Here is a 56,941-nt window from a genome sequence, read left to right on the forward strand (position 1 = left end):
CCTGATGCGCATACGTTAATTAGTACGCTGTCCCAAGGGATGAAGCAGCGGCTAGCGATTGCAAGTGTGCTGGCGCTTGAGCCAGAGGTGCTCTTTCTCGATGAGCCCACGGCGCTGTTGGATGATGAGGGCACGAAGCAGGTATGGGACACGATTCGAGCAATCAGCGGGGACAAAACTCTCCTTATCGTCGAGCACAAAATTAGCGGCATGCTAGATTTGCTCGATCGATTGATCATTCTGACACCGGAAGGTAAGGTGTTGGCTGATGGGCCGCCGCTTGCCATGTTTGAAGCTTATAAAGAGCAAATGAGGGAATACGGTATCTGGTATCCCGAGGTGTGGGAGGATTACGCCAAGGAGAATCCGCAGGCGAATGTGAAGGGAGAGGGCCAAGGGAACATGCAGTCCATCAATGTGGGGCCGCTAGTACCCGTTATGGCCTTCCATGATTTCGTCGGTGTTCGCGGCGGGCAGATCAGGACCTCTGTGGATAACTTTAGCGTCTATCCAGGTGATTGGATCGCCGTTGTCGGTGCCAACGGTGCAGGCAAAAGCTCGCTCCTCCTCGCGATCATGCGGCTCATCCAAACCCGCGGAAGCTGTCTGATCGCGGGCGTGAAGGGCAACAAAGTCGAGCACCTTGCGGAGCGAGTCGGCTTTGTGTTCCAGAACCCGGAGTTCCAGTTCGTCACGAACTCCGTGGAGGAGGAGCTGACCTATGGCTTGCCAGAGGGTCAGCCGAAGAATGGGCAGTGGGCAGCGGCTGAGCTGCTGCTCCGGGAGTACGACCTGCTCGCGCTGCGCGAGCGGCACCCGTTCCAGCTCTCGCTGGGCCAGAAGCGCAGGCTCAGTGTGGCATCCGCGATGGTTCGCGGGCCACGCATCCTGCTGCTGGATGAGCCCACCTTCGGGCTCGATGCGAGCGGCACGCTGCGCATGCTCGAGCAGCTGGAGCGGCTGCGCGCCAGCGGGACTGTGATCGTGATGGTGACACACGATCACGAGATCGTCCAGCGCTGGGCCACGCGCGTCTGGCAGGTCGAGGCCGGGCGCGTGACGGAAGTCGCGCACGCACCCATTGTTTATGCTGCTCCGGGAGGTGAGCCACTGGTATGCAAATAACGTTCCCCTTTCGTGAAACGTGGCTGCATCGGGTGAATCCCGGCGTGAAACTTGTCTTATCGATTCTGCTATTCATCATTGTCGTCTTCACCCATAATCTCAACATGATGCTGTTCCTGACATTAGGCGCGTTGCTTCCGCTAGCGCTATTATCCGGACATCCAACGAAGAGACTGCTGCTTTATGCGTCGCCATTTCTGCTGATTTTCGTTTCCTCCACAGCGGGGATGATGATGTTCGGTATCGGTGAGACTGAATGGTTTCATCTCGGGATCATTCGAATTACCGAGGAAAGCTTCTACCGCGGGATCCATCTTGGTTTACGCGGCGTCCAAGTTGCCTCCGTTGGCTTGCTGTTCAGCTTGACCACACGGCCTGTCGCGTTGTTCTACGCGATGATGCAGCAGTGGAAGGTCGCGCCGAAGTACGCGTACAGCTTCCTGGCAGCGCTGCGCATGCTGCCAGTCATTCTAGAGGAGCTGCAGACGCTTCGCTATGCGCTCAAGGTTAGGGGCAAGCGTCAGCAGCGAAATCCGCTGACATCTTGGTACACCACGATGCGGATGATTGCCATTCCGCTGCTGGCCCAAAGCATTCGCCGTGCCCATCGGACGGCGGTGGCGATGGAAGCGAAGCGTTTTTCGATGAATCGTAAACGCACGTATTATTATGTATCTTCTTATTCGATGTTAGATGTATATTACAGTCTCTACTGGGTCGTCCTCATTGCAGCATCCTATTGGCTCGCGGTTACGTGGCCGCTACTAAACAATGTAGATGTGCGTTAGAAGAAGAGCAACCCAACTCGTGGTACAAGGTGGGTTGCTCTTTTGCTTATTCGCCCCATTTGAGCATGAGCGTGACTCGGCAGCATGGATTGCCTGTGATGCGAGGACCAACCACGAATTGTATGGCACTGGGGGAGTAGCTAGTTTCGATGTTGGAATCACTACCGAAGCTTTTAACGATGCGATCGACTTCTTTTTGGTTACCGCTCTGGGCATTCGTCATTAATTGCTGGGCGATTGCCGGGTCTGTGAGCTTTTTGACGACGATAGAGGCCTCCTTTAACAGATGTTCGGAGGTAACGACAGAGTTAGACAGCAATTTGGTATTAACTGGGGGGAAGTTGCGGTCCCACGCCCAGTAAGGTGCATAGTGATAGGGATGAGGAGGATACAGATGATACTGAGCTGGAGGATAAGGGTAAAAGGTTGGGTCGTTGTACATCGAGACCGACCCCTTTCTGTAAAATGATGAGCACTAGCAATATATGTAAGAGATGGGCTAGTGTGCGTCCGCATACAAAAAAGCTCCCCTAACGGGGAGCTGGATGTCTTCGCTCAACTTATCTGGATGTTGTTAGTGTAACATAGCTTGTTACTTTGACGCCTGATGCAGAAACGGCAGTAAGTTCAAAAGAGGTTACGTTACCCGTTACATGCACTGTACCATCGGGATCAACCGATACCGATCCAACAGTGGAGCCGGCTTCTCCTTGCACATCCTTCGTGATAAATAAAGTGCCTAGAGCAAAATTGTAATTTAGAATGTCGAGGTCTTCGTATTTGTTTCCATAGTTATCTGTAGCCGTAAGATCCATGGCTGTGTATGCGTTGAAATTAGCTTTATACACGATGTCTGAAACATCCATAGGTTCAGTAATAGAAGTTTCCCCTGCTGTCAATGTCTTCACACTCACAGAAGTGCTTTCGACAGTTACGCTAACATGCAGTTGTTTGGCTTCCCCATTACCAACTTGCACAATAAGACTCACGTCAGTAGTTCCGGGTTTGTTACCCAGCACGTAGGCATGATGATCCGAGGTAAGGCCTACTTTGGCAATGCTTGGATCTAAGGAGACAACAGACTGTACAATGCCAGGAGTCGCAATTTCTTCACCAGCAGAGTTTGTTAATTTGATTTTGATCTCTTTTGCAAATTTACTTAGCGTAGGATCTTCAGCAATCGTCTTTGTGATAGTACCCGTAGCGGAGCTAGTCAATCCACTATCAATAACGCTGCCCAAATGGTAATCACCTACAACCGAAACATTGCTTGGGTTAGACGGTGTTACGACTGGCGGTTTCTGAGCGTTGAAGGCATCTTGAGCCCCGTACGAGCTAACTACGAGATCCTCGCGTGTCGCAGCTTGATCACCAGCTTTGTTAGTTGGATGAATACCAAGCGCAGTGGCCTGTTTAACCGCATCGGTATACCAAGGTGAGCTTGCCATCGAAACCGTTTTTCCTAATCCTTTCAGGAGCACGGTATCCAACTGAGCCGCGGTAACTGATTCGCTAGGTTGGAAGGTTGTATTTGTAACGCCGTCGATCAGACCGGCTTTTTTGGCCGCTTCAATATAAGGAATCGCCCAACCATTAGCTGCGTCGTCTGCATGAACATCCGTGAAGCTGGACACGTTAATTGTAAGATCAACCGGGATATTGTAGATTTTCGTAGCTACTTTAGCGAATTGAGCACGCGTCATATTTTGTGAGATTCCGAAAGTTGTACCTGAGACTCCTTCAAAAATACCATCAGCGATCATCCGATCGATTTTCGTTTTCAAAGCTGCGTTGCTTCCAGCCAAATCTGTAAAATCAGCGCTTGTTTTAACAGCAGCGGAGGCAGGTTGAACCAGTGTCAGAGAAGCGAATAATGAAAATGCCATAGCAGTTGTGGAGATGAGCGTAAGTTTTTTGTTAAATGTCATATAGGATGGCCCCCTTGGCATAATAAGTATTTGTGTTTCTAGCAATCTAGTCATCTAGTATTTCACGTGCTTGTCTTGTTGCTATAACTATAGCTTGCCTGATCATCTACGTCATTGTCAAATTTCTGGCAGTCTTAACAAGAGAGTGCTAAATTGATGCGGATTTTAAATTAAAGAATAGAAAAACAGTTCGCCTCTATGATATACTCGCAATACAGGAGATGATCAGATGAATGCGAAGGTTTCTTTCCAAACACTCCACCGTCCCAAGCTTGTGGATGATGTTGTGACACAGCTGCAGAAGAAAATTTCAGATGGCGAGCTGAAAATGGGTGATAAGATTCCGACGGAGCCGGAATTAATGGAACAGTTCGGCGTCGGCCGCTCTACCATTCGTGAGGCTGTTCGGGTTCTTGTGCATGCGGGACTGCTGGAGAAGAAGCAGGGCTTTGGCACCTTTCTAACGGGGCATTCCGATGCAGCGATGCAGGAACCGCTAGTTCACCGATTGCGTCGAGCCGAAATTTTGGAAGTGTACGAAGTCAGAAAAATGCTTGAGCTAGAAATATCTAGACTTGCTGCTGTACGTCGCGACGAAACGGATTTGGAGCAAATGAGTGAAGCGTTGGATCAACGGTTGCAGGCGCTGGAGCGAGGGGACACGAACGCTTATTTAGCGGCAGACATGGCTTTTCATCAGGCGATTGCGGTCGCTAGCAAAAACAGCATTGTTGTCGATCTGTATCGATCATTCTCAGCGGTATTGTTGGAAGCTTTGACGAATTTAGTAAAGGATGAGCAGGTTCACGATCACCATCATCTCTTTCATGTGAATTTGTATCAAGCGATCCGAGATAAGGATGTAGCCGCAGCGGAGCACTGGACACTTCAGAATCTGGAGGGGACCGTCCAGCAAGTCAAAAAGTTTCTTCAACAGGAGTAGAGTAAGAATAGTTTCTAGAGGAAGATGGGAACGGAAGTCACCCTTGCCTTTCTCATGTTTTTAAACATCAGATGATATGATGATAAGGAGTGATTTTCATGCAAACAGCAACAAGATCAGCTACTGCTACGAATTCAGCACAGACACAAGCACGTACGGTCTACGCCATTTTATTCTCGATCAGTTTGGTGCATTTATTGAATGATGCGATTCAGTCGGTCATTCCTGCGATTTTCCCGATTCTGCATGACTCCTTACAGTTAAGCTTTACACAGATCGGCTGGATCGCCTTCACGCTGAATGTGACAGCTTCTTTGTTCCAACCCTTGATTGGGTTGTATACGGACGCGAGGCCGAAGCCCTATTTACTGCCAATTGGCGTGATTTTCTCGCTGTTTGGTATTGTCGTACTGGCCTATGCGGGAACGTTCTCGCATGTGATCATGGCAGTAATTCTCGTTGGCCTAGGGTCATCCGTGCTGCATCCAGAATCTTCGCGGGTGGCCTTCTTAGCTGCGGGTCCTCGTAGAGGGCTGGCGCAGTCGATTTTCCAAACAGGCGGGAACATTGGCCAGGCGTTGGCGCCTATTTTTACCGCACTCATTTTCGTACCGTTAGGTCAGTTCGGAATCATTTGGTTTACTTTTGCGGCTGCAGCGGGGATCGTGGTTCAGATATTTGTGGCAAAATGGTACCAAGGCGCGCTAGTCGTGCGTTCCACCGTTCGTAAATCGGCTACGGCGAAGAAGCCTTTGCCTAAGAAAACAGTCGCCTACGCGCTAGGTATTCTGATCATGCTGCTCTTTTCCAAATTCGTTTATGTGGCGAGTATGACAGGCTTCTACGCGTTCTATTTAATGGACCACTTTGGAGTCACGACAGGGAAAGCGCAGCTCATTATTTTCACCCTGTTGGCAGCTGGGGCTGTGGGGACATTTATGGGCGGCCCCTTGGCGGACCGGTTCGGTAGACGGAATATGATCTGGTTCTCCATCTTGGGAACGGCGCCTTTCTCGTTGCTGCTTCCATTTGTAAACTTGTTCTGGTCAGCGGTTCTATGTGCATGCATCGGATTCATTCTATTGTCAGGCTTCTCTGTGATCGTGGTCTATGCGCAGGAGCTGCTGCCTGGTAAGGTGGGGACGGTATCAGGACTATTCTTCGGACTGGCGTTCGGTTTAGGCGGCATTGGTTCAGCGGTGCTGGGGACGTTGGCAGATGCGACAAGTATCGGCTTCGTGATTCGGCTTTGTGCCTATTTGCCGTTGCTGGGACTGCTTGCAGCCTTTCTCCCTACCGATAAAAAACTAAATATGACGAGCTAGTCGCGAAGCATAGCCCCACTGAGAATGATAATTATCCTCATCTACTAACTTTTAATTAACTGCTTTACAAATGTAAGTGAGTTGGATATAATAAACCCAACAAGATTACATTTGAGGAGGTAGCGATTATGGGTAAATGTGCATGCGGAAACACGCAAAACGGTGAGGGCAACTGCGACGGTTCACACGCTAAAAAAGATAAATAAGGTTTGGCACACATAGAAGATTTGGAAAAAGACTCCAACGAGGTTAGGCTCGTTGGAGTCTTTTTTGTATTTGCACGGAAAGGCGAGCGAGTGTTCAATAAAAATTGAAAATACGTGGGGGAACATGTACATTTAAGTGTAGATAAAAAACTTATGGGGTGTTAACGCCGGTCACACAGCCGGATAGGCGCGATTGCGCCGTTAATCCCGAGCGGCAACAAATAATTCAACCGAATGGGGAGTGGGACGCATGGATGTGAAAGAAGCGATTCGCCAGCGACGCAGTATCGGGAAACTCAAGCAGGATCCCATCGAGCACGCATTAATTGAAGAGATTTTGGAAGCTGCTGTCTGGGCACCGAATCACGCGAATACGGAACCTTGGCGGTTCTGGGTGATGTCGGGCGAGGGCAGGAAGCTACTGGGTCGCGGATATGCCGAAGTTGCCATTGCAGAAGCGAAGTCAGGCGCGGATGCTGAGCTGACTGAGGAAGAAGAAGAGCAGCTGCGCAGCACCAATGAGAAAAAAGCCATGCGAGCTCCGCTCGTAATTGCAGTAGCAGTTTCGCCGGCGGAGAAGCCAGTCGTACCTGTGATAGAGGAATATGCTGCTGTTCACTGCGCCGTACAGAATATGCTGCTAGCTGCACATGCCCTGGGCTTAGGCACGATCTGGCGGACTGGCGATCCCACGTATCATCCGAAAATGCAAGAGAACTTCGGTCTCTCAGGCAAAGAAGAGATGGTCGGATTTATTTACATTGGTTACCCAGAAGTCATTCCAACGAAGGCAGCGCGTGTTCCTTTTGCCTTGAAAACGCAATGGGTAACGGAGTAACTACTCCGAGGCAGTAGGCTTGTTGAAGGGAAGTGTAACTGTGAATACAGAGCCTTCCCCCAGACGACTGCTCACTTCGATGGTCCCTTCATGGGCCAAAATCAATTGTTTGGCGATAGCCAGACCAAGCCCCATACCGCCGCTATTACGGGCACGAGCTTCATCCATCCGGTAGAACCGCTCGAATAGGAAGGGCAGATGCGCGGCATCGATGCCCATGCCTGTATCGCGAACGGAGACACGAAGATGCTGGTCGCCTTGCCTTTCTATAAGGACTTCGACCTCACCACTCTCTGTATACCGAATGGCATTAGTCAGCAGATTATAGAACACTTGGGTCATGCGATGAGCATCGACCCATAGCACGGTGTTCTCAGAAGTACTATGAAGCGAGAGCTTCACATCCTTACGCTGTGCATCCGGCGCGAAATGGTCAACAACGCGCTCAAGAAGACTAAGCATATCAACAGGCTTCCGCTCCAGCGGAAGCTTTTTGGCCTCTGCCAGCGATAGCTGATGCAGTTCATCAACGAGCCGTGTTAAGCGTATGAGCTCGTCCTGCAGCGGTAGCAGCTCCTCTGGTGGAATGGGCCGCGCTTCCTGCTGAAGTAGTTCGAGCTTACCGCTGATGATGGTCAGCGGTGTTCGCAACTCATGTGCCACGTCAGCGGCCATGTTACGGCGCAGCGATTCAGCTTGCTGCAGCTGTCCAGACATAGCATTAAAAGCTTCGGCTACCTTGCCATACTCATCCTGACTAGTCACAGGCGCTTGAATGCCGTACTCTCCTTTGCCCAATCGATCCAGGACAGGAATGAGCACTCGAAGAGGGGCGGTTAGCCGGCGAGCGAGCCAATAGATCAGAAATAGGGAGACTAGCACGAAGACGAAGGTCCCTATCATGAGGAGAAAACGGGTGGAGCTGAGAACGCCGATGCGCAGCTTCGACATAAATTCGGCTCCTTCATCATGGTAAATTAGCGTGCCAATCCGCCTCTCACCCAGCATGAGATTACTTCGAATGCCGAATGTTTGAACCTTTTTGAAGGGAGTATCCCCACTCGTCAACACGGGATGGGAATCTGGAGACATCAAGATCACACTTGCCCCTTTTTCCTCTAACATCTTCGGAAGGTGAGCTGTCCAATAAGCTTCAATACCTGTCCATGCGTCTCCATTCATTTCATAGTACTGCTTGAGAGACTGTGAAACTTCCCCGATCTCATCCTGTCGAGAGGCTTCAACCATCACCTGCAGCACATCCCGCATCAAGAACTGCGTGACCACTGCAAAGATGATACCCATCCCCACAATAAAGGTAATCATCGTGATAAATAGCTTACGCCGAACATTCATAGCTGATCACCAAACCGATACCCAAAACCATACACCGTTTGCACGAAAAGAGGAGCAGATGGGTTGTCCTCAATTTTCTTCCTCAGATGACTAATGTGCGCATCTACTGTACGTTCATCATTTAGAAAATCATCCTCCAACGCGCTTTGCAGCAATTGTAGGCGACTGTAAACGATCCCTGGTCTTGCGGCGAGTGTAAGGAGCAGCTTAAATTCCGTTGGCGTGAGCGAGATCTCTAGGCCTCGTTTACGTACTAAGCACTTCGCCTCATGAATCGTCAGATCGCCACGTAGAAGCTCTTCGGCTGCGCTCTCATCATGGACTGCGAGCCTTCTCAGCACTGAACGTATTCGCGCAGCTAGCTCACGCAAGGAAAAAGGCTTCGTCAAATAGTCATCTGCGCCGACTTCTAGCCCCACAATTTTGTCCGTCTCCTCCGTTCTCGCTGTCACCATAATAATCCCGATATGAGCGGCTCCGCTGCGTAAACGTCGACAAACCTCGATTCCGCTCATTTCCGGCAGCATCCAATCCAGCACCACGAGATCAGGTTTATGTTCGCCAGCGAGTTCCAAAGCTTGTGTTCCTGTTGTAGCTGTAACAATATGAAAGCCTTCCTGACGTAGGTAGGGCTCCATGAATTCAAGCACCTGCCGCTCATCATCGACGAGTAAAAGCGTTTGTGTCATGCTAATGATCCTCATTTCCGTAACGAATTAAGCTTAGTATACCTTTACTCTACCTGCTTGTGGGGACATTCATCCAAATCGCAACGCATCTTCACAGGTTCACAACATTGTGAGGGTATAATGCTCCTTAGTTAACATTTTGGGGAGGATTATTGATGAAAAAATTAAGTCCAGTCGGCATGAAATGGTTGAAAATTGTGCACATCTCACTTGTAGCGTTGTTTTTTGGCGGCATTATGAGTTCACTAGCATTGAATATGGGCATTAGCCTTGCCACTTATGATGATACGCTTGCTACTTATAAAAGAATTGTGGTCATCAGCGACAGCATTATCCGAACAGGGGCGGTAGGTACGCTGCTTGTAGGTTTTGTGTATGGCTTTTTAACAAGCTGGGGATTTTTTAAGCATCGGTGGGTTACCGTCAAATGGATTCTTTTTGTCGGACAGACCATCATTGGCATATTCGTTGTGGATAAGTTGATGCTGGCCAATATGACACTCTTGGAGACAGAGAAAGCATTGGCACTGACTAATCCTGAGTTTCTGCATAATCAGACGCTGCGTCAATATGCGATCTACGTCCAAGTTGCTGTCACGGTGTTTATCCTTTGTATTTCGGTGTTCCGGCCTTGGAAAAAGAAGAAGCAGGCTGTTGCAACCTAATCAGCTTCTTAAGATCCTATAGCTACAAAAAAACTCGCCCCCACATGGGGAGCGAGTCTATTTTAGTTCTTCAGCGCAACCGCAATCCTTGCGGCGGTCTGCGCGTTGTGATAAACGAGCGCGATGTTCGTCTCCAGGCTGCGCCCTTCCGTCAGCTGCTTGATCCGCGCTAGCAAGAATGGCGTGACCTTCTTCCCGGTCACGTTCTGCTCTTTGGCCTCATTCAGCGCCTGCTGGATGACGGCCTCGATCTCAACATGGTCCATGGCGGATTCCGCTGGGACTGGGTTGGCGATGACGGCGCCGCCGCTAAGACCTAGCTCCCACTTCGTGCGGAGCATGGCGGCCACGTCAGCCGCTTCATCGAGGCGGAAATCTACGCCATAGCCGCTTTCGCGGGCGTAGAAGGACGGGAACTCGCTCGTTTGGTAACCAACCACGGGCACGCCGTGGGTTTCCAAGTACTCGAGCGTGCGGCCAATGTCGAGGATCGATTTCACGCCGGCGCAGACGACAGCGACGTTGGTCGCCGCGAGTTCCGTCAAATCAGCGGAGATGTCCATGGAGCTTTCTCCTTCGCGGTGGACACCGCCAATGCCACCGGTAGCGAACACTTCGATGCCAGCAAGGGCAGCGCCGATCATCGTCGCAGCTACCGTGGTTGCGCCGATTTTGCCAGAGGAGAGGATATACGGGAAGTCGCGGCGGCTTACTTTTTCCACATGGCCATTCGTTGCAAAAGCTTCGAGCTCCTGCTCGTTTAGGCCAATTTTGATTTTACCATCCATGATGCCGATTGTTGCTGGAACCGCACCATTATCGCGGATAATTTGCTCCACTTTTTTCGCCATTTCAATATTTTGCGGGTAGGGCATGCCATGAGAAATAATCGTTGTTTCCAACGCTACGATCGGTTTATTGTTCGCGAGAGCTTCCTTCACTTCATCGGTAAAAGTTAAATATGAGTTAGATAACATGGGTTTAGTCTCCTTTAGTCATGGTGTTAATCGTAAGTTGTAAGCGTTCCTCGTTCAGTTCACTGGACGTGGATTGACTGGTTTGAAGCGTAATGTGTGCAGCAGCTAGACCGAATTCACAGGATTTCATATACGAATGGTTTTGGGTAATCCCATAGACAATACCGGCTAAGAAGGCATCGCCTGCACCAGTAACCTCAACCACCTGGGTAGGAATAGGGGGGAAGAAATGTTCGCCTTCTTCGCCTGCGTAGTGAACCCCTCGGCTTCCGAGTGTAATGAAAACATGCTTCACGCCGCGGTCTCGAATGGTATTAGCAATTTTGCTGTGATCAGGCTCTACATAGAACATATCAATGACGTCTTGATTCATGGAGAGTGGTGTGTCAGTTAGTTGAATGGCCTCTTCTAAATTCGGAAAAATAGCCGTTACACCAGACAGATCTGTCGGAAGTTTCTTCGATTTCTCCGAGGACACAGGATCAATGAAGAGGGGGATACTCTCCTCCTGACACCGACGAATCAGCTCCTCCAAGGTGTCGCTCGGTAGATTCGTATCTGCAATCACGAGCTTGGCAGCGGCAATATGGGACCATCTATCCCGAAGCATCGCCGGTGACAATTTATCGTAGATGTCCATATTGGCAAAAGCGAGAAACATCTCCCCCGAAGTATCGAGGAGTGCGGTGTATGACCCCGTATTCTCGCCATTCAGTACGATAGCTTGGCTGACATCGACGCCTCGGCGCCTCGTTTCCTCGAGCACCCACTGGCCTGCTTTGTCATCTCCAACCACGGTTAGGAGTGATGTTTGACAAGCTAATCCAGCTAAAGCTTCCGCGATGTTACGAGCAACGCCGCCACAAGACTCGGTTACCGTTACAGGGTTAGAGGAAGCTAGGCGAATCGCATGCTTGCTAGTGGCTTTACTGTCGAGATTAGCTCCGCCGATGCAGTAAATCATGTGTTCATCCGAAGTGACATAGGCTCTGCCGCGAATCGTTCCCTTTTTGGTCAAAGAGGCAATATAACCAGCAACAGCGGAGCGGGAGATCCCGATGATACCGGCCATTTCATGCTGGGAAATGAATGGATTTTGACGGATAAGCGCTAGGATTTGCTGTTCACGATCCATGCAAAGCTCTCCTCCTTCGTCGTTCTCTCCTTATTTTAACGTACCCCTAAACAAAAGTCTATTACATAAACAAATGTTTATAATTACATACCAAAAAGCCCGTTCCCCAATCAGGAACTAGGCTTCTTTCATGGCCAAACAAAAGTTATTTCGAATACGAAGAGTTGGAGCGTGACCCTAGTCCGAGCAAACCAAGTAAGCCCAATAAACCGAGGTAACTGTACCAAGGTCTTGTTTTATCTTTTGGCGTAGCGGCGACGGATTGAGCTTGTAGGGTTGTAACGTTAAACGCTGTTGGTGGTGTAATCCCATAAGCAGCAGCGTAGCCATTCAAGTTGTTGGATGGAAGTAATTTTGTTTCCGCCCCTGGCATACCAAAGGGATTGGTTTGATACATCGTGGCAGAGCCCTGCTTTAAATGCTGCAGGTTTTCGGTCTGTGAGGCCTGCGTACTGTGATCGTGGGCATGCAGCCGATATTGATGTGCCCCGAGCAGAAGAGAGAAAGTAAGGAAAGAAATCGAAGCTAATTTGATAGATCGGGTAACCATTATCCATACCTCCAGGTATTTAATAGATAGGGGTCATTCAGTAGGTAAGCATATATTCCCCTACGAATGAGAAGTTATGCATGGAGGAGTAGGATAAAAAGAAAAAACCGTTACCCCTAGATAACTAGGAGCAACGGTTCTATACGAACGGTTACTTCGTGACCGTCACTTGAACGGTCGTTTTCATGTTCGCAAAAGTAACGGTAATGCGCGCAGTCCCTTTGCCGGTTGCTTTGATCGTGCCATCCTTTACGTCTGCGTTCATGATGTTGGAAGTTGTCCAGAGTGCCGGCTTGGTCACATCTTCTTCGGATCCATCTGTATACGTCGCCAAGGCTTCTACTTTCGCTGTTTCGCCTTCTTTAAGCGTAAGTTTAACGACATTGGTCTTCAAATACTTCAAAGAATCAATTTCCACAGGAATGGATACCGTTTTACCTCCAAAGAAGCCAGTGATGGTTGTTTTCCCTGAAGCTGTTGCTGTGAAAAGTCCTTTTTCAATAGTTCCGAGTTTATAAGAAGAAACTTTCCAAGTTGCGCTATCCGTGACGTCTTTCGTTGAGCCATCGGACAAAGTTGCGGTTAATTTCAGTTGCGTTTCAGATCCGCTTTTCGTTACAAAAAAGGATTTATTCGCTGTTAAGCTATCAATCACACCGATTTCTACGGGAACAGAGATTGATTTACCACCATAAGTTGCCGTAATGGTTGCTTTACCGCGGGCAACAGGTGTAACAAGACCCTTAGATACGGTAGCAATGCCTGTATTGCTTGACTTCCATTCGACATCGGTCGTAACTAAAACATCTTCCCCGTCGTCATCTGTTGCTGTAATTTTGATCAATCTCGTTTCATTTAAATCAAAAACCAAGCTAGCTACATTGGCTTTCAACTCACTTGCCATATCCACTTTTACTGGAATCGTAACTGTTTTGTTGTCCAGTTGAGCGGTAATCGTAGTTTCGCCGGACGCGATGGCTTTTACGACACCCTTGTCAACAGTAGCGGCTTTAACATTACTGCTTGTCCAAAGAACATCAGAGGTTACAGGTTTCTTGGTATCATCGGTATACACGGCTTCTGCAGTAAGGGTTGCCGTTTCACCCTTTTTCATGGTTAATTTCTCTTGGCTAATCGTAAGAGTCTTCAACTCGCCTACCGAAACTTGTACAGTTGCTTTACGTGTACCGTATTCGGCAGTTACCGTAGCAGCCCCCGTAGCGATCCCCGTAATGATACCGTCACGAACCTCAACAACATCTTTGTTGCTTGACGTCCATTTGGTTTTGTCATTTAGTTCGTCATCCGTACGGCCTTTGAAATTGGCAGTCATTGTGACCGTAGTAGAGTCTCCGACTTGCATATTCACTATTTTCTTGTCTAGTGTGATGTTGTTAGGGACGTCAACTTCGACTCGGGTTGTCGTCGTTTTGCCGCCATAGGTAGCAGTTACATTAGCAACACCAGCTTTATACGTTTTGATAAGTCCATTCGTTACCGTAGCGATATCGTCATTATCTACGCTCCATACGGCTCTATCTTTTACGAGATTGTCTGTTGTGCCGTCGGCATAGGTTGCGAATAACTCGAGTTGCTGTGTTTCAGCAGTTTTCAAGATAACAAGCTCGCTGCTCACGACCAAACGACGTGGAACCTCAACGTCAACTTTGGCTGTGACGGTTTTATCCCCATACTTCGCAGAGATCGTTGCTTCGCCAATTGCGTTACCAATGAGCTTGCCTTTGCTTACAGAAACAATACTCTCATCGCTGGAAGTCCATTCTGCGCGATCCGAAATATCCGTAGGTGTAGTGCTTGTTGGATAGGTAGCGTTAAGCTTTAACGTGCCTGTCCCATTTTTCTTTAACAAAATGCTTTGTTTATCTAACTCAAGTTTCAACGTGCTATCTACATCAACCGTAATTGTCGTTGATTTGGTACCGTAGGTTGCAGTTAAAGTCGCTTTCCCTACACTGTATCCAGTAATTGTTCCTCTAAGGGCATCTGCAACCTCTGGCTTGTCTGATGTCCATACCGCTTTCGCAGCTACGTTATCTTTGGTGCCATCCGGGTATGTCGCCGTTAATTCAAGCACGGAAGTCCCCTTCAGAAGTAAGGAAACATTGGATTTCTCTGCATCAAGACGACGTACAACCTCGACATCGACATCCAAAACGATCGATTGATTCATATGAGATACCGTGATGGTCGTGCTTCCTGGGTTTTGTCCTTTAACTAGACCATTCGTCACCGTAGCGACAGAGCTTGATGCGACTGTGTAGTCTGCTTTACTTGTTACATCTGCAGAAGTACCGTCGTCATAGTAAGCTGTTATCAGCACTTGGCTCGTTCCATTGAGACGAAGATCAAGGGCTTGCTTATCGGTGGTTAATGATTTTACTTTTTTCGTAACCGTTACGTTGACGATGACAGTCTCTCCAAGATAGGTGGCCGTAATGACGGCTTTACCTTCTTTTTTGGCTGTTACGACACCCGCATAGACAGTTGCTACATCAGTCGTGCCGGAGTTCCAATCGGTTTTGACCGTTGCATTCTCCGTGGAGCCACTTGTGAAAACGGCCGTTGCTGTCAGATTTGCTGTATCGCCAACCTGCAAGTTTAGCTCATTTTTATTCAGAACCAACTTCGAAATGTCATTCGCGGCGAGAGCACTTCCTGTGAAAATTGCCTGACTTGCAACAATGAAAATGATGACTAGGGACAACCATTTACTTTGAGAAAACCATTTCATGCTTTATTTCCCTCCATTAAAGCTGTTGCTAGAATCTGCTTGCTGAAAATAGATATCTATTTTCATCGGCATTTCATCACGGAAAATGAAGGGAAATGGTGATTTAATTTGTTGAGATTTTGTTGATTATGTCGAAAAAGAGAACCCCACCATCTACACGCGCCTGCGGGGAGGGTGCTCAATGTGTTAACCGCGTTTCACAATTTTGAAATTATCTTCAAGCAGCAGCCAGTTCTGCGGAAACTTGAGTCCAAGCTTCCAATAACTAATGCCGCGAAGTCCGAGCTCTTCGATCAAACGAAACTTAGCTTGAATAGAACGAGCGTCCTCGAACCAGACGGTATGCTCCTTACCCGCGTCATCCCAATAGTTAAAATGCGGCGCTTGTGCCGTGTAGTCATATAAAATTTGCGCATTATATTTGCGGGCTAGATCAATGGCTGCCTGCGGCGAAATTGCTTTGGCGTAGGCGCCTCCTTGGACAAAGGGCAGTGTCCAGTCGTAACCGTACAAATTTTGACCCATCATGATTTTTGAAGAAGGCATTTCACTGCGTGCATACTCCAACACTTTGCGAACAGGTCCAATAGGAGAAACGGCCATAGGCGGTCCGCCGCTGTAGCCCCACTCATAGGTCATGATGATGACAAAATCGACAATCTGGCCATGGGCTTTATAGTCATGAGCTTCGTACCAAGCTCCTGCTTGTGTAGCACTTGTTTTTGGCGCGAGTGCAGTGGATACGAGATAGCCTTTCCGATGAAAGCGATCTACCGCTTTGCGTAGGAATTTGTTGTAAGCCTCCCGATCCGAGGGCAGCAGATGTTCAATGTCAAAATGAATATCTTTAAATCCAAGCTTATCCGCTGTTGACTCGATGGTATCGAGCAAACGATTTTGAACAGCTTCGTCTGTCAGGATCACGTGCCCCAGTTCTGCGCTGAATTGATCATTCTCGAGGTTGGTGACCACCATCATGAGGGTTACGCCATGCTGCCGAGCGATTTCTCGCAAATCGTTAAGTGGCGGATTGACCAAGGTCCCATCTCGGTTAATGCGGAAGCTGAAGGGAGCTAAATAGGTCAAATGAGGTGCGGCTTCGCGGGCAGCTTGAATGAGAACAGGTGACACATCCGTTCCTCTAGGTTCGATATAGGCATTGACTTCGGCTTGTTTGCGCGGGGTAGGGGGGATATATAATCGGAAACCGCTGGGTAATGTTTGATATAGCGTAAGTCCATTGGCAGAAGCTAGTGCGTCTAGGTCAATGCCGAGCTTTTGTGCGATTCGATAAAGGCCCTCACCAGGCTGTACCCAATAGTAGGAGCCAACAATCGGAATGACTAATGCCTGTCCGATGACTAACGTTTGAGAAGGGGTTAACTCATTCGCCTCTGCGACCTCCTCGACCGAGACGCCGTAGGTTTGCGAAATACGATACAACGTTTGCCCTTTCTGGACAACGTGAATTTGCATAGTTGATGCCTCCTTGAAAAAAATGACCGAGCCGCCTACTTGGTAGTCTCAGTGGCTGAAACTCACTAAAGCGCAACTGAGACACCCAAAGTGGGAGGCTCAGGAAATGGGGAGTCGGAAATGACTGTATCCGAGCCTGCTTTTCGATAAAACTAACCTCTTAACCGTGATCGCTCATCCCTGGAATGACCTCGTCAAAGGTTTTCTCATATGTTATTCCGCCGGTAGGCTTTAGGTGAATGTCTTGGGGAAACTTAGGGGAAAAAGATAAAGAGCTCGCCTCTGCGGACCCTACGTAGGGGCAATGTTGTCAGGTTAGTAGATATCAACATTGAGATGCACCACTCCTAACCTCGCTAAAGGACACAGACGACGTTATTTACAAGGATTCACAGGTTTCAAAAATCTAACGGACACAGACGCCGCTACTTATCAAATATCAGGGATATTTGGAATCATATGCTCAATTAACGGCTATCGTGTCCGTTAGGTTCTGAAAAGACCCATTCTGTCTGATATAACGGCATTCACGTCCGTTAGGTGATGAGCCCTTGCTGCCGTAGCAGTTGGGCCGTCAGCTCGGGATGCGAGATCGGGAAATGGTGCGCCGCCTCGATCTCCATCGTATGGGCGGAGCGAAGCTCCTCCGCCCAAGGTAGGGCGCGATCCTGTGTGCCCCACAGGATCGAAGCCTCCCGCAGCAGCTCCGCCTGCTGCTGCGGAGGAAACGCCTCTGCGCGTGCCAGCGCAGAGAGGGTCTCAGCAGTCGTCTTCCGCACACGCGGCGACTGCAGTTCTTGCAGGACATAAGTGACATACGAAGTCGGTATGTCACTTATGTCCACGAAGCAGCGCTGCGCCAGCAGCTGCTTCCGCAGGTCTTTCTCGCGCAGCCGGCGCAGCGCGAGATGGTTGAGGCGCGGGCTGCGGTACATGCGCGCGGCCGGTAGCAGGGCAGGCTGCAGCAGATGCAGCCTGTGGATCCGCTCCGGCACGCGAGCGTAGGCGTGGGCGGCTAGGAAGCCGCCCAGCGAGTGGCCCACGAGCGTGACCGGGCTGTCGAAGGCGCGGATCGCCTCGACGAGCGCTGCGATGTGGCCCTCCATCACGTCAGCAGCGTGATGGTAGGGCGAGCGCCCGAAGCCTGGAAGATCGACCAGGCAGACGTCGTGCTCTGGGAACTGCGCCGCCAGAGGGAGCAGGCAATCTGCTCCGCTTAGTGTGCCGTGCACGAAGAGGAGGGTGTTTTTTTGCGGCTCCAAAAGCTTTCGTTCCAGCCGTAGTCCAGCGTCGCTCTTTATCAAACCTGAAAGCTGCCCAGTTCCGCTTCGCTCCAGACTAGCCAACGGACCTCGCTTCCCTCGCACAAACCCCTCAGTAGGCATATGACCATGTACGAGTTGAAAATCAAGATCTGCCATCGTAAAAGGCAGCATCCCTTCCTGAATCTTATTCGGGAGCTTATGTTTATGCAGCAAGCTTTCTTTCGGTGCAATTGGAAAAGGAGTGCTCGTTTTTACGATAAATTCAAGGGATTCCTTGGGGATACCTAATTTTTGTCCTAACGATGTACCTAAAAGCTTACTGAGCCACTTTGGGGAGATGGATCCATGAGGCTTACGGACGCGCAGTTCTTTGGCAATCATGGAAACTAGCTCTTGCATGGAATGGCTTACCTTCGGATCGTCTAGCAAATAGTACGTTTGCGTAGGCGGTGATGAAGTTTCTTTTGCTAATAAGTTAATGAAAGAGGCGACATGATCGACATGGACAAGCGGCAACCAATGTGTAGAACCGCCAGGTACGATAGACATCAAGCCGCGTGCCGTAGCTCGGACAAGAATACCGAGACCGCCGGTCTGAGGCGTTTCTCCATGCTGCGAACTGCCGATGACTACGCTGGGGTGAACGATGGAAAGTGGGAATCGCAGCTCCCGGGCGCCTTCCCGAATGCGCAAATCCGCGAGGCATTTCATCAGCTCATACGGCGGACCTTGTTCTAAATGTGCGATGACGGGAGCGGGATCGTGCATGTTTTCGTCTGTCCAGGGGCTTTTGAACCCGACCACATGGATAAAATGCTTTAATCCCCCGCGCAGCTGAATGTCCGCAGCCAATCGAAGCATTTCCTCGGCAGCCTGCAGGAAAACCAAGCGCGCCTTCGCTTCGCTGATCCGAATATCCATCGGTCCACCTGCATGAATAATGACATTTGCGGTCATAACCTTTTCCCTGTCAGCGTGGCTCAAGCCAAGGCCAGGCGTGCCCAAATCACCAATGACAGGGCAAATGCGACTTGTCATGGGGTCAGCACTGTCTGACCAACCTAGTTCTTTACAAATGTGCTCCCAACGCGAACTTGACCGCACGAGCACAGACACCGTGTGATTCTCTTGGGAAAGCTGCGCTAACGTGTGCGTTCCGATAAATCCTGTACCACCAGTCATAAAAATATGAGCCAAATGAATAACCTCCACCTTGTGTTTTTAGTACTAATTAGTGCTAATTTCGAGTAAAAAAATTACTTTAGCAAATGGGCTAAAGTAGTAAGTGTTTGAACCAGCAAAGCCGGATCTTGATTCGCATGCTGTAGAAATAGAGCTCCTTCGAGTGTTGAAACGATAAGCCCTGCGACAGCTTTTGTAGAAAGAGTAGGAGAGAACTCTCCTTTGCGCACACCTTCGAGAAGCAGATCTTCCACTAGGCGCATTTGTTCCTGAAAAAACAACCCCACTTTCCGTCTAAGTTCGTCCGCCTCCTGCGGCATTTGGGTATACAGCGTGAGGAAGGGGCACCCAGCTAAGAAACTAGTTTCTGGGCCTGCCATGCTTTGAAGGAACAGATCGAAACGCTCTTGTACAGGTAAGTCTGAACGAGCTGCGATCTCTTGCATCTGCCGTGTATAGGCCCCAATAAGCTGATCGAGAATCGCGGCCAAGAGCTCTTCTTTGCTTTTGAAATAATAGTAAATATTCGTCTTAGACACCTTGCTGGTGATCACGATTTCATCCATACTCGTCGCCAAATAGCCTTGAGTCAGAAAGAGATTCCTGGCGGTGAGAAGTACGACATCACGATTGGTTATTTTTTTTGTTTTTGTCATGAATAGTACTATACAGTACTAAAAAAGTGAAGTCAAATTGTTCCATGTTGTGTAGGTGGGGTGTTGGTAGCGCTGTAGCTAGCTCTGTCTGCGAAAAGTAGATGTAGGCTTAGTCTTAGGAGTAGGTACTATTGGAAAATAGTACTATTTTGAACGCTCTGAGTACCATATACTGAGTATCAAGAGCAAGTCATTCATAACGTTGCTTGGCAACGATAGGGGGATTTTTAAGATGATGAATCAACGGAAACGGAACACGACAGCATTTACTTTTATGGCGTGGGCGTCCTTCATTGGAGCTTTCGTAGCAATGTTTATTGGGATATATACACTTGAGGAATCGCTTAGCGTGAAGGGGTATTTCGCCGTGTGCGCACTTTTTCTTACCATGTCGGCGTTCGTGCTGCAGAAGGTTATTCGTGATAATTTGGAGGATGGATACGAATCTCGCAAACGGAATACTTCGGCTTTTACCTTCTTGGCGTGGAGCTCATTTGCCTTAGCTTTGCTAGGCATGTTCATCGGCATCATTAATCTCGATCAGATTCTTTCGGTCAAAGGGTACTACGCCGTCACGGCTTTGTTCCTGACCATGTCCTCGTTTGTTCTGCAAAAAACTGTCCGTGATAATAACGATGACGATGCGCTGACTTCTACTGTAAATACACCTTTTCATTCAAGTGAAATTAAAGTAGAAGAGTAGTCTTAATTTACTAATTGCCTATAGCTTATGACATATTGCCAACCTCCTGCTCATCTAGTAATCTATGAGTTGGGAGGGATTTGGTATGATTAGGAAAATAAGTAAAGTAATCTCTGTGTTTATGCTAATAGGCTGTCTTGGCTTTACAGTTCCTGTGTGGGGTGCTGAGCAAGTCGTCACTAAGCCAGGCAGTATTACGTATGAGATGCAGGATATTCAGGTACAATATGCGGCCGAATTTACCGCTTATCCGCAAGCAATGGTAGGGAAACCTTCGGTATCCAAGTCAGTCTACGATGCGGTTTACAGTGACTCGGCAAAGCCATTGCAAGTGTTGTATGGTGTGGTTAAGTTGACGATGCCGACAGGCTACTCCTTCACAGAGGAGTTCATTAGCGTGACGGATGGCGTAAATATTGCACGGGGGTTATCCAATGGTGGAGGGTCTATTTACAACTTGAACAAACAAGTAAGAGGGCAAAACACCGAGTTCGTTACAGGTAAAAAGCTAACCGATAAAAGCGTCGTAAAGGACTACTCCGATGGTTGGAAAACGATTAGACTGACGCGCAAATGGGATGATTATGGGAATCCGATGGATTTTGCCATCAGCTTTAAATGGGATTTGGTGGGTTCGGTAGATCCCTTTTTTCAAAAGCTAACGGAGACTTCCTACGTGATTGACCTCTCCACGCTTCGTCATAAAGGCGCGAATCAGGCGGTGCAGCGATGATGGGATCCTTACGCAAGGCATTTATGGTCAAAAAGTTGGCTATGACAGTGGTTGGAACTGTGCTTTTATCCACGCTGCTTGCCGCAGGAGCTTGGGCTGCGGACGCTGGGGTGAAGCACACGGCGGAAGCCGACAGCTTGAACAAGCTGCAGCTGTTCCAAGGCACGGATCGCGGCTACGAGCTCGAGCAGACGCTAACACGGGCGCAAGGCGCCACGATGCTGCTGCGTCTGTTCGGCTGGGAGACCGCCGCCGCGAATGCGCAAGGGCTGAGTTCGCCGTTCACGGATGTGCCGGCAACGCACTGGGCCGCGAAGTCCGTTGGCTTCGCGTTTAGTAAAACGTTGGTACACGGTGTGACCAACGAATCTTTTGCGCCGGATGCGAGCATCACCGGCGAGCAGTTCTTGGCGCTGACGCTGCGCGCGCTCGGCTATGCAGAGGCAGAGCCGCTGACGGCTAGCGGGCTTGCGGCGACAAGCGGCTTGCTCAGCGCGAGTGAGGCGCAGCTGATCGCGCAAGGCGCAGTGTTCCGCCGCGACGAGATGGTCGCGGTGGCGTATCGCGCCATCCAGACCAAGCTCAAGGACAGCACGCGCACGCTGCTGCAGAAGCTGGTCGAGGATGACAAGGCAGTGAGCGTAAGCGCAGCTGTAGCTAGCGGTCTTTACAAGGTGCCGAGCAGCGACCCGATGGATCAGATCGAAGATGCGATCCGCGATGCATTGAAATAGGTAGTAAAAAATCCCGCCCCAGCCTAATGGCCGAAGCGGGATTTTTGGCGTTAAACCAATTAAGCGTTAAGCAAATATTGATTCACAGTTGCTTTGATCAATTCCAAACGACCGGATTGGTTTACAATCGGAGCGTTGTTCTCAAGTGCATAAGCTTCAAGGGACTTGAAGTCTGCTTTGCCAGACACGATGTCAGCGCCGATACCGGACTTGAAGGAACCATAGCGCGTATCAAGGATGTTATCGAATACTTTATCTTCGATCAATTTAGCTGCTACTTGCAAGCCGCGAGCGAATGCGTCCATACCTGCGATGTGTGCATACACAACGTCGATAGGTTCGAAAGAAGTACGGCGAACTTTTGCGTCGAAGTTCACGCCGCCACGGCCGATGCCGCCTTCATTCAAAAGGATTTCGTACATCGCCATTGTTGTCGAGTACAAGTCAGTTGGGAACTCATCTGTATCCCAACCTAGCAACAAGTCGCCTTGGTTCGCATCGATGGAACCAAGAATGCCGTTAACGCGAGCTACACGAAGCTCGTGCTCAAACGTGTGACCAGCAAGCGTTGCATGGTTAGCTTCAAGGTTTAATTTGAAGTAAGGAAGCAGGTCGTATTTTTGCAAGAATGAAAGTGTTGTCGCTGCATCGAAATCATATTGGTGCTTGGAAGGCTCTTTCGGTTTAGGTTCGATCAAGAATTGACCTGTGTAGCCGATTTCTTTGGCATAAGCAACGGCCATGTGCAGGAAGCGAGCAAGGTTGTCGAGCTCAAGACCAAGATCCGTGTTCAAAAGCGTTTCGTAACCTTCACGCCCACCCCAGAACACATAGTTTTCAGAGCCAAGCTCTTTCGCGTGGTCCAAAGCTTTTTTCACTTGTGCAGCTGCATAAGCAAAAACTTCTGCATTATTGGAAGTCGCAGCCCCGTGAACGAAGCGCGGGTTTGTGAACATGTTGGCTGTATTCCATAGAAGCTTTTTGCCTGTGGAAGCCATTTTATCTTTGATCAAACCAACGATTTCGTCGAGGTTAGCATTAGTTTCTTGCAGGGTGTTGCCTTCTGGCGCGATATCGCGATCATGGAATGCGAAGTAGTCGACACCTAGAATGTTTAGAAGCTCGAAGCAAGCGTCAACGCGAGCTTTCGCCAGCTCTAAACCGTCGTATTTGTCCCAAGCACGGATGTTAGTACCCGCACCGAATGGGTCCGAACCATTAGCAGAGAAAGAGTGCCAGTAAGCAACTGCGAAACGCATATGCTCACGCATTGTTTTGCCTAGAATAACTTGATCTGGGTTGTAAAATTTAAAGGAAAGTGGGTTCGTAGATGTCGGGCCCTCGTAATTAACTGGTTGAATGTTGTCAAAGTAGCTCATGAATTCAGCCTCCGTATAAATGAATGATAAGTGCTTATGAAGTCATCATAGCATCATTCCGAAAGTTTGTAAATTCATTAAACAAACTTAGTTAGTGCGCGAAAAAGTCTTCTATGTTAGAATCATTTCCATAGCGAAGACTCGCAGCATTTGGAACGGTATGGGGGATAATTATGAAACAAACAGGCGACTTAAACCTCGTGAAAAAGATAAATAAAACGATCGTCTTGCATCACATCCGCACGGATTCACCGATCTCACGCGCTAAAATCGCTGAGATTACAGGGCTGACGAAAGCGACGGTATCTAGTCTTGTGAATGAGCTCATCGAAAGCTCCCTTGTCCAGGAGATCGGCGCCGGAGAATCGAGCGGTGGGCGCAAGCCGATGATGCTGCTTTTTAATGGCATGGCAGGATATGCGATTGGCGTTGATCTTGGTGTGCATGATATGTTGGCTGTTCTCACCGACTTAACAGGTAAAGTGATTCGGGAAAACCGCATCCAGCACCACAATGAATCTGTCGAGCAGGTAACACATCTACTCAAAACGACGATCCGTGAACTGATTGAAACAGCACCAGAGAGCGTTTATGGTGTGATTGGCATTGGTCTTGGTGTGCCAGGCATCGTTGATGAGGAAGGGAATTTGTTGTTTGCCCCGAATTTGGGCTGGGAGAATGTGCCCCTGCAGAGCCAGTTAGAAGCCGAATTCGGACTTCCTGTTGTGATTGATAATGAAGCGAACGCTGGGGCAGTAGGCGAGAAACAGTTCGGTGCAGGGAAAGATACTGCAAATCTCATCTATGTATCTATCGGTATGGGGATTGGTGCGGGCATTATTATCAAAAACGAGCTGTATCGCGGGGCGACGGGATTCTCCGGCGAGATCGGCCACATCTCAATTCAGCATGATGGTCCGAAGTGCCGCTGCGGCAGCTTAGGCTGTTGGGAGCTATACGCATCGGAGCATGCCTTATTGGAGCAAGCAGGGAGAGAGCTAGGGCGTGAAGTCGACCTAAAAAGTCTGCTTAGCAAAGCCGAAAGCGGCGACGTAGGGGTCATCAAGCTTTTTGAACGGCTGGGCTACTACCTCGGGGTCGGTGTTGTGAATATCATTAATGGGTATAATCCGGAATTTATCATTCTCGGAGGCCGGTTGGCCGGTGGCGAGAAGTGGCTGATGAAGCCGCTTTTGGAGCTGCTAGAGAAGCGATCATTACCGCATCCGCGCAAGCAGTTGAAGGTGGAATTTTCGGAGCTTCGTGATCGGTCTACTGTGCTTGGGGCGGCGTCTTTTGCGGTGACGAAGTTTTTTGCTTCGACAACGGTGTCGGTTGAACGGAATTAATCAAGTTAAAAATAAGGGAAAAATGACATAACATGGCTTGTAAAGTTATTGACTGAATCTCTGTCTATTTTGTAAAATGGGAAAGGTCTGATTTAGAACATGAACGGCCTCATGAATCCCATATAGAAAAGGACGGGAACCAACGATGTTTCTACGTTCACTTATCATTTGCTGTTATCTGATGGGAGCTTATTGGGCATCCTATCACTTTCCATCGATGAAGATGGTTTTCTACCCAACGCTGGGCGCATTTAGTTTTCTATTCATGCATCGTGTAGATAACATAAGAGAAATACGTCGCATTATTATCGGAGCCATTATTGCGGTAACGATGGGCAGTATTTTTTATACCATTAGCACGGGAGCCGTTTCCTTTTTCCTAACAGCCCTTGTGACGATTACGTTAATTCAATTTTTCAAATGGAATGCGGCGCCAATCTTAGCGGTTTCATTCATCCCTTATTTCGCTCATCCGGTCTCCATGTGGGCATTGCCGATTGCGGTTCTCGTGTCGCTTACAGGTTTACTGGTATCCATTTGGCTGATTGGCAAGGTCGAGCAGTTGAATTGGTACGTGAGCTTATCGGGCAAAGTAACACAGGCACGTCTGCAAATTCGGACTCCTTTTGAGTCTTTGAAAAAGGAAGTATAGTCGTTCAAGATATCCATAAAAGCGATCAGCCCCAAGCGTGCTGTCGCTTTTTCTCGTTAAAGGGGATACGAAGATGAAATTGCATAAAGGGGAAATCCTGTTCCGCCAAGGCGAGAGGGGTTCACTATTCAAGCTGCATTCGGGACTGTTGAAAATTGTCCGTTCCCATGAAGATGGTAATACGACACTTGTGAATATCATTGTACCTGGTGAGACAATTCCGCATCATTCGCTCATTAGTCCAAGTGCCTACTATGCAACGGCGATAGCACTCGTGACAAGTGAGGTTGAAGTGCTGCCTGCGGAGCCCTGGTATGAGGACTTGGAACGCAACCCAGACCACTTTCGCACGATCGCGCGTCAATTACAGGAGAAGCTGCGCATGATGCAGCAGCGGATTGATCAGCTAACGGCAGTTGCTCCAGCGGCTAAATTGTTGAAAATGGAGGCATGGTTTCAAACATATATTGGTACTTTGAAGCTGACCGACGTGCTTACCCAAGAGGAAATAGGGCAGTTCATTGGACTTCGCCGAGAAACGGTGAATCGGCTGTTACGCGAAAAGGGGAGAAAGAGCGATTAAGCTCTTCTCCCTTTTTTGTTGTTAACTAAGAGCACCGGAAGGTCCGAAGAATTCGTAATGACGATCTGCTTCTGGGACACCCCAAGTGATAAGTGACTGGTTCACGGCTTTCATGAACGGCAGGGGTCCACAGAAGTAAAAGCTGCCATCCACTGACGGAACAAGGCTTTGGATCCATGGGAGATCTACATAGCCCTCTTTGTGATAAGACTGTTCACGGGTATCGGCAGCTGTCGGTTGCGCGTAACACCAAGCAAGTGTGACTTGAGGATGCTCTTCAGCCAGCTGTTCGATCTCTTTGCGAAGCGCGTGATGCCCCCCATTTTGGGCAGCATGGATAAAAGTAACCTTTCGATTCGGCTGCGTGGTGACGAGTGAATGCAGCATACTCACCATAGGGGTGAGTCCGACACCGCCGCTGAGAAGCGTAACAGGTCGTGTATCCGTTTGATCTAATGTAAAGTCACCTGCTGGCGCAGAGAGCCATAGAACATCTCCCTCTTGAACCTGATTGTGCAAAAAGACGGAAACTTTGCCCGCAGGAACAGCTGAATTGGTGTCTTCGCGTTTAACCGAGATTCGATAGAACGGCTGCCCGGAGGTATGAGAGAGGCTATATTGCCGAATATGTGTGTAGGCATCGCCGGGTATTTGGACACGAACACTGACATACTGTCCAGCTTCGAATGCTGCAATCAGACCTTGATCCTGCGGCGTTAGGTAAAAGGAGGTAATGACGTCGCTTTCTCTGTCTTTGCGGGCGATGACAAAGGGTCTGAAATCGGACCATCCCCCAGGTTGCAGAGCGGAATTGGTATACATATCCGACTCAATGCCAATGAATGCACTGGCAATGACCCCATATGCTTCAGCCCAAGCTCCGAGGATGTCATCTGTCGCGGCATCGCCGAGTACATCTTTAATCGCTCCTAGTAAGTGCTCCCCAACGATGGGATATTGTTCGGGTTTGACGCCAAGACTGCGATGTTTATGAGCAATTTGTTTAACAGCTGGCAGGATCATTTCCAATCGATCGATATGCTTCGCTGCCGCATAAACGGCATTCGCTAGAGCTGTCTGCTGTCGGCCTTGCTTTTGATTAGCGTGATTGAATAGATGTAAAAGCTCAGGGTGAGATGTGAACAGCTTGTCGTAGAAACGTTTGGTTATCGCAACACCATGAACTTCTAATACAGGCACGGTGGATTTAATGATTCGGATGGTTTGTTCGCTTAGCATGTCGGATCATCTCATTTCCAGTAGAATGACTTGATGCCTTCAGTATAGCGAATAAGTGGAGGGAACCCCTGTGATTAGAATCACATGGAATCGCAACAAAGTGTGTCTATGGGCAGAGGCAAGGATACACGGTATACTGGAACTATCATCCAAAAGAGGAGGCGGCCTATGCCCGATTGGTCGTATCATACGTTATTTAAACCGCTCCTTTTCCGGTTTAGCGGGCGGAGGGCAAGAGAGCTTACCCTGCATGCGATTGGTGGGCTAAGTCGCATTCCTGGTGGGACCTTCGTGATCCGCACGATGGGTCACATGGAAATGTCGCCGCTGCTGGCGAGCGAGCTGGCAGGCGTGCCGATTGCTTGCCCCGTCGGCCTTAGCGGCAGTCTTGACCCGCACGGCACGGCGCACAAAGCCCTCGCCCAGTTCGGGCTCGGGTTCATCGAGCTCGGACCTGTGACGGTCCGAGCTGTTGAAAGCCATGCATCGATTACTCGCATGGCGGATGAGGAAGCCATCGTGTACCCCGATGGCTACGAGAACGACGGCGCGGACGCGATCGCTGCGCGCCTGCGCAAGGGCACGGGGCATCGACTGCCGCACTTCGTGCGGCTGCGGCCGATGCCGGGAAGTTCGCCGCGCGAAGCGATCGAAGAGCAGCGGGAGCTGCTCCTCACGCTGGCGCCGTACGCGGCGGGTTTCACCCTCGATGGCCTTGCCGAAGGCTGGCCATTAGATGAGGCTTTGGCGTACCTCGCGGATGTGCGCCAGCTTGCGGAGGCAGCGGCACCGGGGAAGCCGCTGCTTGTGTATGTGCCGCAGGAGCTCCCGGTGGGGGAGCTGCGGGCGATCTTGGACACCGCGCGCAGCTTCAGCGGTGTCGTCCTCGGCGACGCGCAGCGGGAGCCGGGCACTCGCCGCGAGCGCGTCGGCGGCGGCGCTTCGTTGCTCAGCGCGCAGCTGAGCAAGGTCCGTTTGCTGCGCGAGTCGCTAGGCGAGCGCAGCGCGATAGTCGCGGCCGGCGGCGTGCATCAGCCGGAGGACGCGTGCGCGCTGCTGGCCGCAGGAGCGACTAGCGTGATGCTGCACAGCGGGCTCGTCTTCGCGGGGCCAGGGCTGCCGAAGCGGATCAACGAAGCGATCCTGTATGATCGCATCACAGCTCCTGCGACGTCGGCAGACGCTGAGGCTTCATGGAACGGAGTCATTGTTCCTACTTACGAGCAGGCCTCCAATTCCAGAGCGTCTGTCGTTACGTCTTTCGATCCTTCGACGGCTCCCCACCATGGCGAGATCTCTTCCTTTCCGCCTTCACCAGCCTTTCCATCCACCCCTTCCTTCTGGGCGAATTGGGGATGGATGAGCCTGCTGGGATTGGGGATGATCATCGGTGGTGTGCTCGCGTGGTTTATCGCAGCGACAACGGTGCTGTTGCCTTATGATGAGGACTTTTTGGGCAAAACACGCAGTGAAATTATCCGTTTCAATACACATTTATTACACTTCATGTCTCATGATCGCATTACCTTAGCAGGTACGATGATCTCCATTGGCATTTTCTATTATCAGCTAGCTCATCACGGTTTACGTTACGGGCTGCATTGGGCGCGAACGGCCGTCATATCCTCTTGCGTTGTCGGCTTTAGCAGTTTCTTTCTTTATCTGGGTTATGGTTATTTTGATCCACTGCATGCAGCTGTAGCGGTAGTTTTGCTGCCTATGTTGCTGCTGACGCTGCGTGGGTTGAAGGATCATCCGTCTCGCAAACCGCCAGGCCTACGAAATGATCGGGTTTGGCTAAGAGCGCAGTGGGGGCAGTGCTGCTTCGTGATACTTGGTTTTGGTCTGGGAGTCGGAGGACTTACAATATCCTTTGTCGGCATTACGGAGGTATTCGTCCCAAGCGATTTGGCCTATTTAGGCGTAACTTCTTCACAATTGTCTGCTTGGAGTGAGGCCATTATTCCGCTTATTGCACATGATCGTGCGGGCTTTGGCGGTGCATTGTTTTCCTTGGCAGTAGCCATAACTGCTTCGGCGCTTTGGGGTGTCAATCAAGGTGAAGGCTGGTTATGGTGGACATTCCTCTGGGGTGGGCTGCCCGGCTTTGCAGCCGGTCTTTTGGTTCACGCACATATTGGCTACACGGACTTTGTACATTTATTGCCTGTTTACATAGCGGTGTTGCTGTATGTAGGCGGTTTATATTTAACGCATCCCTATCTCGTAGGAAAAGGGGACACTAGTGTTACGCCAGCTAGATCCTAATTCAAACTGTAAAGATGAGAGAGCCTCCAAATATCCACGTGAGTGGCGTTGGAGGCTTATTTGCAGTGTTGAGGGGGAGAGTGCTACTTGCCTGCTTGTCTTGCTTGTGGATTCTAATTTTCTATCCACCACCTATCTCCCCCTATCCTACCTATCCTACCTATCCCACCTCTCTCGCACCTATCCACCACTTATCTCCACTATCTAACGGACACTAGAGACCTTATTCCGCAGAAAAGAAGCCATTCTTCAACGTAACGGACGCTAGCGACGTTATTTGATCATTTTGTGTGATTAGCATGTGCAATTAAAGCAAATAGCGACACTCATGTCCGTTAGCCATGTTAAGGGGCACTTTTGAACCAATTAGCGTCTTCTGTGTCCGTTAAACAGCCTAACTCCAGCTAATAAAGAAGTCATCTGCTCTACCGGCAATAAAAACTGTCCCCCAAGATCCATTCATCTTGGAGGACAGCTCCCTATTAAAACGTATGAGCCAATTCTTTCGCCTTACTAATTGCATCCGCCTTGATCTGCTCCGCTTTATCAGGGAATTGGTTATGCCCCTCTACGAACAGCCCTTGCGTGTCGGTTATACCGAAAAAGCCCATAATAATGCTGATATACCGATGACCCGATTCCATGCCGGCCGCTGGCCCTTCGGAATACACGCCGCCGCGCGCTTGAATGTGGAGTGCCTTTTTGCCAGGAAGTAAGCCAACAGGCCCAGCTTCGGTGTATTTGAACGTTTTGCCAGCTACGCAAAGAGCATCCAGATAAGCTTTCATCACAGGAGGGAATGAGAAATTCCACATCGGCGTAACGAATACGTATTTGTCTGCGGCAATGAACTGCTCGGTGAGTTCACTGATTCGTCCTACCTTGGCGCTCTCATCGCTAGATAAGGAGGAGAAGTCCTGTCCACTGCGCAGCTTACCCCAGCCGCTGAACACGTCCGCATCAATATGCGGCACTTGGACACGATACAAATCAATAGGAATCACTTCGTCATTGGGGTTCGCTTCTCGGTAGGCATCGATGAAAGCTTTACCTACGGCCATACTGTAAGACGTTTGATGATCATGAGGATGTGCAGTAATATGCAGAACAGTTGCCAAAGTGATCCATCCTTTCGGGTATGCAGTCTGTGAAATCCTCTTCTAATTTGTATTAAAAGCACTTCAAATATGCTGGTAGGTAATGGGGAAACGGCAGTAAGCCGTATAGGTAGTTCCTTTCGACAAAGATTTGGTCACGGTACTACCTATTTACATTGAGCCTTGGCGTCTTTTGAGTTATGATGGGAGACGATGTTTTTATTTGAATTTTCCTATGCGATGATTAACTAAATTGAGATAAAGTGAGATGACGAATCATGACGAAACCTAAAGATGTAAACTATAGCATGCCAGCAGAATGGACAGAGCACGAGCGGACTTTTATTTCATGGCCGGTTCAAGCGTCGATGGTTTACCCAGAGGATCACGCGGTCGTATCCCAAGGGTATGCGGATTTGGCTAAGGCGATTGCTGAATTTGAGCCTGTAACCGTGATTGTTAACCCTTCCGATGCAGAGCAAGTGAAAGCGATGTTCACCGAATCTAATGTGGATTTCCTTGAGATCCAGCATAATGACGCTTGGTTCCGCGACAACGGTCCAACCTTCGTGTTGAACGAGCAGCAAGAAATCGCCGCAGTTAACTGGAAATTCAACGCATGGGGCGGCAAGTATGCGCCTTGGGATCTTGATGATAACGTAGCTCCACAAATCGCAGAGCATCATGGTGTGAAACGTTTTGACGCTCCGCTCGTCATGGAGGGTGGTTCCATCCACGTGGATGGGGAAGGTACGCTTTTGACCACAGAAGAATGTCTACTGAACACGAATCGCAACCCGGATCTGAGCCGCGAGGAGATTGAGGAGCATGTCCGCAATTTCGTGAACGTGGAGAAAATTATCTGGTTGAATAAAGGTCTAGACGGAGACGAGACGGACGGTCACGTGGATAATATTGCTTGCTTCGCGGCTCCAGGCAAAATCATTCTGCAAGTTTGCAACGATCCTTCGGATGCCAACTATGCGATTACGCAGGAGAATTTGGAAATTCTCCGCAGCGCGACAGATGCGAAAGGCCGCTCTTTCGAGATTATTCAGATCGAGCAACCTCCGCTTACATTCTTCGAAGAGCAGCGCTTGACGCTTAGCTATTTGAATTTCTATTTCGTGAACGGCGGCATTATTTTGCCTGTGTTTGGCGGGACGGCTGAAGAGACAGATCGCAAAGCGATTGAAGTGCTTCAAGCGACATTCCCAGAACGTCGAATCCGTACAATTAACGGCATGTCCATTATCAAAGAAGGCGGCAATGTTCACTGCACGACGCAGCAAATGCCAGCCAGTAAGAAAGGGTGATTTCACGTGAGAAAAGTGACTGTAGCAGCTACACAAATGAGCTGTTCCGATAATATAGAAGAAAACATCGCTAAAGCAGAGAAATTGGTGCGTGAGGCCGCGGCGAAGGGTGCGCAAGTGATTTTGATTCAAGAGTTGTTTGAAACACCGTATTTCTGCCAAAAAGAAAAGTCCGACTACTACCGCTACGCGACGGAGCTGGAGACGAACAAAGCGATCAATCACTTCCGTGAGATTGCGAAGGAGCTGGCCGTCGTATTGCCAATCAGCTTCTACGAGAAAAAGAACTACGCTCGCTACAACTCGCTTGCCGTCATCGATGCCGATGGTTCTGTGCTCGGCACGTACCGCAAAAGCCACATTCCTGACGGTCCAGGGTATGAGGAGAAGTTTTATTTTAACCCGGGAGATACGGGGTTCAAGGTCTGGAAAACCCGCTATGCCAAAATAGGCGTCGGCGTTTGTTGGGACCAGTGGTACCCAGAAGCTGCTCGCGTAATGGCGCTGATGGGGGCGGAACTGTTGTTCTACCCGACAGCGATCGGATCGGAGCCGCAGGATGGTTCCATAGATTCGAAGGATCACTGGCAAATGTGCATGCGCGGTCACGCGGCGTGCAACTTGATGCCGGTAATCGCATCGAACCGTATCGGGAAGGAAGAAGATGAGGATTCCAGCATCAACTTCTATGGTTCGTCTTTCATTGCAGGCCCGCAGGGCAATCTGATTGAGGAAGCTGGTCGTGACGAGGAAACGGTTCTCGTTGCCGAGTTCGACTTGGATCAGTTGGAGATTCAGCGTATCGAATGGGGGATTTTCCGCGATCGTCGTCCGGATCTATACAAGAAAATCGCTACGTATGACGGTGAGCAGGTGTTCTAAACGTGTGGCTGATTCCCTTACTTAAGGGCCTGCTATTAGGCTTTTCCATCGCGGCGCCAGTTGGCCCTATTGGGATCCTATGTATGCGCAGGACCTTGACGCTTGGCCGCTTGCATGGCTTTCTGTCTGGACTAGGCGCTGCTACGGCAGATGCCATCTATGGCTTCATCGCAGGGTTCGGTTTGACGTTGATTACTACCTTTTTGTTAGATCAAAAGGTGATCCTGCAGTTGGTTGGCGGTCTTTTCCTTATCTATCTGGGCGTGCAAACCTTTCGCTCCAAGCCTGCGGTTGATGCCGCCAAAGCAACAGGGGACACGCTGTTCAAATCGTATGCGTCGACCCTGCTGCTCACCATTACGAATCCGATGACGATCATGTCGTTCGTCGGTGCGTTTGCGGGGCTGGGGCTGGGCGATAGCGCGGATGCAGGCTTCACGCCAGCGATTGCCTTGGTGGTCGGCGTGTTTGCAGGCTCAGCATTATGGTGGCTGCTGCTCAGTTTGTTGGTTGGATTGTTGCGGGAGCGGCTCAAAGGAGCGGCGTTCCTGTGGATTAATCGCGTCTCTGGTGCGATGTTATCGGTATTTGGTTTGTTTGCAATCATGGGGCTACTCTTCCGGGGGTAGCTTTTTTTGGCATGTTATGGAATGTAACATAGTACCTTATTTTTTCAATCGTATTTGTCGATATATATAAAATAGCCCGCAAAATTTGTCGATTGTTGACCTCTTAGATGACTACTTAGATGAGAAAAAGACTTTCTTGAATTCAATGGCAATGAAACGATGCACGTAGGTAGCGGCTAGAATTCAAAATAGAAAGAAGGGGTCTTTTATGATTAGAAATTGGTCTTTAAAAACGAAACTACTATCTGGCATGCTTTTAGTTATTTTATTATTTACAATTGCTGCAGGGAACAATTACTTTAAACTGTCTCAAGTCCAAAGTGCGTTGGATCAGGAAACGGAACGCAATGCGGAGGTTAAGGCTGCTTACGAGCTTAAGAATTATGTAGGTATCTTGTACAGTAATCAAGCGGATGTCATTATCAATCAAAGTGATGAAGCTGCTAAAGCATACAAGGAAAACGAAGTGAAATTCAGAGAATACCTCGAGTTCATTGCGCTAAGATCGGACAGCCCGAAGGAAGTAGAGTTGGCTGCAAGTTTACGAACCGCCAGCGAGGGTTTTATCAAATCATTTGATGTGGTCAAGGACATTAATAAAAAAGACAGTAAACTAACGGCTGCGCAGCTTCGCGATGAAAATAAGAAGGCAGACGATCAGACCGACCAATTCAAACAAACGATCTATACCGTGGCAGATCAATACATTAACAGCTTCAATCAAGAATCTAAGGAGTCAACAGATCATTTAATTGAGGAAATTCATTCCGTCAATTTTACACTCATAATATCCTGTATTATCGATGTTTTACTTGGCATAGGCATAGCATTGTTACTTAGCAGAATCATCATTGGACCTATTAATGTGTTGATGAATGTAGCACAAAGTATTGCTGGGGGAGATTTAACGCGCACGATTACGAGTCGGAGTAAGGATGAAGTAGGGAAATTAACCGATAGCTTCAGTCGAATGATTCTTAATCTGCAAGAGTTGATTAGAGAAGTGAACGCAAGCTCACAGGCTGTAGCCGTTTCCTCGAAGCAGCTTTCGGCAAGCGCTGAAGAAACCTCGGCGGCTTCGAACGAGATTGCGACTTCCATCCAGGCCGTAGCGCGAGGGGCTGAGGCTCAGGGTTTAACTTCCAATGAAAGCGCTCGAGCCATGGAGGAAATGTCGATAGGCATACAAAGGATTGCAGAAACGTCTTCTTCTGTGTCAGAGGTTTCCATGGAGGCGTCCGAGAAAGCAAGGCATGGCAACGTATCTTTACAACAAGTTATTCGGCAGATGGAATCCATACGGGCGACAGTCGATCGTACAGCCTCCATGGTGCAGATGCTTGACAAGCAATCCATAGAAATCGGCAGCATTGTAAGTGTGATCTCCAGTATCGCCACGCAGACGAATCTGCTGGCACTCAATGCAGCTATTGAAGCGGCTCGTGCTGGGGAACATGGTCGGGGTTTTGCCGTCGTTGCCGGAGAGGTAAGGAAGCTAGCCGAACAATCAGGCAGCTCTGCTAATCAAATTATCGGGCTGATTGAACAAATCCAGCAGGGTACTCAGCTAGCTGTCGAGGCGATGAGTGAGGGAACCAAAGAAGTTCACACGGGTATCGTCGTCGTACATGAGGCTGGTGAGGCGTTTCAATTGATCCTGCAGGCCATCGATCAAGTGGCGGATCAGATCCGTGATGTTTCGGCAGTGGCTGAAGAGATGTCGGCAGGATCCGAACAGGTGACGGCCTCGGTGATCGAATCGTCTACCATTGCACAGCAATCGTCCTTCGCTGCTCAGAATGTAGCAGGGAGCGCGGAGGAACAGCTTGCAGCACTGCAAGAAGTTGCTGCATTCGCGAACGACTTGAACAGTATGTCACTGAGACTGCAGCAAGCCGTCGGTAAGTTCAAGCTATAGTTTTCGTTCATGAACGAACGAAGTAGATCTTGAGTAAAAGACCTACAGCGAAACTGCTGTGGGTCTTTCTCGCATTCGGGGGTGTCACGATTTATTTAAACAGGAAAAAGGGAATATCTAGATATTTGCCGAATTGAAATAGCGAATAAATTAGAGGAGGCCCCCTTACATGATTAACGATGTATTTACAGCAGCACGCACAGGCGATGTAAACCGAGTCAAGGATTTGCTGGACACGGATCTTTCGCTTGCCAATGCTGAGAACAGCGATGGCCTTACCCTTCTGGGATTTGCAGCGCATTTCGGTCAGAGCGAAGTGGTTCGGCTGCTTTTGGAAAATGGCGCTGATGTGAATGCCTTATCGCATTCTAAAGTTAGTTACATTCCGTCGAATACGGCACTGCACGCAGCTATTGCCGGTGAGCGGAGCTTAGAGGTCATACAATTGCTGCTCGCTCACCGTGCGAAGCCGACGATTATGGATAGCAATGGGCATACAAGTCTGCATGTGGCCGCCTTTCATAAGGATAGTACGCAGATCATTGAGCTTTTGATTAACCAGGGTGCGGATGTGAATGCCAAATCAGAGGATGGCGTCTATGCGATCGATCTAGCCAAAGAGCAGGGTCATACTGCAGTAATTGGCTTGTTGCGAGAGCACGGGGCTATTGGGTAATGGATCGCGAAGAGTGAATAGAGGACATTCAGCTAGCCGGCTAGCGGTTCAAAGAATGTCCTTTTTGGCTTGTAGTTTTTTATTGGCTGCGACTAAACGGTATAGACTAATAACTAGTAAGACAAGAACTGGTACATAGAGGATCAGCAAGGGATAAAAGAACGTATTTTTTATGTTTATCATGAAAACTGGGATTTGTGCGGCAGTAACCGCCGTAAATACACCAATGAGTCGTTTATTCCGTTCGATCATGGAATCGATGTCAGTGAAAATTTCAGGCTTTGTATGCTGATACGTTTGTCTCCAGATATACCAGCCTGCGCCGCTGTAAATTTTATCCCAACCTGTGTCTTCAAAAATGCTAGCGTAGTTGGGATCCACCTTCATTTGGTAATCTACACAGTAGCTCATTTTGCGAGGAGCACCTTTCTCAAAGTGAAAACGCAGGCCATTCCAATTTACACGTTGTAAATGCCAGCCTTGCGCCTCCATATCCTCCAACCATGCTGTAATTGTCTCCGATTGTGAACTGTCCCACCATTTAAACACCTTTTTGGTCTCATTCATATAAAGATCCCTCGACTTTCTTCGCATTTTCGTAAAGCTCTGTAATTCTGGCGATCTCCAGCTTGAGCAGTTCTTTACCAGAAGGGGTGATGCGGTACAGCTTACGACGCTCTTCCTCAGCTACAGCTTGAATCAAACGATCCTTCTCCATCCGAGATAAGCTGCCATAAATCGTGCCAGGACCGAGGTGAATTCGACCTTGTGTGAGCTCCTCCACCCACTGAATAATGCCATAACCATGCCGAGTTGTAGTCAGGGAAAGCAAAATGTAATAAGCCGTTTCAGACATCGGCAAGTACTGACGGTAGAGCTTCTCACTATCCATAAAGTCTCCTTCTTCTTATATCAGGTTATGTTGTATCGCCCTTCGTTGTATCACTTTGTGATATATCATGGCATGAGTATATCACCACGTGATATAGAGTGCAATAGGCATTTGCAATTTGACACTACCACTAATGTCATCGTTTATGATGATTGTATATCTATATAAGGAGATGATTGCATGCTAGTCCTAACGTTTCACTACAAACAAGGTATCCCTTTCGATGAAGCTTATTATTTGAATACACATGTTGCTTTGTTATCCAAGAAGACAGTGCTTGAAATGGGGGCCACCAAGTATGAGGTCAAAAAGGTCCTATCCTCAGCAGATGGAACGACTCCGAGGTATTCGTTCATATTCAGCTTGTATTTTGAAACGAAAGAAGCCTTAGAGTCGTTCATCAGCAATCCTGTCGTTCAGGAATTGAAGGACGATGTTGCGAACTATTATGTCGGAGAGCAGGATATCTATATCGAGGAAGTTGTGGCTTCGTTCCAAGGGGAGTGAGGGATTGCTGGATGAGCTTAACCTTAACATTTGTCCGGTTGTAGCTGGATCTGGTACACGGCTTTTGGAAGGGATCGAGGAGTCGATGAACCTCAAACTAATCGACTCCAAAGGCTATTGTAATACCGTTGTGGCCGTAACTTACCAGATAACAAAGAGCTAGCGAATTAATTAGAATATCACCAATCTAGGCTGCCGTGCGAGGAATCTCTATTTCCTTGGACATTAGGCAGTCAAATTTTCGTGCGAATGATAGGAAAAACCTATCGTTATAAGTATAAATGTTGTATTGTGCAATCATTTGCCTCAATCTATACTGAACCCAAAAAGAGATGGTAAGTGAAACATTCTCGAGGGAGGATCATAGCATGGAGCATTTGCTTGAACAAGACCCAATGACCGCATCAGCGATCAAGCAAGAGGCGAATCGGCAACACGATAAAATTGAGCTGATCGCGTCCGAGAATTTCGTCAGTGATGCGGTGATGGAAGCGATCGTTGAAGTGAGCCAACCTCGCCAGCCTTGCTTCAAATTATCGGTCAAGTACGACAGGCCTAATATGCCGCTGATCGTGCAAGAAACCGGGTATACCGGCTTCTATTTCCGCGTACTGCGTGAAGGATTTGTAGACAAATCTGATGGATTGAATCGAATCTTTGCTCATCCCAAAGCGATCACCGTGGCTTACGCCAACCGGATCATGCATCAGGAGAAAGATCATATTGCAGGCATACGAGAGCTGCTTGAAGTCGATAAGCTGTCGGTGAGTTGGCGGGCAACGTTGCTGAAGCGTCTTGGAGGTCGGGAGACCGATACGCGAGAACGACTAACAGGCGGTACAAGTGTAACGACAGATGCTTCAGACGGCTCTGCGAACGGAGCTTCGTGAGCTCATCGACCTTTGCTCTTTGAGCATAAAACGAATATTCATTAGCCCAAACACCAAGAAACACACCCAAGGGAGGCCTTGCCAGCCAAGCACATTTCCTAGATCATACAAATAGCCACCGCCTACGTTTCCGATAATAGCCCCGATGGAAAGCGCAAAGCTGTTAAAACCGAAATAGCTAGCAATCTGCTCATCCCCGGCATAATCGGAAACCATGGTATTCATCATCGGCTGTAGAAAAACCTGTCCAATCATGAAGGCGATAACCCCCGCATAAATCCCCCACATGGACCCCATCATTCCCATTGTAAATAAGCCTCCAGCGAGCAGTAAGGTGCCTAATGACATTACGCCAAAAGGCTGTAACTTCCTGTTGCCTAATTTAGAAAGTGGAACCTGCAGCAGGACCATAACGATGGCCCCAGAGCTGTAAATGAGTCCGATATTCTCATCTGAAGCGAGCTGATGGACACGAAACGGAACGGCAATGTATAACTGAGTGACCAGGGACCACGAGATCATCGTGAAGAGCATGAAGCGTCGGAAAGGGCGATTACTCCATACGGCTTGCATTTGAGACCAGATGCCTGTATATGCCTTGCGAGATTGTTCACTTTGGATAGCTGGCAAAAAGAAGAGACTAAAGAAAAAGGAAAATGCGAAAATAAGGGTAGCGGCCAAACTAACGTATTTGAAATGAAAGCCCATGAGTAAGGCACCCAGAACGGGACCCACGACAAATCCCATATTACTTAACATTTCTCGAATGGAATAAATCGTGATCCGATTGCTCGAAGTCGATAGTGCTGCATAATACGCATAACTAGCTGGGTTGAACAGTGATCCGCCTAAACCAGAGAAGAAGCAAGCGATGACAAAGCCTGGGATACTGTCGACAAAGCCGAACATGCCGAACCCAAAGGTACGGATGAGCAAACCGATTAGAATCGTCCGCTTATAGCCAAGCTTGTCGGCCAAGGTACCGCAAAGGACGGAAAGACCTTGCTGGCTGAAGCTGCGGATCGCGGAGATGATACCAACCATGGTGACGGTCAACAGGATGTCGTTTAATAAATAAGAAGCAAGCAAGGGGATCATCATATAAAATCCGACCGCCATACTGAAGGTATTCATAAACATGACCCAGAACGGCAGCCGAATGGAAGTAAGTTTACGTAGGGCTGAAATCATACGATGGCCTCATTTCATGCTGTAAATTGTCGATTTCAACACCATACAGGATATGCTATGCGTTGTATAGGGCTTTCTTTAGATGGACTTGGGTAAAAGTTAGTTGAGGCTGCTTGAACCTATGATGGGGATAAAATCGTGACAGTAACTTCCAACGAATGGTAAAATGAGCGAGTGGTCTGTTAAGCTTAAGCCGCCCGATTATCATCGAATGGAGGTAGAATGCACATGCTAAACGTAGTTCGGCGAATGCCTAGATACGCTTTGGTAACAGGGATGCTCTTTGTTGTGCTTATCCTAGCCTACTCCACGATCTATGTGATAGAAAAGCCGGGAGGTATAGCGGATTGGCGGCTGTCCAAGGCGATGGGGCTTACAGAGACGCTGCGTATCCCACTTGAACGAACCTCCGAGGAGGCAATCCGACAATTTCGAGGTTCTTCCATTGAGGAAACATATAAGATCATTTATCAGAAGCCTGTTCACGAAGGCGTTCTACAATTCAGTAAACAGCGGCTATTTCAAGGCGGGACAGACTTAAAGGTAGATATGGCACGGAAATCTTGGCTGGGGTGGAAGTGGGCTTCCGGTGGTGGGTATGCCATTGGTGGCACTAAGATGGATGCCTCATCGGATTCTGCTCTGTCCTATATGATGATGCCTATTCGGTTGGAAAAGCCCAGAGGGACATTCCTGTTATTTGGAGAAATTGGAGATACGTCTATCACACATATCGTTGTGAAGGGCGATGAAACAGGGGCGAGGGAGTATGAAGCCGAGATTGTAAAGACCGACGAGGGTTATGTCGTTTGGTACATCGTTTTGCCTGCTTCTGTCAGCGTACCTTTCGAGTTGCAAGCGTACACGGATCAGAACGATCTGCGTGCCACGCTGATGATAACCAATGAGCGAGAGAATGGTTCGATCGGGCGCTCGTCCATACACTAAATATACAAAGGGCTATTCTTCAAGTATCAACTTGAGACAGCCCTTTGTCAGTGGAATGTTAGAACGGTCGTACGCGTGCTATCAGGTTAGTCGCGAACTTGGCTTTCAAAATGTCCCTTATGAGCACCGTTACAATAAGGTTTGTTAGAAGAAAGTCCGCAACGACACAGGTAAATCTGTTCTTTCGTTTCCATGGGATCTCCTTCACCATCCATTAACGTAACGCCAGTTACAAGTAGGGGACCATTATCCAGAACTTTAATTTCTGCCACAACCATACGCCTCCAATTTTTTTGCCATCGTAGAAAGTATGAGGTTTTGTTTCCCGCAATCATTTTTCTACTGGCGATAATAGTTCCTCTAACGCGGGCTGCATATTTGCATGGCCGTGGGTAGAGGATTTCTCACCATTGTTGCCAGATGCGATTATCTATAATCAATTAGTGCCATAACAATAAGAATTAAGCTTCATGCGTGAGATAGTGTAAAATAGGGGTATATACAGTGTAATTGCTGATGAATGGAGTGATCGCTACATGAATGCGTCCAAATATGAAAAGTATTTCACTATTGATGGCTTCTGGTCCAAGTTGAAAAAAGGTGCTAAGAAAGCCGGCAGTAAAGTAATTTATAGCGGATTGCTGCTTTTTTACGCATTGGATAGCCCGAAAACACCGCTGCGCGCAAAGGTTCAAATTTATGGTGCATTGGGGTATCTCATCTTGCCGTTAGATCTCATGCCTGATTTACTGCCGATTGTGGGATATGTGGATGATCTAAGTGCGCTAGGCTTGGCCTTGGCAGCTGTGTCGAAGAGCATCGATGACGAGGTTAGGCGGAAAGCGAAGAGCAAGCTGAGGGATTTCCTTGGAGACGATGCTGTGAGCAGCAAAGATATTATCGATATTGATGGTCACGTAGTGGAGGAGCAGGGGAAAGCGAAGGACGATGACGTGCATGTGGAGAAGTAGTTGGTAGAGGGATGCAGGTATCCGATAAGGGAACGTGAAAGTGCTATTTGAAGCAAAAAAAAGGAACGAAGAGCCGGCGGGAGCCGTGCCATATGTGGGTTAAAGGAACTGAGCCCGCTGAGTTCCTCGTTTAACTGGAAAATCTACAGCTAATTTCACGGTTTACGGGTAAAAATCACGACTTGATGGAAAATACGTAGATATCCGCCAGTTTCGCTGAAAACGAGCGGAATTAACTACACCTAACCCCCATTGGATTTATCCACTGAAATTCTAAATTAGAGAGATGAAATGGCTGTTTCATTGGATTTATACAGCAGATATTCCCGAAATCGGGCTATTGGGGCCATAATTCAACTATATGAGTGGATTTATCCAATCAAAGTTGATATTTAGCGGTTGAAAATGAGATTCTACTGTATTTATCCAGTGGGGAGCGCGGCGGTGGAGACAGTTGAAGTAGTTGAAGTTTTTGAGGTAGTCTGGTGAAGGCCAACTAACTTGCCTAGCCCCCAACCCTGCCTCTATTCAAACATCTTGCTACCTAAATAGAATCAATGACCAAATAACCGACGAATAGAAACCTCGTCGGTTATTTGGTGCGCAGTTATTTCGCGACAACATAGATTTTAAACCTTTAACAACCAACCGAACGTGTCCGGCAGCTTCCCACTTTGAATACCGGTGATCGTTGTATATAGTCGCTCGACAAGCTCGCCGATCTCTCCATGGTTGACGACCATCGGTGTACCGTTCCATAGCAGGCTGCCAATTGGCGATACAACCGCAGCAGTACCGGTGCCGAATGCTTCTTCCAACGTTCCATCTGCATGAGCCTTAACGATGTCATCGATTGAAATTTTTCGCTCAGAGACGGGGATGCCCCACTCCTTCAGCAGGTGGATGATGCTTCCACGCGTGATTCCTTCGAGAATGCTGCCGCTTAGGCTAGGCGTGACGACTTCACCGTTAATTTTGAAAAAGACATTCATACTGCCGACTTCTTCTAAATATTTCTTCTCAATAGCGTCGAGCCATAACACTTGAGCGCAGTTATGCTCTTTGGCCAGCATTTGTGCCTTCAAGCTAGCTGCGTAATTGCCGGCTACTTTGGCATTGCCTGTCCCGCCTTGCACGGATCGAGCATAATAGCTTTCCACAAGGATGTTAATTGGCTGCAGCCCCTCGTCATAGTAAGCATCAACAGGCGACATAATGATGATAAAGGAATACTGCATAGACGGGCGGACACCTAGAATCGCTTCCGTTGCAATAACGAAAGGGCGGATGTACAAGGAGGAGCCGTTCTTCTTCGGCACCCAAGCAGCATCAACACGAACTAGCTCCTGAATGGCACGAACAACGAATTCCTCATCTATTTGTGGAATACTGAGACGTTCACTAGAGCGGTTCAAACGTTTAGCATTTTGATCTGGTCGAAATAAAACAACGTCATCATTCTCGGTGCGAAATGCCTTCATACCTTCGAAAACCGCTTGCCCATAGTGGAAAACCATCGCCGCGGGATCATGGGAGATCGGACCGTAGGGAACGATGCGCGGATCATGCCAGCCTTGGCCTTCTTTGTAATCCATGATAAACATATGATTTGTAAAAAGTTTTCCAAACCCCAAATTTTCCTCTAGATTCGGCAGGGGCTTGCCCTTTACATTTTGTTCGATGCGAATGCTTCCGTACATACGTTGTGCCACCTTTCCCATTGAGGGTTCTCACAATCTTTTACCCTTAACTATAGAAAATTCGCAATCATTGATCAATTGCGATTTATCAATTACTATCATAGTTAATAGCTATGATCGGGGGGCGTCAGGTGGATTATCGATTGTTGGTATATTTTTTGGCGGTGTGCGAGGAATTGCACTTCACCAAAGCAGCAGAGAAGCTGGGTATTAGCCAGCCTACACTGAGTCAACAGATCCGATTGCTGGAGGATCGAGTGGGTTCTCCACTTTTTCAGCGAATCGGCAAAAAGATTTATGTGACCGAGGCGGGCGAGATTTTACGCAAGCATAGCCGGAATATCTTCCATGAGCTGGAGCAAGCGCAGATGGCAATGAATGAGCTCCAAGGCATGCAGCGCGGACGATTGCGAATCGGCTGTTCAGGGAATCATTTGCTGACGGCGACGATCATGACGTTTCATGCCAATTATCCCAAAATCGAGCTATCGGTGATGGAGTTGGCAACGGAAGAGACCAAAGAAAAGCTGCTGAGCAATGAGTTGGATGTGGGTGTTGTCTTTTTGCCTGAGGAGGACGAACAGCTTCGATGTATGCCGTTATACCAAGAGAAGCTTCAACTTGTGGTGTCGGCTCAGCATGCATTTGCCCAAGAGCAGGTGAGGGAGATCAGGTTGGCGGAGTTGACCGAGATTCCAATTGCGATGCTGCAGCAGAAGTTCTACGTTCGGCAAATGATGGATGATTGCTGTGCGCAGATCGGACTTGCTTGGAAGCCAATTGTGGAGCTCTCCACGCTCGAATCTTTGCTGCAAATGGCGAAGAACCATGTGTGTGGAGCGATATTACCTCAATCCTATGTGGAGGGGATGGGCGATCAGATGCGTGAGCAGAAGCTGTGCGCAATCCCTATTATCGATCCCATACCACAGAAGGAAGTGGGCATTGTGTATCGGAAAGATATGTTTTTGTGTAAAACGATGGATACGTTCGTGAAGCAGGTTATTCAGGAATTTGCTTAAGTGTTCAGGAAAGAGTGAGGGTATGGAGCAGATGAGTATAGAACATAAGAGTCAGGAAGATAAGAGTAAGGAACATAAGACTATGGAACATAAAAATATGAAACATAAGAGTCTAGAACAAAGCGGGAAATATGTCTATGTATTTGCCTGTCATGAAGATGAACAGGCGTTATGTCAGCTGGAGATGCGCACCTTGCTAGGCGCAGAGGCTGTGATTGAGGCGCGCTACGCCATCAGCGCGCGCAGGGTGGAGCCGAGCCGCAGCCCGTTTCTGAAGCTGCGGATGGATGTTGCCTTTGAGGCCGACAGCTTGCCGGAGCTGGCCTCTGCACTTCAGACGTTGACCGTGGGCGGGGCAACGTTCAAGGTCGTGTTCGCGGAGACGGACACGGCGGTCAGCTATGACCGCCAGCGAAATGTCGAGCGCGAACTGGGGCTGGGGCTGCGCGGCAAGGCCGAGATGCGCAGGCCAGAGCAATATTTCGCCGTGACGGAGCTGGGAGGCCGGTGGTTGTTCGGCGAGGGCAGCTACGGCGAAGCCGTGTGGCTTCAGCATCAGCAGAAGCCACAGAACTACTCCACCGCCCTGGGGACGCGCCTCGCGCGGGCGGTGGTGAACATCGCAGTGCCCGAGGTGGCGGGCACGCGGGTCATTGACCCGTGCTGCGGCATGGGCACGGTGCTGGTGGAGGCGATGTCGATGGGGATCGACATCGTGGGCTACGACATAAACCCGCTGGCCGTACGCGGCGCGCGGGTGAATCTGGACCACTTCGGCATGCCGGATGTGGTCCAGATCGCCGACATGCGGACGCTCGTTCCGCATCCTACAGCCCTGCATGGCAGTCCAGAGCCCATCTACGATGCGCTGATTCTGGACATGCCGTACAATCTTTGCTCGGTTCTGCCGGAGGATGAGAAGCTGGACATGCTGCAAACCGCCCGCCGATTAGCGCGGCGCGCGGTCATTATAACAACCGAGCAGATGGACCCGCTTTTGATCAAAGCTGATTTTCACATCGACTCGCGCTGCACGGTGAACAAAGGTAATTTCAGCCGACAGATTATCGTCTGCGTTTAGCCTGTTTTAGTACATCATTTTTCCGAGAGGGCCATCCTCTGCAATTATATCCTGCAGGGCATAGACGGAAATCGGGAAGTAGAGGAATCCATACACATAAGCGGCTAGCTCATAGACTTGAAAATAAACAACGAGTGATTTATCAGCGATATAGAAATCCTGATCTGGGCGAATGCTTTTAAAGTCAACCAACAAAGGAATATCACGCAGTTTGAGCTCAGCTGCAATGATAGCACTCAGCTTAGCCATGTAATCACTACCGGGTTTGAACAATTCCTTGAGTGTGTAGCTTTTGCCAGTTTCCGTGCTGAAAGTTAACGAATTCTGGATCGTGAGTCCATGGGCGCCGCCGGAGAAAGCATAGTTCAGCAACGACAAACTCAGCACGCGACGTTCATTCGTTTTGATTTCATAATATGCGGTTACATCGGTTTCCGGGTTCTGTGGGAATCCCTGATCATGCAGCTGCTTGTTGACGGCATCGACAATCGTTGTATTGATTTGATGCTGGACCAAAGGGGCATTCATATGAATAACAGCGGGGTACAACAAATTTAATTTGCTCTTTAGCACTTTATAGGTTTGTATACTAACGGGTTGGTGTTCCAATTCCAAGTCCTGGTCCATGTCTCTCGTGTCTCTCATGTTTCATCATCCCTACGTTTTTGCTACACCATATTCAAAAACTGGGCGATTGGTTAACGGTTCGAAACGATTTCACATTGTATAGAAAAAGGAGCTCTCCCCTTCATCGTTTTCACAACGAGGGGAAAGCTCCTTTTTTATGTAGGCTAGGATGCAGCATATGCATTACACTAGCCCAATAGGCAGTGCAACGGAAGGGGATTATTCCTATGAGGAGGTTTCCTCGTTCTCGCTAGCATCGGTTGTAGCACTTTGCAGGATCGATGACAATTCCTCTACCTGCTGTTTCGATTGGCTGTCTTCGGCATTCGCCTCAGCAGCATTAATCGCATGGCTCACTACGTCGTCGTTACTTCCATTCGTTGACATGGTACAATCACCTCCTCTAAAATTCAACTAACTTAGTATCCCTCGGGTCGTTGAAAGCTATGCATGGTATAGAAAAATAACTTAAAAGCTCGTCAATTATAGGTGAATCCTATAAATAGTTCATCAAATACATATTTCACAAATAAGGGAGTCGCGCGCATAATAGAAGAAAATGGAAAGAGGAGAGTGCGGTATGGGAAAATCATTCGAGGCACTGTTACCGGAGCATGAGGCATTTATCGCCAAGCAACATATCTTCTTCGTGGGCTCAGCACCATTATCAGCGGATGGGCATGTCAATATTTCGCCGAAGGGGCACGATGTGTTGCGGATTCTATCTGCCAATCAAGTGGCCTATCTGGATTTAACAGGGAGTGGGAATGAAACCAGCGCACATCTAGCGGAAAATGGCCGCATCACCATCATGTTCATGGCTATCGAGGGACCGCCACAGATTATCAGGCTGTATGGCAAAGGTCGTGTGATACTGTCTGGATCTGACGAGTGGGATCGGTTGGCGCCGAAGTTCGAATTGCTGCCAGGAGTGCGGCAAATCATGGTCGTTGACATTCACGAGGTGAAGTCATCCTGCGGATTCAGCGTTCCTTTTTACACCTATGAAGGTGAGCGGAATACGTTGCAAAATTGGGCGGCGAAGCAAGGGGACGAAGGGTTGAACGCCTATTGGCAGAAGAAAAATATGACGAGCATGGACGGACTTCCGACACCGATCGGTAAGAAGTTATCCACAGACAATATGTGAAACTGCTACATGTAGTAATTTCCAATTGAATTGACATAGGATGCATAATTACATCCGAGTCGGAGGAAACTACTACCAAAAAGGAAGCTCCGTATATGGATTTGACGCAATGGATCCGCGAGAGGCTGCTAGATCGTTTAGATATGGTCTCGCAAAGGATTGAGCAGGATGATTTCATCTGCACAATTTACTATATGATGGATGCGATTGATTTGGAGATGCTGCAAACGCATGTACTGCGTAAGTTGCTGCAGCCATACCCCGGACGTAATGACGAGCGTCTCCAAAGTATATTTCAGAGCTACACGTTTTTTCCGACTACGTATAACGTTACACATACGCCAGAAGAAGCGCTAAAAGGCTTGTTTGACGGGTATGTCTTACTATGTATTTCTGGTGAGACGGCGGGCGTCCTGTTCCCATTTCCTCAAAAAGCAAAGCGAGAAGTTAGTGTTTCTGAGAATGAGAAGACCATTCGAGGTCCGAAGGAATCCTTCGTAGAAGATGTATGGACGAACTTGTCACTCATCCGTCAGCGTATCAAAAGCGAAAATCTTGTCGTTGAACAATTTATTATCGGGAGTGAATCACGAACCATTGTTCTTCTGGTCTATATGAATGGTCGCTGTGCCCCTGATATGGTGCAGCAATTTAAAACGAAACTTCAGGAGATTCGAACGGACCATGTTCCAGGCAGCAGCTTTCTGGAAGAGTTACTAGACGATCGTCTTATATCTCCATTTCCGAAAATGCTGAATACAGAGAGACCTGATGTGGTGGTTTCTTCGTTATTTGAAGGACGTTTGGCGTTGCTGACAGACGGAACGCCAAGTAATTTGGTCGCCCCCGCGACCTTATTGTCGTTTATGCAGTCGGCAGAGGATTATTATCAGCGCTATTTCTTCAGTAGCTGGATCCGTCTGCTGCGATACATTTTTTTTGTTGTCAGTCTAGTTTTGCCATCTGCTTATGTGGCCATTACGACCTTTCATCCAGAGATGCTTCCCTATAATATGCTGATCTCTTTGGCCGCAAGCAGGGATATTGTACCGTTCCCAGCGATCTTGGAGGCATTAATTATGGAGATAACGTTTGAAGTTATGAGAGAAGCGGGACAGCGTATCCCTACAACGATGGGCCAGACGATCTCCATCGTCGGAGCCATTGTCATAGGGGAAGCAGCTGTTCAGGCTGGCATCGTGAGTGCGCCAATGGTCATTATTGTTGCACTCACTGGGATTTCTTCCTTTGTTGTACCGCATTTCTCACTTACCTTAACGATTCGAATCCTGAGATTCGCGCTATTGTTTATCTCGGCGATATTTGGTCTTCTCGGATTATTGATTGGGGTCTTTTTTATTTATATTCATTTGTTATCCCTGGAGTCTTATGGCACTCCCTATCTATCTCCATTCATTCCTTTTAAGTCTGAACAAATGAGGGATGCCGCCGGCCGATTTCCTTGGACGAGTTGGATGAGCAAGAAACGACCTTGATCAATCAGGGAGGGGCTGCCATGTTGCGAAATATAAAGCGTGTCGTTGTTATGCTAGTGCTTATCACGGCTGTCCCAACAGCATTAACAGGATGCTGGTCCAAACAAGAGCTTAACGACCGCACCTTCGTATCGACCATGCTTGTTGATTTGAATGAAGATGGGCAGACGGAAGTTTCTACGCTGTTCATGTTGCCAAATCGCATATCAAATGGACTAAATTCGAATAGTGTTAATCAAAAACCGTTCGTATCGATTTCGGGCAAAGGCTCGGATGTCGCTGAGGCTCTCCAACATATTCAGGCGGAGTTACCTAGATCGGTTACGTGGGGACAGATGCAAGTCATCGTGATTGGTGATCGTTTCGCACGTGCAGGGTTGACCCCTCTATTTGATCATTTGATTCGTGCAACGGACTTCAGGTTGCCGATCTATGTGTTTTATTTCAATGGTCTCGCCAGGAATCTAGCGAAGTTAGAATCTGTGTTTGAACGTTTCCCCACTGAAATTTGGCGAGAATCAGCGCATACCAAGCGAGTGCCTCCAATCAGAATCCGAGAATTATTATATGCCCAATGGAATAACTTAGGGGACTCTTATATTCCGGAGTTAACTTTGCGTGACCTTAAACTGCTGACAGAAGCCAAGAATGTGAAGTGGTCAGGGGTTGGAGGCGCAGCCATCATGAAAAATGGCGCCGTTACAGGTAGATTTACGAATGATGAAGCGATGGGCATTTTAATCATGATGAACCAGATTCCTGAAATGATCATTACAGGGGAACTCCCAGATAAAAAGGGTGTTTTCAGTGCCAGGCTCATTGATGTGAAGCATAGGACGCGAGCGAATCGCAGCGGGAGCAGGGTCGCGATTCAGGTATCTATTCAGGCAAGAGCAGATCTCATTTCCATTGAATCCAATATGAACTTAAGCTCCACAGAAAATATTAAGTTGGTGGAGGCGGCAGTGAATGATCGTGTTAAACAAATGGTTCAATCTGCTGCCGATAAAGCGCAATCTCATCAGGCCGATGTATTTCAGTGGAGCGAGTTAGTGAAATATAAATACCCCGGGATGTGGCAGGAATGGGGGGAAAGTCCCCGCGAGATGATGTTTACACATACAGATCCGGAAATTCATGTTCATGTGGGCTTGCGAAGCACGGGAGTAAGCCGCTCAGCGAAACTTTGAATTCGGAAGGAGATCACAGTCCTTGTTATATTTAACCATGGGTATCGCTTGTATCCTGTTCTATCAAATGTCGTTGCTGCGACGTCAATCCGCAAGCCCGAAAGAAAGGAGACTTGCTCTGTCGGTTACCGGTGTCGCGTTTGTTTTTGGCACCATCAGTATCTTCTGGCCGGAGTGGGTAAATCCCAGTCAGGCAATTCGATTGCTATTTGAGCCGATTCAAAACTTCATTATTCAAGGATAGGCATATGCAGGGAGGCGGCAAGGGTGAAGCAACATGGAACAGTGACAGGATTGCAGTTGGGTGCCTTGACCTTTGTGTTCGTATTTTCTACCACGATAGCCTTTCTCATCAGTCCTCTTGCGGGTGCGGCTTCCTTTGACGGCGGATTATGCATATTACTTGCCTCGATCTGTGGCACAGGGATTGCGACCCTTAGCCTTCGGTTTGCTCTGCGCCAGCCCTCGAACTATCTCGGTGAGTACGGTGGTACCCTCATAAACAAGTATCTGCATAAAGGAATTCTGTTTCTGATGTCATTTTTTTTTCTGCATCTGGCCTCTTATATTTTGCGCGAATTTACCGACTTCTTCATACCGACTTATTTGCGGGAAACCCCGCCCGTCGCTGTTGCTGTGCTGGTCATGGTTGCCGTTGCGTCTTTGACCCAATCCGGTGTTTCAACTGTGTTCAGATTCGCACAGGGCTGCTTTTTATTTATAGGCGTGCTGTTCGTGTTGAAACCATTGTTTTTTCTAACGGCTATGGATACACCGATGTGGTACGAGTTTACTCGTATTCATGATTGGAAGGCACTGTGGGCTCAAACGTATGCGATTATCCCATGGTATGGTGAATTAATTATGTTCTCGTATATCGTCCCGGAGCTAAATACGAAGCAAAAAAACCGCAAAATCATTTGGATAGGATCCTTGGCTGGCACTTACATCCTCCTTGTAGAATTTCTGTTGATGATGTTTTTCTTCGGGCCTAAGCTTGGGGCTACTTTAATGTATCCTGCGCTTGAGCTTACCGGATTCCTGCATTTAGGAGACTTTCTACGCAACACAGATGCGCTCATTGTCTCGATCTGGTTCACGGGCTATTTCATTAAGCTAAGTATTATTTTTACGATAGGAACGCTGCTATTCTCGCAAGCCTTGTCGCTAAGTAATTACAAACCAATTACATTCTCGCTGGCGGCTATTGTTGTCTCGCTTTCACTTATTTTAGCTAAGAACCCCGTAGAGCTGGCGGAATATTTCAATAGCAGTTGGGCGACTTTTGCCCTATTCGTAGAGAGTCTGTTCTTCATCTATCCAATCGTCTCCTGGGTCAAAAACCGAAGAACCCGCAGTAATTAACCGCCTTCTCAATCCTAATGCGGTCTATGGGTCCAATTCCTTTCATACATTTTGAATGAAAGAAAGGCGTTCGGAGGAGGGGCTGGCAGGATGCAAGAGAAGCAAATAACTGTGAAGGAAGAGCATCTATTTTGGCTCGAAGTGTTGGAAGACCACGCGCATTTTCTGAGGGATTATTTATCTCCCGTGGAGACCAAGTGGTGGCAGGAAGCGCAGAGGTTTATCCCGCTATTTCAAGAGGCTATCCGACAGGCGAAAGGATTATCACCGGTAGATAAAGCGGATTCTCCGAACATGCAGGCCTTCGCGAGATATGTATATCCCCTAGCGGACGCCTATTGTAGGCTAGAAGGGCACATGCAGCATTTACGGCTGTGGAATCGCGTCAATCTGAATCTGACGCCTTCTTACTTTAATGGGACGATTAATGAAAACCGCGAGTATTTGCGGAAACTTACGTATTGGACACAAGGCGTTCCCGCTGTGCCCTTAACGCTGACTCAATTGTTGGATTTATGGCTGGAGGATCAACTGGGGCATGCCGTATTGCTGAATGGGCTGCTGGATCCAGTGGAGCGTATCCTTGGCATGGAGACGGATAAGTTTGTTTCGATTTTCTCGTCCTATATGGTAAAAAATCGTGCGATGCAAGGTTATCTGCGCTTTACGCCGCCAGGTTTTCCAGCCGAGGCGCAGTTCGCTAAGGAAGTACTCGGAACCGTGAAAGCCTTCTATGACTTCGTGCAGCGAATCGTCGTTGAGTACCGTAACGACCAATTGCTATCGAAAGCAACACTCCGATTTCTAGAACATCATTTTCCAGAGTCGTGCTATTTCATGCGGAAGCTGACTGCATTTATCCCGGACGCGCCGCCATTGGGGAATTGTCCGCTAACGCGTCCTTCGCTAAATCAGCCCGATTAAGCAAAATACTTCCTTAATGCCGCCGGGGCCTCCCGGCTTTTGCGCGTTAGGCTGTCCATCGTCACGCTGGTCACGAGGGCATCGGCACACAGTTCACCTTGCTCATTGCGGATCTCCTGCTGCAGTATATAACTGGTGTTGCCAATCTTCTCGGGGCGACAACTCACTGTCAGGTGCTCCCCTTGTTTGCACTCTTTCCGGTAATTAATGTTGATATTAACAGTCACCGTTTGAATTCCGAGGGCACCGAAAGTCTTGTAAGATAGCTCACACGTCTCATACCACTCTTCACGTCCCCATTCGAGGTACTCCAAATATTTCGCATTATTTACATGTCCGTTCACATCAATTTCCGTGGAGCGAACGATGATCGCTAATTTCGTTTCCATATGTGTGATCTCCTTTGTTTAAATGAGTAGTCTGAAAGGAAGCTGTAAGCCCTAAGCTGTAGCCCGTGATCCATAACTCGTGACCGCCGAACCGCCATAACACACCCGTAACCCGTAACCCGTAACCCGTAACCCGTAGCCCGTAGCCCGTAGCCCGTAACCCGTAACCCGTAGCCCGTAATTGCCGAACCTCCCCGAACTCCGGCGTTCTCCGTAACTCCGTAACCCCGGATCAATCCTTCTCGCTCCGTGCATGTTGCATTCCATGCAACATTAACGTAGGAATTATCGCTGTAAACGTAGGAATGATGTAATTTGTACAACATTCGTAACTGTTTTCCTTCGAATAGGCCGATTTCGGCTCAAAATGTTGTATGAACTACAACATTCGTAGGAATATTGCACAATATGAGGCGTAATGTTGTACCAAATACAACACAACTGAGTATTCGAAAGTGGGAAGGGCAATAATTGCAGATGTCTCTCCCCTTACATTCCTTATTATAGCTTTCCTGCTAGCGGGATAACCAGTAGCGACTCATAAGGTTCCAACATTTGGGGAAACTATGCGAGGCGTGTTTATATGTACCTAAGTGTGGGTAGTAGTGGGTACGGTACTAAGTGAATAGAAGTAGTCTGACAGGACCAAGGAGGGAAATTATGACGCAAGAATATCGCATAGAACGTGATACCATGGGAGAAATCAGAGTACCTGTGGATAAGTTGTGGGGGGCACAGACGCAGCGCAGCTTCGAAAATTTCAAAATCGGCACGGAGCGAATGCCGCCTCGCTTGATAAGCGCCTTCGCACTGCTCAAAAAAGCAGCTGCCCACGTCAACCGCGATCTCGGCGGATTGCCGGCGGATAAAGCGGAGGCAATCTCCCAAGCGGCGGATGAAATCGTACAAGGCCGCTGGGACGACGAGTTCCCGCTTGTCGTCTGGCAGACGGGCAGCGGGACGCAGTCGAACATGAACGTCAACGAGGTGATCGCTCACCGCGGCAGCGAACTGCTCGGGGATGGCGCTTCGCGCATCCATCCCAATGATGATGTGAATCGTTCGCAGAGCTCGAACGATACGTTCCCGACCGCGATGCACGTTGCCGGTGTCATCGCGGTAGAGCAAGAGCTGCTGCCTGCGCTGGAGCTGCTGCAGGGGACGCTGCACACCAAGATGTCGGCCTTCGCCGACATCGTCAAGATCGGCCGCACCCACCTGCAGGACGCGACCCCGCTGACGCTGGGTCAGGAGATCAGCGGTTGGTGGGCGATGCTGGACATGACGGCGCGCATGGTACGCAGCGCCGTGGATACGATGCGCGAGCTCGCGATCGGCGGGACCGCCGTCGGCACGGGGCTGAACGCGCATCCCGAATTCGGTGCCCGCGTCGCCGAAGCCCTGACTCGCGAGACGGGCACTCGCTTCGTCTCGGCGGAGAACAAATATCATGCCCTGACCAGCCATGATCAGATCGTTTACGCCCATGGCGCGCTGAAGGCGCTGGCGGCGAACTTAATGAAGATAGCCAATGATGTTCGCTGGCTATCGAGCGGCCCCCGCTGCGGAATCGGTGAAATCACGATTCCAGAGAACGAGCCCGGCAGCTCGATCATGCCGGGCAAGGTCAACCCCACGCAGAGCGAAGCGATGACGATGGTCGTATGCCAGGTGATGGGCAACGATGCGGCCATCGGCTTCGCCGCTAGCCAAGGCAATTTCGAGCTGAACGTGTTCAAGCCCGTGATCATCCACAACTTCCTGCAGTCTGTGCGACTGCTGGCCGACAGCATGCGCTCGTTCAATGACCATTGCCTCGCGGGCATGGAACCGAATCGCGCGGTGATTCAGCGCAATCTCGAGCAATCGCTTATGCTGGTCACGGCGCTCAACCCGTATATCGGGTATGAGAAGGCAGCCAGCATTGCGAAGCAAGCGCATAAGGAAGGGCTGACGCTGAAGGAGTCAGCGGTGCGCAGCGGCTACTTGACGGCGGAACAATTCGACAGCTACGTGAAGCCAGCAGATATGGTACACCCAAAGGCATAAGGCCAGAACATAGGGAAGAGGGTATCCCAAAGCCATATATGTGGCGGGATACCCTCTTCTGAGTGTATGCAGTTGTTAAGCATGTGAAATGCAATCATACATTCTTTCTTATCGAATGAAGCTCCTAATCAGAAATGCACGCAAATAGGCAACTATTTCTGCTAGCATGCATCAATTTGGAGCTTTTTCGGTCATATAGGTTGCACTTTCGCACGTATTTGCCTATGTTTAGGTGGTTTCGTCGAAAAAGCGTGCTCTTTTGCATCTTTGCCCATGTACGCATACATGAACTATTCTCTATCTTCCGATTGTGGTCCTCTCCATCTCTCCAATCCACTACGGCATCGGATCAGGAACCATATCATTCTCTATGAGCTCGCTATTGGTTTTCATATGTTTCATTTCATTCCCGAGCTTCTTCATTTCATCCATATCCTGAGCCATCGAGCCATTATTGGCTTCCTCAATGGATTTACCAGCCGATCCGTTGCAGATCTGCTCGAGTTCAATTAGTTTATCCAGCGCGGCCCGGCGAACTTGAAGAGGAACGAATTGGTTATCATTGAAATCGGCCTCATGGAAATGCACGGTTGTGTTCCCAAGTTCGGAGGTTATGGTAGTTAACGTCAACGGATAAGCCGCTGAAGTGGCATCGTTGTAGATATCAATGCGGTAAACGGACTTCTCGACGTATTCCATACGTTCAAGTCCGAGGTCAGTTAATTGTTGATGCAAGGCATGTTTGTCCATCAGAAAGCACTCCTTTAAGTAGGGGGAGACCCCCATTACAACTGGTGTTAATTATTTTGAAAGGTTGTTTTTGCTGCCTGGATCGAGTCTGTGACACGATGCTGACTTTCTTTGGCTGTTTCTTTGGCTGTATCGACAAGATCCTCTGTTTTTTGGCTAACGGTTTCCGCAAGGGCTTTGGAGCTGTCGCTTACGGTTTCCGCAAGGGCTTTGGAACTTTCGCTTACGGAGGAGGCAAGCTCTTTCGTTTTATCCTGCCAAGTGCGATAGGTGCTCATTAGGTCTTGGCGTAGCTTGGACCCCGCTTTAGGGGCAACTAACAATGAGGCAATCGCGCCGACAGCACCACCAATCATTAGACCTAACCATAATCCGCCTTTGTTCGTCTCGACTACTTCACTCATACGTCATCTCTCCTTCAGTTTGGGGTATGTTACACGTCCATACTTACATGTACCCGCATAGAGGCATATTGAAACAGGGGAGGGTACAACTAATAACTTGCCGAGTTTATTTATGCCTTAAGTAATGGGGAAAATTGGTTAAATTTAAAAGTTTCTTTATTACATGATTGAATTGTCTGCGATAGGGTTATAGGATATATGATAGATTATACATATGGGACTCAGTTCCTATTTACCCGAAAGGGGTTAGCGCTATGAGTATTGCCATTGTGGATGATAATAAGACGAATTTATTAATTATTGAAAAAATTTTGGAGAAAGCGGGCTACACGGATTTAATTACGCTATCTTCGGCAAGAGAGCTCTATCACTTGCTAGGTATGGATGCACCCGATCCTGCGGACGTAACGGTTGATCTGATCCTGATGGATATGATGATGCCGGAAATCGATGGGGTAGAAGCATGTCGTAAGGTACAAGCTGATGTGCGGTTAAGGGATATTCCCATCATTTTCGTAACGGCGATGGGGGATTCCAATAAGTTGGCGGAGGCATTGGACGCAGGAGCGCTCGATTATGTGATGAAACCGATTAACAAGGTGGAGCTTCTGGCGCGGATTCGTTCGACACTTCGCTTGAAATATGAGAAGGATTGGCATAAAGAGCGCGATAAGCGGATTAAGTATGAGCTTGATTTGGCCAAACAAGTCCAGCTTAGTGTACTTAGTCATCCGCTGAAGAATGAGCACATTGAGATTTCAGCTGTGTATCGGCCCTCTTCAGAACTGGCGGGAGACTTTTATGCGTGGTATCCAATTGGGCCGCATCGGTATGGCATTATTTTGCTCGACATGATGGGGCATGGTATTTCTTCATCCTTAGTGTGTATGTACATCTACTCGGCTTTGAAGGATACGATCACGGGGATCGGCGATCCAGAGCTAGTGATGCAGGAGCTTAATCGACGAATGAATCAGCTTCATGTCACAGATAGTCTTATCAATTATTACTTTACCGCGATTTATCTTGTTCTTGATACTGAGCAGCGCACGATTGAATATGTGAATGCAGGCCATCCAGCTGGCGTTGCTGTGCTCGATGGCGACGTGCAGTTGCTCTCTGAAGGGTGCTGTGCAATTGGTTTTTTTGAAGGGATTGAGATTACCAAAGGGTACGCGACCTACGAGAAACAAGCTCAGATTGCCTTATATACCGATGGGTTGACGGAATGGATCGCAGATGAGGAGCATGATGGTTTGGCTCAAATCACGAGTAGCTTCAAGGATATAACCGCTCACGATCCGGAAGGGTTAATCGAAAAGCTCTCAAAGACAACGAAGAACGGCCCTTCGCAGGATGACATGTGCTTAGTCATGATCTC

The 56,941-nt window shown here is 48.7% G+C and carries 56 protein-coding genes and 3 pseudogenes (2 of these 59 only partly in view); 35 read left to right on the top strand and 24 right to left on the bottom strand.

The window, feature by feature from the left end; all coding sequences use genetic code 11:
- Positions 1-1,125, top strand: the 3' portion of a protein-coding gene (locus L6I86_RS13850; protein ID WP_236287916.1) for an ABC transporter ATP-binding protein. Its footprint begins 375 nt before the window's first position; 1,125 of the gene's 1,500 nt are visible here — the last part of the coding sequence; its start codon lies beyond the left edge, outside the window; its stop codon occupies positions 1,123-1,125.
- A complete protein-coding gene (locus L6I86_RS13855; RefSeq protein ID WP_236287917.1) occupies positions 1,116-1,913 on the top strand; it encodes an energy-coupling factor transporter transmembrane component T family protein in 798 nt (265 codons plus the stop codon). Before L6I86_RS13850 ends, L6I86_RS13855 begins: the two co-directional genes overlap by 10 nt.
- Positions 1,914-1,959: 46 nt before the next feature.
- On the opposite strand, the gene L6I86_RS13860 is transcribed toward L6I86_RS13855, so the two are convergent.
- Together L6I86_RS13860 and L6I86_RS13865 are read right to left on the bottom strand one after the other, a co-directional pair.
- The gene (locus L6I86_RS13860) at positions 1,960-2,355 is read right to left on the bottom strand and encodes a YuzC family spore coat inner layer protein (protein ID WP_236287919.1); all 396 of its coding nucleotides are present in this window, start codon (positions 2,353-2,355) and stop codon (positions 1,960-1,962) included.
- A 118-nt stretch (positions 2,356-2,473) separates the two neighbouring features.
- The gene (locus L6I86_RS13865; protein ID WP_236287921.1) at positions 2,474-3,841 is read right to left on the bottom strand and encodes an S-layer homology domain-containing protein; all 1,368 of its coding nucleotides are present in this window, start codon (positions 3,839-3,841) and stop codon (positions 2,474-2,476) included.
- 229 nt (positions 3,842-4,070) lie between these two features.
- Between L6I86_RS13865 and L6I86_RS13870 the strand changes: the two genes are divergently transcribed.
- From L6I86_RS13870 to L6I86_RS13880, 3 genes are all read left to right on the top strand, one after another.
- A complete protein-coding gene (locus L6I86_RS13870) occupies positions 4,071-4,784 on the top strand; it encodes a FadR/GntR family transcriptional regulator (RefSeq protein ID WP_236287923.1) in 714 nt (237 codons plus the stop codon).
- A 98-nt stretch (positions 4,785-4,882) separates the two neighbouring features.
- A complete protein-coding gene (locus L6I86_RS13875) occupies positions 4,883-6,109 on the top strand; it encodes an MFS transporter (RefSeq protein ID WP_236287925.1) in 1,227 nt (408 codons plus the stop codon).
- Between the two features lie 456 nt (positions 6,110-6,565).
- Complete coding sequence (locus L6I86_RS13880; protein ID WP_236287927.1) at positions 6,566-7,153, top strand: nitroreductase family protein; 588 nt, start codon at positions 6,566-6,568, stop codon at positions 7,151-7,153.
- Here L6I86_RS13880 and L6I86_RS13885 read toward each other — a convergent pair whose 3' ends face one another.
- Together L6I86_RS13885 and L6I86_RS13890 are read right to left on the bottom strand one after the other, a co-directional pair.
- Complete coding sequence (locus tag L6I86_RS13885) at positions 7,154-8,509, bottom strand: sensor histidine kinase (protein WP_236287929.1); 1,356 nt, start codon at positions 8,507-8,509, stop codon at positions 7,154-7,156.
- On the bottom strand, positions 8,506-9,198 hold the full coding sequence (locus L6I86_RS13890; RefSeq protein WP_236287931.1) for a response regulator transcription factor: 693 nt from the start codon (positions 9,196-9,198) through the stop codon (positions 8,506-8,508). Before L6I86_RS13890 ends, L6I86_RS13885 begins: the two co-directional genes overlap by 4 nt.
- Positions 9,199-9,353: 155 nt before the next feature.
- On the opposite strand from L6I86_RS13890, the gene L6I86_RS13895 reads away from it, so the two are divergent.
- A complete protein-coding gene (locus tag L6I86_RS13895; protein WP_236287933.1) occupies positions 9,354-9,863 on the top strand; it encodes a DUF2269 family protein in 510 nt (169 codons plus the stop codon).
- Positions 9,864-9,925: 62 nt separating this feature from the next.
- Here the strand turns inward: L6I86_RS13895 and L6I86_RS13900 are convergent, their stop codons facing one another.
- From L6I86_RS13900 to L6I86_RS13930, 7 genes are all read right to left on the bottom strand, one after another.
- Positions 9,926-10,840 carry a pseudouridine-5'-phosphate glycosidase gene (locus L6I86_RS13900; RefSeq protein WP_236287934.1) on the bottom strand — a complete coding sequence of 305 codons (915 nt, stop codon included), beginning with the start codon at positions 10,838-10,840 and terminating at the stop codon, positions 9,926-9,928.
- A gap of 4 nt (positions 10,841-10,844) precedes the next feature.
- The gene (locus L6I86_RS13905; protein ID WP_236287936.1) at positions 10,845-11,975 is read right to left on the bottom strand and encodes a carbohydrate kinase; all 1,131 of its coding nucleotides are present in this window, start codon (positions 11,973-11,975) and stop codon (positions 10,845-10,847) included.
- Between the two features lie 145 nt (positions 11,976-12,120).
- Positions 12,121-12,525, bottom strand: coding sequence for a hypothetical protein (locus tag L6I86_RS13910; protein WP_236287938.1), 405 nt, complete (start codon positions 12,523-12,525; stop codon positions 12,121-12,123).
- A 151-nt stretch (positions 12,526-12,676) separates the two neighbouring features.
- Positions 12,677-15,277: an Ig-like domain-containing protein gene (locus L6I86_RS13915; protein ID WP_236287940.1), complete on the bottom strand. Its 2,601-nt coding sequence runs from the start codon at positions 15,275-15,277 to the stop codon at positions 12,677-12,679.
- Between the two features lie 186 nt (positions 15,278-15,463).
- On the bottom strand, positions 15,464-16,753 hold the full coding sequence (locus tag L6I86_RS13920) for a glycoside hydrolase family 18 protein (RefSeq protein WP_236287942.1): 1,290 nt from the start codon (positions 16,751-16,753) through the stop codon (positions 15,464-15,466).
- A 536-nt stretch (positions 16,754-17,289) separates the two neighbouring features.
- The gene (locus L6I86_RS13925; protein ID WP_236287944.1) at positions 17,290-19,215 is read right to left on the bottom strand and encodes an alpha/beta fold hydrolase; all 1,926 of its coding nucleotides are present in this window, start codon (positions 19,213-19,215) and stop codon (positions 17,290-17,292) included.
- Between the two features lie 59 nt (positions 19,216-19,274).
- The gene (locus L6I86_RS13930) at positions 19,275-19,856 is read right to left on the bottom strand and encodes a TetR/AcrR family transcriptional regulator (RefSeq protein WP_236287946.1); all 582 of its coding nucleotides are present in this window, start codon (positions 19,854-19,856) and stop codon (positions 19,275-19,277) included.
- Between the two features lie 274 nt (positions 19,857-20,130).
- Here L6I86_RS13930 and L6I86_RS35795 point away from each other — a divergent pair.
- The 4 genes and pseudogenes from L6I86_RS35795 to L6I86_RS13945 form a co-directional block, all read left to right on the top strand.
- Positions 20,131-20,268 (top strand): annotated as a pseudogene (locus tag L6I86_RS35795) (YiaA/YiaB family inner membrane protein); the annotation flags it as partial.
- On the top strand, positions 20,245-20,559 hold the full coding sequence (locus tag L6I86_RS35800; RefSeq protein WP_420851892.1) for a YiaA/YiaB family inner membrane protein: 315 nt from the start codon (positions 20,245-20,247) through the stop codon (positions 20,557-20,559). The pseudogene L6I86_RS35795 and the gene L6I86_RS35800, both read left to right, overlap by 24 nt.
- Positions 20,560-20,644: 85 nt before the next feature.
- The gene (locus tag L6I86_RS13940) at positions 20,645-21,292 is read left to right on the top strand and encodes a hypothetical protein (RefSeq protein WP_236287950.1); all 648 of its coding nucleotides are present in this window, start codon (positions 20,645-20,647) and stop codon (positions 21,290-21,292) included.
- Complete coding sequence (locus L6I86_RS13945) at positions 21,289-22,026, top strand: S-layer homology domain-containing protein (RefSeq protein ID WP_236287952.1); 738 nt, start codon at positions 21,289-21,291, stop codon at positions 22,024-22,026. The genes L6I86_RS13940 and L6I86_RS13945 overlap by 4 nt, the downstream gene beginning before the upstream one ends.
- A gap of 59 nt (positions 22,027-22,085) precedes the next feature.
- Here L6I86_RS13945 and xylA read toward each other — a convergent pair whose 3' ends face one another.
- A complete protein-coding gene (gene xylA, locus L6I86_RS13950; protein WP_236287954.1) occupies positions 22,086-23,405 on the bottom strand; it encodes a xylose isomerase in 1,320 nt (439 codons plus the stop codon).
- Between the two features lie 173 nt (positions 23,406-23,578).
- Here xylA and L6I86_RS13955 point away from each other — a divergent pair, with 173 nt between their 5' ends.
- From L6I86_RS13955 to L6I86_RS13965, 3 genes are all read left to right on the top strand, one after another.
- Positions 23,579-24,754: an ROK family transcriptional regulator gene (locus L6I86_RS13955; protein ID WP_236287956.1), complete on the top strand. Its 1,176-nt coding sequence runs from the start codon at positions 23,579-23,581 to the stop codon at positions 24,752-24,754.
- 145 nt (positions 24,755-24,899) lie between these two features.
- A complete protein-coding gene (locus L6I86_RS13960) occupies positions 24,900-25,406 on the top strand; it encodes an HPP family protein (protein WP_236287957.1) in 507 nt (168 codons plus the stop codon).
- A gap of 73 nt (positions 25,407-25,479) precedes the next feature.
- The gene (locus L6I86_RS13965; protein WP_236287959.1) at positions 25,480-25,989 is read left to right on the top strand and encodes a Crp/Fnr family transcriptional regulator; all 510 of its coding nucleotides are present in this window, start codon (positions 25,480-25,482) and stop codon (positions 25,987-25,989) included.
- A gap of 21 nt (positions 25,990-26,010) precedes the next feature.
- On the opposite strand, the gene hmpA is transcribed toward L6I86_RS13965, so the two are convergent.
- Positions 26,011-27,228 carry an NO-inducible flavohemoprotein gene (gene hmpA / locus L6I86_RS13970; protein ID WP_236287961.1) on the bottom strand — a complete coding sequence of 406 codons (1,218 nt, stop codon included), beginning with the start codon at positions 27,226-27,228 and terminating at the stop codon, positions 26,011-26,013.
- A gap of 70 nt (positions 27,229-27,298) precedes the next feature.
- On the opposite strand from hmpA, the gene L6I86_RS36025 reads away from it, so the two are divergent.
- Both L6I86_RS36025 and L6I86_RS13980 read left to right on the top strand, forming a co-directional pair.
- Positions 27,299-27,496, top strand: a complete 198-nt coding sequence (locus L6I86_RS36025; protein WP_236288278.1) for a hypothetical protein — start codon at positions 27,299-27,301, stop codon at positions 27,494-27,496.
- 50 nt (positions 27,497-27,546) lie between these two features.
- Entirely contained in the window at positions 27,547-29,496 is a 1,950-nt protein-coding gene (locus L6I86_RS13980) for a beta/alpha barrel domain-containing protein (protein WP_236288257.1), read from the top strand.
- 482 nt (positions 29,497-29,978) lie between these two features.
- Here L6I86_RS13980 and L6I86_RS13985 read toward each other — a convergent pair whose 3' ends face one another.
- Complete coding sequence (locus tag L6I86_RS13985; RefSeq protein ID WP_236287963.1) at positions 29,979-30,614, bottom strand: FMN-dependent NADH-azoreductase; 636 nt, start codon at positions 30,612-30,614, stop codon at positions 29,979-29,981.
- Between the two features lie 257 nt (positions 30,615-30,871).
- On the opposite strand from L6I86_RS13985, the gene L6I86_RS13990 reads away from it, so the two are divergent.
- From L6I86_RS13990 to L6I86_RS14010, 5 genes are all read left to right on the top strand, one after another.
- A complete protein-coding gene (locus L6I86_RS13990; protein WP_236287965.1) occupies positions 30,872-31,909 on the top strand; it encodes an agmatine deiminase family protein in 1,038 nt (345 codons plus the stop codon).
- Between the two features lie 6 nt (positions 31,910-31,915).
- Entirely contained in the window at positions 31,916-32,791 is an 876-nt protein-coding gene (gene aguB / locus L6I86_RS13995; RefSeq protein ID WP_173120578.1) for an N-carbamoylputrescine amidase, read from the top strand.
- Positions 32,792-32,793: 2 nt separating this feature from the next.
- Positions 32,794-33,420 carry a LysE family translocator gene (locus L6I86_RS14000; protein WP_420851887.1) on the top strand — a complete coding sequence of 209 codons (627 nt, stop codon included), beginning with the start codon at positions 32,794-32,796 and terminating at the stop codon, positions 33,418-33,420.
- Between the two features lie 208 nt (positions 33,421-33,628).
- Positions 33,629-35,338 carry a methyl-accepting chemotaxis protein gene (locus tag L6I86_RS14005; protein ID WP_236287966.1) on the top strand — a complete coding sequence of 570 codons (1,710 nt, stop codon included), beginning with the start codon at positions 33,629-33,631 and terminating at the stop codon, positions 35,336-35,338.
- Positions 35,339-35,507: 169 nt separating this feature from the next.
- Entirely contained in the window at positions 35,508-36,014 is a 507-nt protein-coding gene (locus tag L6I86_RS14010; RefSeq protein ID WP_236287968.1) for an ankyrin repeat domain-containing protein, read from the top strand.
- Between the two features lie 48 nt (positions 36,015-36,062).
- On the opposite strand, the gene L6I86_RS14015 is transcribed toward L6I86_RS14010, so the two are convergent.
- Both L6I86_RS14015 and L6I86_RS14020 read right to left on the bottom strand, forming a co-directional pair.
- Positions 36,063-36,581 carry a DUF2812 domain-containing protein gene (locus L6I86_RS14015; RefSeq protein ID WP_236287970.1) on the bottom strand — a complete coding sequence of 173 codons (519 nt, stop codon included), beginning with the start codon at positions 36,579-36,581 and terminating at the stop codon, positions 36,063-36,065.
- Positions 36,574-36,906 (bottom strand): PadR family transcriptional regulator, encoded by a 333-nt coding sequence (locus L6I86_RS14020; protein ID WP_236287972.1) that lies wholly within the window; start codon positions 36,904-36,906, stop codon positions 36,574-36,576. The genes L6I86_RS14015 and L6I86_RS14020 overlap by 8 nt, the downstream gene beginning before the upstream one ends.
- 180 nt (positions 36,907-37,086) lie before the next feature.
- On the opposite strand from L6I86_RS14020, the gene L6I86_RS14025 reads away from it, so the two are divergent.
- The 3 genes and pseudogenes from L6I86_RS14025 to L6I86_RS14035 all read left to right on the top strand — a co-directional run.
- Complete coding sequence (locus L6I86_RS14025; protein ID WP_236287974.1) at positions 37,087-37,413, top strand: EthD family reductase; 327 nt, start codon at positions 37,087-37,089, stop codon at positions 37,411-37,413.
- Between the two features lie 395 nt (positions 37,414-37,808).
- A pseudogene (locus L6I86_RS35905) lies at positions 37,809-37,898 on the top strand (hypothetical protein); the annotation flags it as partial.
- Between the two features lie 3 nt (positions 37,899-37,901).
- Positions 37,902-38,303 (top strand): annotated as a pseudogene (locus tag L6I86_RS14035) (3-alpha domain-containing protein); the annotation flags it as partial.
- Here L6I86_RS14035 and L6I86_RS14040 read toward each other — a convergent pair.
- On the bottom strand, positions 38,274-39,494 hold the full coding sequence (locus L6I86_RS14040; RefSeq protein ID WP_236287976.1) for an MFS transporter: 1,221 nt from the start codon (positions 39,492-39,494) through the stop codon (positions 38,274-38,276). The pseudogene L6I86_RS14035 and the gene L6I86_RS14040 overlap by 30 nt on opposite strands.
- Before the next feature lie 228 nt (positions 39,495-39,722).
- Between L6I86_RS14040 and L6I86_RS14045 the strand changes: the two genes are divergently transcribed.
- Positions 39,723-40,442, top strand: coding sequence for a hypothetical protein (locus tag L6I86_RS14045; protein ID WP_236287977.1), 720 nt, complete (start codon positions 39,723-39,725; stop codon positions 40,440-40,442).
- 86 nt (positions 40,443-40,528) lie between these two features.
- Here the strand turns inward: L6I86_RS14045 and L6I86_RS14050 are convergent, their stop codons facing one another.
- Positions 40,529-40,720 carry a CDGSH iron-sulfur domain-containing protein gene (locus L6I86_RS14050; protein ID WP_056610876.1) on the bottom strand — a complete coding sequence of 64 codons (192 nt, stop codon included), beginning with the start codon at positions 40,718-40,720 and terminating at the stop codon, positions 40,529-40,531.
- Between the two features lie 258 nt (positions 40,721-40,978).
- Here L6I86_RS14050 and L6I86_RS14055 point away from each other — a divergent pair, with 258 nt between their 5' ends.
- On the top strand, positions 40,979-41,413 hold the full coding sequence (locus L6I86_RS14055) for a DUF1232 domain-containing protein (protein ID WP_236287979.1): 435 nt from the start codon (positions 40,979-40,981) through the stop codon (positions 41,411-41,413).
- A gap of 629 nt (positions 41,414-42,042) precedes the next feature.
- Here the strand turns inward: L6I86_RS14055 and L6I86_RS14060 are convergent.
- A complete protein-coding gene (locus tag L6I86_RS14060; protein ID WP_236287981.1) occupies positions 42,043-43,113 on the bottom strand; it encodes a branched-chain amino acid aminotransferase in 1,071 nt (356 codons plus the stop codon).
- A gap of 143 nt (positions 43,114-43,256) precedes the next feature.
- On the opposite strand from L6I86_RS14060, the gene L6I86_RS14065 reads away from it, so the two are divergent.
- Positions 43,257-44,135, top strand: a complete 879-nt coding sequence (locus L6I86_RS14065) for a LysR family transcriptional regulator (protein ID WP_236287983.1) — start codon at positions 43,257-43,259, stop codon at positions 44,133-44,135.
- Between the two features lie 22 nt (positions 44,136-44,157).
- Entirely contained in the window at positions 44,158-45,216 is a 1,059-nt protein-coding gene (locus tag L6I86_RS14070) for a TRM11 family SAM-dependent methyltransferase (protein ID WP_236287985.1), read from the top strand.
- 6 nt (positions 45,217-45,222) lie between these two features.
- Here the strand turns inward: L6I86_RS14070 and L6I86_RS14075 are convergent, their stop codons facing one another.
- Positions 45,223-45,861 carry a DUF3298 and DUF4163 domain-containing protein gene (locus L6I86_RS14075; RefSeq protein WP_236287987.1) on the bottom strand — a complete coding sequence of 213 codons (639 nt, stop codon included), beginning with the start codon at positions 45,859-45,861 and terminating at the stop codon, positions 45,223-45,225.
- Between the two features lie 207 nt (positions 45,862-46,068).
- Positions 46,069-46,230 carry a hypothetical protein gene (locus L6I86_RS14080; protein ID WP_236287989.1) on the bottom strand — a complete coding sequence of 54 codons (162 nt, stop codon included), beginning with the start codon at positions 46,228-46,230 and terminating at the stop codon, positions 46,069-46,071.
- A 193-nt stretch (positions 46,231-46,423) separates the two neighbouring features.
- Between L6I86_RS14080 and L6I86_RS14085 the strand changes: the two genes are divergently transcribed.
- From L6I86_RS14085 to L6I86_RS14110, 6 genes are all read left to right on the top strand, one after another.
- A complete protein-coding gene (locus L6I86_RS14085; protein WP_236287991.1) occupies positions 46,424-46,993 on the top strand; it encodes a pyridoxamine 5'-phosphate oxidase family protein in 570 nt (189 codons plus the stop codon).
- Between the two features lie 95 nt (positions 46,994-47,088).
- Positions 47,089-48,489 (top strand): spore germination protein, encoded by a 1,401-nt coding sequence (locus L6I86_RS14090; protein ID WP_236287993.1) that lies wholly within the window; start codon positions 47,089-47,091, stop codon positions 48,487-48,489.
- A gap of 20 nt (positions 48,490-48,509) precedes the next feature.
- Positions 48,510-49,679: a Ger(x)C family spore germination protein gene (locus L6I86_RS14095; protein WP_236287995.1), complete on the top strand. Its 1,170-nt coding sequence runs from the start codon at positions 48,510-48,512 to the stop codon at positions 49,677-49,679.
- A gap of 22 nt (positions 49,680-49,701) precedes the next feature.
- Positions 49,702-49,923, top strand: coding sequence for a hypothetical protein (locus L6I86_RS14100; RefSeq protein WP_236287997.1), 222 nt, complete (start codon positions 49,702-49,704; stop codon positions 49,921-49,923).
- Positions 49,924-49,946: 23 nt separating this feature from the next.
- The gene (locus L6I86_RS14105; protein WP_236287999.1) at positions 49,947-51,044 is read left to right on the top strand and encodes a GerAB/ArcD/ProY family transporter; all 1,098 of its coding nucleotides are present in this window, start codon (positions 49,947-49,949) and stop codon (positions 51,042-51,044) included.
- Positions 51,045-51,134: 90 nt separating this feature from the next.
- Positions 51,135-51,968, top strand: a complete 834-nt coding sequence (locus L6I86_RS14110) for a DUF2935 domain-containing protein (RefSeq protein ID WP_236288001.1) — start codon at positions 51,135-51,137, stop codon at positions 51,966-51,968.
- Here the strand turns inward: L6I86_RS14110 and L6I86_RS14115 are convergent.
- Positions 51,965-52,357 carry an acyl-CoA thioesterase gene (locus L6I86_RS14115; RefSeq protein ID WP_236288003.1) on the bottom strand — a complete coding sequence of 131 codons (393 nt, stop codon included), beginning with the start codon at positions 52,355-52,357 and terminating at the stop codon, positions 51,965-51,967. The genes L6I86_RS14110 and L6I86_RS14115 overlap by 4 nt on opposite strands.
- A 660-nt stretch (positions 52,358-53,017) precedes the next feature.
- Between L6I86_RS14115 and fumC the strand changes: the two genes are divergently transcribed.
- Complete coding sequence (gene fumC, locus L6I86_RS14120; protein ID WP_236288005.1) at positions 53,018-54,406, top strand: class II fumarate hydratase; 1,389 nt, start codon at positions 53,018-53,020, stop codon at positions 54,404-54,406.
- A gap of 336 nt (positions 54,407-54,742) precedes the next feature.
- Here the strand turns inward: fumC and L6I86_RS14125 are convergent, their stop codons facing one another.
- Both L6I86_RS14125 and L6I86_RS14130 read right to left on the bottom strand, forming a co-directional pair.
- Positions 54,743-55,156, bottom strand: coding sequence for a hypothetical protein (locus L6I86_RS14125; protein ID WP_236288007.1), 414 nt, complete (start codon positions 55,154-55,156; stop codon positions 54,743-54,745).
- Between the two features lie 47 nt (positions 55,157-55,203).
- Complete coding sequence (locus tag L6I86_RS14130) at positions 55,204-55,560, bottom strand: YtxH domain-containing protein (RefSeq protein WP_236288009.1); 357 nt, start codon at positions 55,558-55,560, stop codon at positions 55,204-55,206.
- A gap of 254 nt (positions 55,561-55,814) precedes the next feature.
- On the opposite strand from L6I86_RS14130, the gene L6I86_RS14135 reads away from it, so the two are divergent.
- On the top strand, positions 55,815-56,941 hold the 5' portion of the coding sequence (locus tag L6I86_RS14135; protein ID WP_236288011.1) for a SpoIIE family protein phosphatase. 10 nt of this gene lie beyond the right edge of the window; the window shows 1,127 of its 1,137 coding nt (coding positions 1-1,127); it begins with the start codon at positions 55,815-55,817; the stop codon falls past the right edge of the window.

The organism is Paenibacillus allorhizoplanae (genome assembly GCF_927798215.1).
Taxonomy (GTDB): Bacteria; Bacillota; Bacilli; order Paenibacillales; family NBRC-103111; genus Paenibacillus_E; species Paenibacillus_E allorhizoplanae.

Coding starts and splice junctions, on each gene's coding strand:
- xylA (WP_236287954.1), bottom strand. CDS start 23,405: ATGAGCTACTTTGACAACATTCAACCAGTTAATTACGAGGGCCCGACA.
- L6I86_RS14080 (WP_236287989.1), bottom strand. CDS start 46,230: ATGTCAACGAATGGAAGTAACGACGACGTAGTGAGCCATGCGATTAAT.
- L6I86_RS14045 (WP_236287977.1), top strand. CDS start 39,723: ATGCTAAACGTAGTTCGGCGAATGCCTAGATACGCTTTGGTAACAGGG.
- L6I86_RS13990 (WP_236287965.1), top strand. CDS start 30,872: ATGACGAAACCTAAAGATGTAAACTATAGCATGCCAGCAGAATGGACA.
- L6I86_RS14085 (WP_236287991.1), top strand. CDS start 46,424: ATGGGAAAATCATTCGAGGCACTGTTACCGGAGCATGAGGCATTTATC.
- L6I86_RS13855 (WP_236287917.1), top strand. CDS start 1,116: ATGCAAATAACGTTCCCCTTTCGTGAAACGTGGCTGCATCGGGTGAAT.
- L6I86_RS13920 (WP_236287942.1), bottom strand. CDS start 16,753: ATGCAAATTCACGTTGTCCAGAAAGGGCAAACGTTGTATCGTATTTCG.
- L6I86_RS14110 (WP_236288001.1), top strand. CDS start 51,135: ATGCAAGAGAAGCAAATAACTGTGAAGGAAGAGCATCTATTTTGGCTC.
- L6I86_RS14075 (WP_236287987.1), bottom strand. CDS start 45,861: ATGAGAGACACGAGAGACATGGACCAGGACTTGGAATTGGAACACCAA.
- L6I86_RS13910 (WP_236287938.1), bottom strand. CDS start 12,525: ATGGTTACCCGATCTATCAAATTAGCTTCGATTTCTTTCCTTACTTTC.
- L6I86_RS14040 (WP_236287976.1), bottom strand. CDS start 39,494: ATGATTTCAGCCCTACGTAAACTTACTTCCATTCGGCTGCCGTTCTGG.
- L6I86_RS13860 (WP_236287919.1), bottom strand. CDS start 2,355: ATGTACAACGACCCAACCTTTTACCCTTATCCTCCAGCTCAGTATCAT.
- L6I86_RS14090 (WP_236287993.1), top strand. CDS start 47,089: ATGGATTTGACGCAATGGATCCGCGAGAGGCTGCTAGATCGTTTAGAT.
- L6I86_RS14010 (WP_236287968.1), top strand. CDS start 35,508: ATGATTAACGATGTATTTACAGCAGCACGCACAGGCGATGTAAACCGA.
- L6I86_RS14115 (WP_236288003.1), bottom strand. CDS start 52,357: ATGGAAACGAAATTAGCGATCATCGTTCGCTCCACGGAAATTGATGTG.
- L6I86_RS35800 (WP_420851892.1), top strand. CDS start 20,245: ATGTCGGCGTTCGTGCTGCAGAAGGTTATTCGTGATAATTTGGAGGAT.
- L6I86_RS13870 (WP_236287923.1), top strand. CDS start 4,071: ATGAATGCGAAGGTTTCTTTCCAAACACTCCACCGTCCCAAGCTTGTG.
- L6I86_RS14060 (WP_236287981.1), bottom strand. CDS start 43,113: ATGTACGGAAGCATTCGCATCGAACAAAATGTAAAGGGCAAGCCCCTG.
- L6I86_RS14005 (WP_236287966.1), top strand. CDS start 33,629: ATGATTAGAAATTGGTCTTTAAAAACGAAACTACTATCTGGCATGCTT.
- L6I86_RS13915 (WP_236287940.1), bottom strand. CDS start 15,277: ATGAAATGGTTTTCTCAAAGTAAATGGTTGTCCCTAGTCATCATTTTC.
- L6I86_RS13900 (WP_236287934.1), bottom strand. CDS start 10,840: ATGTTATCTAACTCATATTTAACTTTTACCGATGAAGTGAAGGAAGCT.
- hmpA (WP_236287961.1), bottom strand. CDS start 27,228: ATGCTAAGCGAACAAACCATCCGAATCATTAAATCCACCGTGCCTGTA.
- L6I86_RS13875 (WP_236287925.1), top strand. CDS start 4,883: ATGCAAACAGCAACAAGATCAGCTACTGCTACGAATTCAGCACAGACA.
- L6I86_RS14125 (WP_236288007.1), bottom strand. CDS start 55,156: ATGGACAAACATGCCTTGCATCAACAATTAACTGACCTCGGACTTGAA.
- L6I86_RS14025 (WP_236287974.1), top strand. CDS start 37,087: ATGCTAGTCCTAACGTTTCACTACAAACAAGGTATCCCTTTCGATGAA.
- L6I86_RS13965 (WP_236287959.1), top strand. CDS start 25,480: ATGAAATTGCATAAAGGGGAAATCCTGTTCCGCCAAGGCGAGAGGGGT.
- L6I86_RS14070 (WP_236287985.1), top strand. CDS start 44,158: ATGGAGCAGATGAGTATAGAACATAAGAGTCAGGAAGATAAGAGTAAG.
- L6I86_RS14015 (WP_236287970.1), bottom strand. CDS start 36,581: ATGAATGAGACCAAAAAGGTGTTTAAATGGTGGGACAGTTCACAATCG.
- L6I86_RS13955 (WP_236287956.1), top strand. CDS start 23,579: ATGAAACAAACAGGCGACTTAAACCTCGTGAAAAAGATAAATAAAACG.
- L6I86_RS13930 (WP_236287946.1), bottom strand. CDS start 19,856: ATGACAAAAACAAAAAAAATAACCAATCGTGATGTCGTACTTCTCACC.
- L6I86_RS13880 (WP_236287927.1), top strand. CDS start 6,566: ATGGATGTGAAAGAAGCGATTCGCCAGCGACGCAGTATCGGGAAACTC.
- L6I86_RS14095 (WP_236287995.1), top strand. CDS start 48,510: ATGTTGCGAAATATAAAGCGTGTCGTTGTTATGCTAGTGCTTATCACG.
- fumC (WP_236288005.1), top strand. CDS start 53,018: ATGACGCAAGAATATCGCATAGAACGTGATACCATGGGAGAAATCAGA.
- L6I86_RS14130 (WP_236288009.1), bottom strand. CDS start 55,560: ATGAGTGAAGTAGTCGAGACGAACAAAGGCGGATTATGGTTAGGTCTA.
- L6I86_RS13945 (WP_236287952.1), top strand. CDS start 21,289: ATGATGGGATCCTTACGCAAGGCATTTATGGTCAAAAAGTTGGCTATG.
- L6I86_RS14055 (WP_236287979.1), top strand. CDS start 40,979: ATGAATGCGTCCAAATATGAAAAGTATTTCACTATTGATGGCTTCTGG.
- L6I86_RS14050 (WP_056610876.1), bottom strand. CDS start 40,720: ATGGTTGTGGCAGAAATTAAAGTTCTGGATAATGGTCCCCTACTTGTA.
- L6I86_RS13865 (WP_236287921.1), bottom strand. CDS start 3,841: ATGACATTTAACAAAAAACTTACGCTCATCTCCACAACTGCTATGGCA.
- L6I86_RS13905 (WP_236287936.1), bottom strand. CDS start 11,975: ATGGATCGTGAACAGCAAATCCTAGCGCTTATCCGTCAAAATCCATTC.
- L6I86_RS13940 (WP_236287950.1), top strand. CDS start 20,645: ATGATTAGGAAAATAAGTAAAGTAATCTCTGTGTTTATGCTAATAGGC.
- L6I86_RS13895 (WP_236287933.1), top strand. CDS start 9,354: ATGAAAAAATTAAGTCCAGTCGGCATGAAATGGTTGAAAATTGTGCAC.
- L6I86_RS14020 (WP_236287972.1), bottom strand. CDS start 36,906: ATGGATAGTGAGAAGCTCTACCGTCAGTACTTGCCGATGTCTGAAACG.
- L6I86_RS13960 (WP_236287957.1), top strand. CDS start 24,900: ATGTTTCTACGTTCACTTATCATTTGCTGTTATCTGATGGGAGCTTAT.
- L6I86_RS13890 (WP_236287931.1), bottom strand. CDS start 9,198: ATGACACAAACGCTTTTACTCGTCGATGATGAGCGGCAGGTGCTTGAA.
- L6I86_RS13885 (WP_236287929.1), bottom strand. CDS start 8,509: ATGAATGTTCGGCGTAAGCTATTTATCACGATGATTACCTTTATTGTG.
- L6I86_RS13980 (WP_236288257.1), top strand. CDS start 27,547: ATGTCGCCGCTGCTGGCGAGCGAGCTGGCAGGCGTGCCGATTGCTTGC.